General features: G+C 60.7%; 39 protein-coding genes (1 of these 39 cut by a window edge). 15 read left to right on the forward strand and 24 right to left on the reverse strand.

Annotated features, from left to right (window positions below):
- The 4 genes from LCU97_RS25255 to LCU97_RS25270 form a co-directional block, all read left to right on the forward strand.
- Nucleotides 1-104, forward strand: the final stretch of a protein-coding gene (locus LCU97_RS25255; RefSeq protein WP_053153578.1) for an outer membrane protein assembly factor BamD. It extends 913 nt beyond the left edge of the window; the window shows 104 of its 1,017 coding nt (coding positions 914-1,017); the start codon falls outside the window, past its left edge; its stop codon occupies nt 102-104.
- A gap of 125 nt (nt 105-229) precedes the next feature.
- Nucleotides 230-463, forward strand: coding sequence for a PP0621 family protein (locus LCU97_RS25260; protein WP_232778057.1), 234 nt, complete (start codon nt 230-232; stop codon nt 461-463).
- Entirely contained in the window at nt 453-2,042 is a 1,590-nt protein-coding gene (locus LCU97_RS25265; protein WP_232778058.1) for a two-component system sensor histidine kinase NtrB, read from the forward strand. Before LCU97_RS25260 ends, LCU97_RS25265 begins: the two co-directional genes overlap by 11 nt.
- Nucleotides 2,039-3,385, forward strand: coding sequence for a sigma-54-dependent transcriptional regulator (locus LCU97_RS25270; protein WP_232778059.1), 1,347 nt, complete (start codon nt 2,039-2,041; stop codon nt 3,383-3,385). Before LCU97_RS25265 ends, LCU97_RS25270 begins: the two co-directional genes overlap by 4 nt.
- Nucleotides 3,386-3,932: 547 nt before the next feature.
- On the opposite strand, the gene thiO is transcribed toward LCU97_RS25270, so the two are convergent.
- Genes thiO through LCU97_RS25305 form a run of 7 tightly spaced genes read right to left on the reverse strand, consistent with a single transcriptional unit; the run spans nt 3,933 to nt 10,725 of the window.
- Complete coding sequence (thiO, locus tag LCU97_RS25275) at nt 3,933-5,033, reverse strand: glycine oxidase ThiO (RefSeq protein WP_232778060.1); 1,101 nt, start codon at nt 5,031-5,033, stop codon at nt 3,933-3,935.
- A 52-nt stretch (nt 5,034-5,085) separates the two neighbouring features.
- Nucleotides 5,086-5,487, reverse strand: a complete 402-nt coding sequence (locus tag LCU97_RS25280; protein ID WP_053153587.1) for a type IV pilin protein — start codon at nt 5,485-5,487, stop codon at nt 5,086-5,088.
- A 9-nt stretch (nt 5,488-5,496) separates the two neighbouring features.
- Nucleotides 5,497-8,610 carry a pilus assembly protein gene (locus LCU97_RS25285; protein ID WP_232778061.1) on the reverse strand — a complete coding sequence of 1,038 codons (3,114 nt, stop codon included), beginning with the start codon at nt 8,608-8,610 and terminating at the stop codon, nt 5,497-5,499.
- Nucleotides 8,597-9,076, reverse strand: a complete 480-nt coding sequence (locus LCU97_RS25290; RefSeq protein WP_053153593.1) for a pilus assembly PilX family protein — start codon at nt 9,074-9,076, stop codon at nt 8,597-8,599. Before LCU97_RS25290 ends, LCU97_RS25285 begins: the two co-directional genes overlap by 14 nt.
- Before the next feature lie 10 nt (nt 9,077-9,086).
- Complete coding sequence (locus LCU97_RS25295) at nt 9,087-9,800, reverse strand: PilW family protein (protein ID WP_053153596.1); 714 nt, start codon at nt 9,798-9,800, stop codon at nt 9,087-9,089.
- A complete protein-coding gene (gene pilV, locus LCU97_RS25300) occupies nt 9,797-10,255 on the reverse strand; it encodes a type IV pilus modification protein PilV (RefSeq protein ID WP_053153599.1) in 459 nt (152 codons plus the stop codon). Before pilV ends, LCU97_RS25295 begins: the two co-directional genes overlap by 4 nt.
- Entirely contained in the window at nt 10,252-10,725 is a 474-nt protein-coding gene (locus LCU97_RS25305; protein WP_053153600.1) for a GspH/FimT family pseudopilin, read from the reverse strand. Before LCU97_RS25305 ends, pilV begins: the two co-directional genes overlap by 4 nt.
- Nucleotides 10,726-10,852: 127 nt before the next feature.
- Between LCU97_RS25305 and LCU97_RS25310 the strand changes: the two genes are divergently transcribed.
- Nucleotides 10,853-11,362, forward strand: coding sequence for a GspH/FimT family pseudopilin (locus LCU97_RS25310; protein ID WP_053153603.1), 510 nt, complete (start codon nt 10,853-10,855; stop codon nt 11,360-11,362).
- On the opposite strand, the gene ispH is transcribed toward LCU97_RS25310, so the two are convergent.
- The 6 genes from ispH to murJ form a co-directional block, all read right to left on the reverse strand.
- Nucleotides 11,339-12,286, reverse strand: a complete 948-nt coding sequence (gene ispH, locus LCU97_RS25315) for a 4-hydroxy-3-methylbut-2-enyl diphosphate reductase (RefSeq protein ID WP_053153606.1) — start codon at nt 12,284-12,286, stop codon at nt 11,339-11,341. The genes LCU97_RS25310 and ispH overlap by 24 nt on opposite strands.
- A gap of 192 nt (nt 12,287-12,478) precedes the next feature.
- On the reverse strand, nt 12,479-12,916 hold the full coding sequence (gene fkpB / locus LCU97_RS25320; RefSeq protein WP_053153609.1) for an FKBP-type peptidyl-prolyl cis-trans isomerase: 438 nt from the start codon (nt 12,914-12,916) through the stop codon (nt 12,479-12,481).
- The gene (gene lspA / locus LCU97_RS25325; protein WP_232778062.1) at nt 12,909-13,421 is read right to left on the reverse strand and encodes a signal peptidase II; all 513 of its coding nucleotides are present in this window, start codon (nt 13,419-13,421) and stop codon (nt 12,909-12,911) included. The genes fkpB and lspA overlap by 8 nt, the downstream gene beginning before the upstream one ends.
- A complete protein-coding gene (ileS, locus tag LCU97_RS25330; protein WP_053153615.1) occupies nt 13,414-16,245 on the reverse strand; it encodes an isoleucine--tRNA ligase in 2,832 nt (943 codons plus the stop codon). Before ileS ends, lspA begins: the two co-directional genes overlap by 8 nt.
- A 13-nt stretch (nt 16,246-16,258) precedes the next feature.
- On the reverse strand, nt 16,259-17,197 hold the full coding sequence (gene ribF, locus LCU97_RS25335; RefSeq protein WP_232778063.1) for a bifunctional riboflavin kinase/FAD synthetase: 939 nt from the start codon (nt 17,195-17,197) through the stop codon (nt 16,259-16,261).
- A gap of 118 nt (nt 17,198-17,315) precedes the next feature.
- Nucleotides 17,316-18,854 carry a murein biosynthesis integral membrane protein MurJ gene (gene murJ, locus LCU97_RS25340; protein ID WP_053153621.1) on the reverse strand — a complete coding sequence of 513 codons (1,539 nt, stop codon included), beginning with the start codon at nt 18,852-18,854 and terminating at the stop codon, nt 17,316-17,318.
- Between the two features lie 253 nt (nt 18,855-19,107).
- On the opposite strand from murJ, the gene rpsT reads away from it, so the two are divergent.
- On the forward strand, nt 19,108-19,386 hold the full coding sequence (rpsT, locus tag LCU97_RS25345; protein WP_007970922.1) for a 30S ribosomal protein S20: 279 nt from the start codon (nt 19,108-19,110) through the stop codon (nt 19,384-19,386).
- Nucleotides 19,387-19,489: 103 nt separating this feature from the next.
- Here rpsT and LCU97_RS25350 read toward each other — a convergent pair whose 3' ends face one another.
- The 5 genes from LCU97_RS25350 to rplU all read right to left on the reverse strand — a co-directional run bounded on the left by LCU97_RS25350 (nt 19,490) and on the right by rplU (nt 23,306).
- The gene (locus tag LCU97_RS25350; protein ID WP_053153624.1) at nt 19,490-19,954 is read right to left on the reverse strand and encodes a CreA family protein; all 465 of its coding nucleotides are present in this window, start codon (nt 19,952-19,954) and stop codon (nt 19,490-19,492) included.
- Between the two features lie 9 nt (nt 19,955-19,963).
- Nucleotides 19,964-21,082: a glutamate 5-kinase gene (gene proB / locus LCU97_RS25355; RefSeq protein WP_053153626.1), complete on the reverse strand. Its 1,119-nt coding sequence runs from the start codon at nt 21,080-21,082 to the stop codon at nt 19,964-19,966.
- Nucleotides 21,083-21,285: 203 nt separating this feature from the next.
- Nucleotides 21,286-22,509, reverse strand: coding sequence for an Obg family GTPase CgtA (gene cgtA, locus LCU97_RS25360; RefSeq protein ID WP_053153630.1), 1,224 nt, complete (start codon nt 22,507-22,509; stop codon nt 21,286-21,288).
- A 189-nt stretch (nt 22,510-22,698) separates the two neighbouring features.
- Complete coding sequence (rpmA, locus tag LCU97_RS25365) at nt 22,699-22,956, reverse strand: 50S ribosomal protein L27 (RefSeq protein WP_053153633.1); 258 nt, start codon at nt 22,954-22,956, stop codon at nt 22,699-22,701.
- A 35-nt stretch (nt 22,957-22,991) separates the two neighbouring features.
- Nucleotides 22,992-23,306, reverse strand: a complete 315-nt coding sequence (gene rplU, locus LCU97_RS25370; RefSeq protein WP_007950961.1) for a 50S ribosomal protein L21 — start codon at nt 23,304-23,306, stop codon at nt 22,992-22,994.
- Between the two features lie 240 nt (nt 23,307-23,546).
- Between rplU and LCU97_RS25375 the strand changes: the two genes are divergently transcribed.
- The 3 genes from LCU97_RS25375 to LCU97_RS25385 all read left to right on the forward strand — a co-directional run bounded on the left by LCU97_RS25375 (nt 23,547) and on the right by LCU97_RS25385 (nt 25,442).
- The gene (locus LCU97_RS25375) at nt 23,547-24,515 is read left to right on the forward strand and encodes a polyprenyl synthetase family protein (protein ID WP_053153636.1); all 969 of its coding nucleotides are present in this window, start codon (nt 23,547-23,549) and stop codon (nt 24,513-24,515) included.
- Between the two features lie 123 nt (nt 24,516-24,638).
- Nucleotides 24,639-24,980, forward strand: coding sequence for a zinc ribbon domain-containing protein YjdM (locus LCU97_RS25380; RefSeq protein WP_053153639.1), 342 nt, complete (start codon nt 24,639-24,641; stop codon nt 24,978-24,980).
- Between the two features lie 204 nt (nt 24,981-25,184).
- Nucleotides 25,185-25,442, forward strand: coding sequence for a PA4570 family protein (locus LCU97_RS25385; RefSeq protein ID WP_053153642.1), 258 nt, complete (start codon nt 25,185-25,187; stop codon nt 25,440-25,442).
- Nucleotides 25,443-25,565: 123 nt separating this feature from the next.
- Here the strand turns inward: LCU97_RS25385 and LCU97_RS25390 are convergent, their stop codons facing one another.
- The 4 genes from LCU97_RS25390 to LCU97_RS25405 all read right to left on the reverse strand — a co-directional run bounded on the left by LCU97_RS25390 (nt 25,566) and on the right by LCU97_RS25405 (nt 30,012).
- On the reverse strand, nt 25,566-26,183 hold the full coding sequence (locus LCU97_RS25390; protein ID WP_053153644.1) for an FKBP-type peptidyl-prolyl cis-trans isomerase: 618 nt from the start codon (nt 26,181-26,183) through the stop codon (nt 25,566-25,568).
- 189 nt (nt 26,184-26,372) lie between these two features.
- On the reverse strand, nt 26,373-26,861 hold the full coding sequence (locus LCU97_RS25395) for a TIGR00645 family protein (RefSeq protein WP_053153647.1): 489 nt from the start codon (nt 26,859-26,861) through the stop codon (nt 26,373-26,375).
- 117 nt (nt 26,862-26,978) lie between these two features.
- The gene (locus tag LCU97_RS25400) at nt 26,979-27,320 is read right to left on the reverse strand and encodes a PA4575 family protein (RefSeq protein ID WP_053153650.1); all 342 of its coding nucleotides are present in this window, start codon (nt 27,318-27,320) and stop codon (nt 26,979-26,981) included.
- A gap of 253 nt (nt 27,321-27,573) precedes the next feature.
- Complete coding sequence (locus LCU97_RS25405; protein ID WP_053153653.1) at nt 27,574-30,012, reverse strand: Lon protease family protein; 2,439 nt, start codon at nt 30,010-30,012, stop codon at nt 27,574-27,576.
- Between the two features lie 284 nt (nt 30,013-30,296).
- Between LCU97_RS25405 and LCU97_RS25410 the strand changes: the two genes are divergently transcribed.
- The 3 genes from LCU97_RS25410 (at nt 30,297) to LCU97_RS25420 (ending at nt 33,412) form a co-directional block, all read left to right on the forward strand.
- Nucleotides 30,297-30,785, forward strand: a complete 489-nt coding sequence (locus LCU97_RS25410; RefSeq protein WP_053153656.1) for a DUF3015 domain-containing protein — start codon at nt 30,297-30,299, stop codon at nt 30,783-30,785.
- Nucleotides 30,786-30,871: 86 nt separating this feature from the next.
- Nucleotides 30,872-32,725 carry an Lnb N-terminal periplasmic domain-containing protein gene (locus LCU97_RS25415; RefSeq protein ID WP_232778064.1) on the forward strand — a complete coding sequence of 618 codons (1,854 nt, stop codon included), beginning with the start codon at nt 30,872-30,874 and terminating at the stop codon, nt 32,723-32,725.
- Nucleotides 32,726-32,920: 195 nt separating this feature from the next.
- Nucleotides 32,921-33,412 (forward strand): GreA/GreB family elongation factor, encoded by a 492-nt coding sequence (locus LCU97_RS25420; protein ID WP_053153663.1) that lies wholly within the window; start codon nt 32,921-32,923, stop codon nt 33,410-33,412.
- A 185-nt stretch (nt 33,413-33,597) separates the two neighbouring features.
- On the opposite strand, the gene ettA is transcribed toward LCU97_RS25420, so the two are convergent.
- Nucleotides 33,598-35,262, reverse strand: a complete 1,665-nt coding sequence (gene ettA / locus LCU97_RS25425) for an energy-dependent translational throttle protein EttA (RefSeq protein ID WP_053153666.1) — start codon at nt 35,260-35,262, stop codon at nt 33,598-33,600.
- 271 nt (nt 35,263-35,533) lie between these two features.
- On the opposite strand from ettA, the gene LCU97_RS25430 reads away from it, so the two are divergent.
- The 3 genes from LCU97_RS25430 to LCU97_RS25440 all read left to right on the forward strand — a co-directional run bounded on the left by LCU97_RS25430 (nt 35,534) and on the right by LCU97_RS25440 (nt 41,631).
- A complete protein-coding gene (locus tag LCU97_RS25430; protein WP_053153671.1) occupies nt 35,534-39,382 on the forward strand; it encodes a sensor domain-containing protein in 3,849 nt (1,282 codons plus the stop codon).
- A gap of 219 nt (nt 39,383-39,601) precedes the next feature.
- Nucleotides 39,602-40,855, forward strand: a complete 1,254-nt coding sequence (gene glyA / locus LCU97_RS25435) for a serine hydroxymethyltransferase (protein ID WP_053153674.1) — start codon at nt 39,602-39,604, stop codon at nt 40,853-40,855.
- Nucleotides 40,856-41,085: 230 nt separating this feature from the next.
- The gene (locus LCU97_RS25440) at nt 41,086-41,631 is read left to right on the forward strand and encodes a hypothetical protein (RefSeq protein WP_232778065.1); all 546 of its coding nucleotides are present in this window, start codon (nt 41,086-41,088) and stop codon (nt 41,629-41,631) included.
- Nucleotides 41,632-41,737: 106 nt separating this feature from the next.
- Here LCU97_RS25440 and yjiA read toward each other — a convergent pair whose 3' ends face one another.
- Nucleotides 41,738-42,706, reverse strand: a complete 969-nt coding sequence (gene yjiA, locus LCU97_RS25445) for a GTPase (RefSeq protein WP_232778066.1) — start codon at nt 42,704-42,706, stop codon at nt 41,738-41,740.
- Between the last annotated feature and the right edge of the window lie 117 nt (nt 42,707-42,823).

Here is a 42,823-nt window from a genome sequence, read left to right on the forward strand (position 1 = left end):
AGCCCAAGGACGAGAATGGCGATGTGATCGAGGAGGAAGCGCCCGAGCAGGAGTCCGGCGACCGCTCCTGGTTCAGTTACATGACCTTTGGCCTGTTCGACTGAAGCCAAGGCATGCATCAAAAGGGAGACCCGGCGGTCTCCCTTTTTCATGCCTGCCTTTTATTGCGCTGTGCGCCGTTCCGGTCCTTGGCTAAACTGCCGCATCATCAGCCGAAAAGCCGCCCATCATGCTTCGTTTACTGTTCTGGATCGCCTTGATTGCCGCCGCGATATGGTTCTGGCGCAAATTAAAGGCCGCCTCCTCCGCACCGAACGCCCCTCGGGAGCAAGACGCACCGCCCATGGTTCGTTGCGCCCATTGCGGCGTACACCTGCCCCGTGACCGTGCGCTGGCGCTCGAGCAACAGTGGTATTGCAGCCAGGCTCACCTCGAGCAAGGCCCGGGCCCTCGTGATCGCTGAGGCTTCGAGCCCTCGCGTCAAGCAGACGCAGCGCCTGCTGCGCCTGTATCACCTGTACCGCCTGAGCATCGGCATCACCCTCGTACTGTTGATCTCCAGCAACATGGACAACCGTCTGCTGGAGTACGCCAACGACGACCTGCTACGAAGCGGTAGCTGGTTATACCTGGTACTCAACATCCTGCTGGTGGTGTTTCTGGAAAATACCCGCCGCCCAGCACGGCTGTTCGGCCTGGCTCTGACCGACGTATTGCTGCTGTCGTGGCTGTTCTTCGCCGCGGGCGGTGCCCCTAGCGCCATCGGCAACCTGCTCATCGTCTCGGTAGCCATCGGCAACACCCTGCTGCGAGACCGAATCGGCCTGTTGATCGCGGCCGTCGCCACCCTCGGCATCGTCAGCTCGACCTTCTTCCTGGGTCTCAGCGACTCGAACCGACCCAGCAGCTATCTGCAGGCCGGCACCCTTGGGGCCTTGTGCTTTGCCGCCGCCCTGTTAGTGCAGGGCCTGACCCGGCGCCTGGAGGCCAGCGAAACACTGGCCGAACAGCGGGCCAGCGAGGTGATCGGACTCGAAGCGCTCAACGCGTTAATCCTGCAGCGCATGCGCACCGGGATCCTGGTCCTCGACCGGCAGCGACGGGTGCAGTTGGCCAACGAAAGCGCACTGAACCTGCTGGGCATGCACGACCTGGTCGGCCAGCCGATCGATGATTACTCCAGCGATCTGGTCGAGTGCCTGACCTTGTGGCAGAACAACCCCAGCCTGCGTCCACCAAGCCTGACCATCGCCGGCACGGGCCTGACCCTGCAACCGAGCTTCATCGCCCTGGGGCACAATGAACAGCACCAGATCCTGGTCTTTCTCGAAGACCTGGCCCAAGTGGCCCAACACGCCCAGCAGCTTAAACTCGCCTCCCTGGGACGTCTTACAGCCGGTATCGCCCATGAAATCCGCAACCCCTTGGGGGCGATCAGCCACGCGGCACAATTGCTGCGCGAATCCGAGGAACTGAACGACGCGGATCGGCGTCTGACGCAGATTATTCAAGATCACTCCCAACGAATGAACCGCGTCATTGAAAATGTCCTGCAGCTGTCCCGCCGCCAGCAAACCACTCCCCAGCGCCTGGACCTGCGAGCCTGGCTCGGCCAATTCGTCCGGCAGGCCCGCGAAAACGCGACCGGGCACCAGCAGTTGCACCTGAGCATCGATCCGGGCGACTACGCCACGCTCATGGACCCCGATCAGTTGACCCAAGTGTTGGACAACCTCCTGCGCAACGCCTGGCGCCACAGTGCGCAGGTCCATGAGCAAGCCGAGGCCTGGCTGAAGCTCTTCATCGATCCCCACAGCCATCTGCCCACGCTGGACATCATCGACAACGGCCCCGGCGTGACACCGGACCAGCAGGCACACCTGTTCGAGCCTTTTTTCACCACCAGCAGCCAGGGCACCGGCCTTGGTCTCTATCTGTCCCGTGAGCTGTGCGAAAGCAACCAGGCCCGCCTAGACTTCAAACCACGCCAAGGCGGCGGCTGCTTTCGCATCACCTTTGCTCACGGACGGAAACAGATTTGAATACACGCTCACGGCAACGAATCCTGATCGTCGACGACGAGCCGGACATCCGCGAACTCCTGGACATCACCCTGGGACGGATGAAACTCGACACCCGCAGCGCCAAGAACCTTGCCGAAGCCCAGGCCCTGCTGGCCGGCGAAGCGTTCGATCTGTGCCTGACCGACATGCGCCTGCCCGACGGCACCGGCCTGGAGCTGGTGCAACACATCCAGCAAAGTTTTCCCCAACTGCCCGTGGCGATGATTACCGCCTACGGCAGTCTGGAAACCGCTATCGACGCCCTGAAGGCCGGGGCTTTTGATTTTCTGACCAAGCCGGTCGACCTGGGGCGGCTGCGGGAACTGGTCAGCAGTGCCCTGCGCTTACCGTCGGTCGCCGTCCCGACCACCACCATCGAGCGTTGCCTGCTGGGCGATTCTCCACCGATGCGCAATGTGCGCAAACAGATCGAGAAACTCGCTCGTAGCCAGGCACCGGTGTATATCAGCGGGGAATCGGGGTGCGGCAAGGAACTGGTGGCGCGGCTGATCCATGAACAGGGTCCTCGCTCCAACCAGGGATTCGTACCGGTCAACTGTGGGGCGATTCCGACGGAACTGATGGAAAGCGAGTTTTTCGGCCACCGAAAGGGCAGTTTCAGCGGCGCCATCGAGGACAAGCCCGGCCTGTTCCAGGCCGCTCACGGCGGGACGCTGTTCCTTGATGAAGTGGCCGACCTGCCCCTGGCGATGCAAGTCAAACTGTTGCGAGCGATTCAGGAAAAGGCCGTGCGCGCCGTTGGCGGCCAGCAGGAGGAAGTGGTGGATGTACGAATCCTCTGCGCGACTCACAAAGACCTGGGCGCCGAAGTTGCCGCCGGACGCTTCCGCCAGGACCTTTATTACCGCCTGAACGTTATCGAACTGCGCGTCCCGCCCCTTCGCGAACGCCGCGAAGACATCGAACCACTGGCCAACCACATGCTCCAGCGCCTGGCCGTCAACACTGGCAATCCCCCCGCCAAGCTTCACCCCCATGCCGTGGCAGCCCTTAAGAACTATCGCTTCCCCGGCAATGTGCGAGAGCTGGAAAACATGCTCGAACGCGCCTATACGCTCTGCGAACACCAACAGATCGAAGCCGGCGACCTGCGCCTGTCCGAAGGCACCAGCCCCACCGAAGTCGCCAGCCCCGACCTGACACGGGTCGACAACCTGGAAGACTACCTGGAAGACGTCGAGCGCAAGCTCATCCTCCAGGCCCTGGAAGAAACCCGCTGGAACCGCACAGCGGCGGCGCAGCGGTTGAAACTGTCGTTTCGGTCGATGCGGTATCGGTTGAAGAAGTTGGGGTTGGATTGAGAGGTGTCAGAGTCAGCATGACCAATGGCAGGGCTCACATTCCTACCAATCGGTGGTGGCTGTCAGACCGTCATCGCGAGCAAGCTCGCTCCCACAATGGCTCTGTGTATACCTTTGAGAGCCGTGTCGAGCTATAAGTCGCGCCGCGGCTTTTGATCTTCCGCCCCTTCGGAAGGCTGAGCGCAGGCATTCATCAGGGGGATGGCGCGCAGCGCCGTTCGACGCAGTCGAACCCATCGAGTGGAGGTCAAGCGCAGCGGACCGGAGCCGATGCCCCCCTGATGAATGCCGGAGCGAAGGAACCCCGAGCCTTGGCGAGGGGCCGTACGCTGGGGCGAGCCTTTTTGGTTACTTTTGGCTGGGCCGGCATTCCGGGCGTTTGCCAAAAGTGACCCGCTGTAAAAGCAGAACCGTAGGCAGCCGCTACCGCAGCAATGGATATACACCCGCTTAACAGAATTCCGGACACTGCCATCGCCAGCAAGCTTTGCTCCCACAGAGTGAACTGCCCCCAGAAAAACAGCCCAGAGGACACCCAGATCAGAGCCTACAACCGCCCGGCAGGCGCATACGGCGCAGGATCGATCACCGGCTCACGCCCCAACATCAAATCAGCAAACAACTGACACGACGCCGGCGCCAGCACCAACCCATTGCGGAAATGCCCGCAGTTGAGCCACAGACCCGCAACGCCCGGCACTTCACCGATATACGGGATACCCTCCGGCGAACCGGGTCGCAACCCCGCCCAATGCCCAACCACCTCAGCATCGGCCAGGGCCGGGATCAACTGCTGCGCAGAAGCCTTCAGGCTTTGCAGCGCGTTATCGGTCGGCGTCTTGTCAAAACCTTCGCGCTCCAGGGTGCTGCCCACCAGGATATGTCCGTCGCGACGCGGAATCGCGTAACGGCCCTTGGCCAGGACCATGCTCGACAGGAAATCCGACGCGCACTTGTACAGGATCATCTGACCCTTGACCGGCTCGACCGGCAACTTCAGCCCTAACGTCTTGAGCAACTCACCGCTCCAGGCGCCTGCGGCCAGTACCACTTGATCGCCACGAATCGGTCCGGCCGAACTCTCTACCCCGACAACCCGCTCACCGTCGCGGATGAACCCGCCGACCTCACAGTGCTCATGAAGCGTGACATTGGGCAGCGCCAGCAAGGCAGCCTTGAGGGACTTCACCAACCGGGGGTTGCGCACGTTGGCAACGTCGGCCATGTAGATCGCTCGGGAAAACCCCGCCCCCAGCACCGGCACGGCATCATGGACAGCAGAGATATCCACAGCCTTCAACGGACGCCCTTCCCGCCTGGCCCAGGCCAGCGCTTCGTCCTGATCGTCCAGGTCCAGCCAATACAGACCGGTAACATGCACTTGCGGGTCGACCCCGGTGGCCGCGAGCAGACGCTGCCCCAGCTGTGGATAAAAATCCTGCGACCAATGCGCCAGTGCCGTGACAGCCGGGCTATAGCGCCAGGGGTAGAGCGGCGACACGATACCGCCACCGGCCCAGGACGACTCCTGGCCAACACTGGAACGGTCCAGCAGAACCACGCGTTGGCCTTCCGAGGCCAGATTGAACGCCGTCAGCAGGCCGATGACTCCGCCGCCGACAATCACCACTTGCTGTTGCCTGGTCATGTTCTGATTCGACTCATAAGACAGGGGCGCAAACGGCGCCCGAATGAAAAACTCAGCGACCCCAGCAATCCTTGGCGGTCAAGCCGGCAGCGGCATTGAGCATGCTTCGCGCCCCCGTGTTGTTGATCGTGAAATCGCCACACTTGTCCGTAGCCATGGACGAACCGCTTTTGCGCACGGCGGTCAAGGTAAAGCTCTGGTCCGCCAGCGTCTGTGTAATGGTGTAGAAATCATTGCCACTGCTCAGCCCGGTGGCATTGGTGTACACGTTGTTCTTCGAGTAGTAGCGCTCGAGGATCTGAGCCTGCTCCGATAGCAGACTGGCTATTTCGGTACGTCGGCCTTTTTTCATGTACTCGGTCAGGCTCGGGTAGCCGACGGTGATCACGATACCAATGATGGCGATCACGATCATGATTTCAATCAAGGTAAAACCCCGGTTGGATTTGCGCATACCTACCTCTTACTGTATTTGCCGCCACATGATGCGACGGCTGCCGCCAACGGCTTTCCCCAGCAGGTCAGTAATACCGCCTCCGGAATCGTTCACGACCATGTTGGTGGCTCCGTTGGCACTGACGACTGCACTCAGGGTCGGGATACCACCGGTGAAAACCACCCCGGCGGAGATCGTATCGAGGCTGCTGAGTGTGCCGTCCCCATTGGTATCGAGCACCGCATAGTTGAGCATCTTACCGTTGAAAGCATCCACTTCGATCAGTTTGCCTGTACCGAAGCTGGCACAGGGGTCGGTGGTGTCCACCGCGGCGGTGGTGAAGACCACACGCCCGAGCACCAGGTTGGCCGGGTTGATGACCCGCTCCCCGGTCAACGCGTTGTTGTACACCAGAGGCAAGTACCAGCCTTTTTTCGCGGGGTAAGTCACGTCGGTCTGGCTGGTGGTCACGAACTGCCCCGTGCTGCCTGAAAACACGCCGGTGATCGACTGGGCCTGCAGACTCGACACCGTGATCGCCCCGGCGCCACCGACGGCATCCCAGATCGAATAGAACGCTTGCAAGTCCTTGTTGAGCTTGTCGGCTGTTTCATTGAATTTGCCGGTGCCGAAGAACACCTGGACCCCGCCCTGGGGGTTGTCCGCCAACAAAGGCTGCACGGTGATCGGCTGGGTCGCGCCGCCCGGCGCGGTGAACAAGGGTTGACCGGCAAATGCCACGCCCCAGGTGTTCGGAGAGGTGCCGCTGAGGTCGAACTTCCACATCCGTCCCTTCAAGTCGCCACCATAGGCCGCCTGAACCACGTTCTGGGAGTTGACCCGAAGCTTGACCGAGGACAAGCCATTATCGGTCTCGCTGCTGTTGATGACGATTTTCCTGATCAACGATCCGTCACGGATATCCACCACGTACAACGCCGCCACGCCGGAGTTGCTGCCGTAGCCATTGGAAATGAAGGCGGCCCAGCGACCATCCGCCAGACGAGCTACCTCGGGGCGCGCGTAGGCGTAGCCCAGGTCATTGAAAGTGTGCGCCGTGTTGGCAACGGTCGGCGCGCTGATTTCCCACAACGCCCGGATCGTGTTGCCTGCCGTCGCGTCGTACAGCTGAACGGCAAAGAATGATTTGCCCCCGGCCCCTGTTCCCCCAACGGCAACGGTCTTCCAGGCGCTGCCCGATTGCGTATCGAACACCCCGACCTGCCCGTCCACCAGGAACTTGTGGCTGACACCGTTGATGTAGTTGACGTCGGCAATGGACTGCAGCGATGGCAGTACGCTCGACGGCATGTAGGCGTAGCGGCGCGTGCCATTGGCGCTGTTGATGACATTGAAGAAACCGTCGTTGGCGTTCACCACCAGGCTGCTGTTCATGCTCGCGGCCTTGGTTGTCAGGTACGTGCTGTAACTGGTGTCGTTCACCAGGTCCGCGGCAGTCTGGTCATTGGGCGAGGCCAGCACCAGGGGTGAGTTGATGATGTCCCCCAGCAACAGGCTGCGCACCTTCAGGCCGGTTTTGTTAGTGCCCTTGCTCCACTCCACCAGATCGTTGCCGGTGATCCCCGTAGGCAGGTTCTGGCTGAGACTGGCTTGCTGGGCGGGCGAAAAGTTGGCGTAGGCCAACGTTACCGGCACGTTGGTCGCGGTGTTCCATGACTGGTAAATCGGCGCCGTGGCGCCGGGTACGATGGTGGTATTGGTGGTCCACTGCACCGCCGCCGTGTTGACCGTGCCTGTCGAGTTGAAGCCGAACGCCCGGATGGTACCGTGCCAGTCCTTGGGGTCGTAGGTGGTCTGGTAGAAACTGGATGTGCTGGAGAGCGTGGCGCTGTTGGCGGTGCCGCCGCCCCCTGATCCGGCCTTGGATGTGATGTCGCTCAGGGCCGATGACAGAGCCGAGTTAAGGCCTTCGCTGTCGGTCGCCGGGTAATACCGGCCAGCACCGTAACGGGCAGCATCGGACAGCATCTGGTTGTTGACAGCGAAACCGACGGTGTAGGTGTTGAGGTACTGTCGGGGAAAGTCCGTCGAGTTCCAGCCCTTGCCAGTGGCATCCGTGCCGGTGGAGCGCATGTCGATGTCGAAGGCGAATTTGGCGATGTCGTCCAGGTAAAGCGTGTCGCCCTCGCCATCGCCACTGAGGTTGTCGCCATCGTTGGTGCCGATGCCATCCCAGTTCGGCAAGCGCGGACCGCTCGTCGAGGTTGCCTGCGGGTCGTTAGTGGGAAACGTCCGGTCGAACGTGGGCAGGCCATCGGTGATCACCACACCGAAGTTTTTTTGGCACCGATACTGGATCGGGCTGGTGTAGGTGCTGGGGGTGCCGTTGTAGTACGGTGCCATGCCCCTGAAGTAGCGGGTGACTTCGTAGTAACTCTCGGCCAGTGGAGTGTTCGCGACAGCGCCCAAACCATTGATGGCGTTGACCAGCGCTGTGTAGTTGGAGTTGGCCTGGGTCTGGGTAACACTGCCGCTGACGGGCGATAGGTCGCTGATGGCCCGGACAATGTACCCCCCCGGGCCGGAGTTCCCACTGTTGGGCGGATTGAAAGTGGCCAGGCCAATGCGCAAGGCGCGGTTGCTGGCGACCAGATCGTTGGAAACGTCACGCGCCACGTTTATCCGATAGTCGGAGGGGATCACGCCTGTGGTGAAGTCCCGGCTCGAACCATTGGCCAAGGTTACGAGATAGGCCAGGTACCTGGCGGTATAACGGGTATTACCGCCGCCCACGGGATCTGGAAGTCGAAGACAGACCCGGCCAATGCCGGAGCGATAGAAACCGTACCAGCCAGACGAACAGCCACCACGCAGCAGGCTCAGCAACAGGATATTCGAGTCGTCCAGGTCTAACTCATACCTTTCATTGCAATTGCTGCTGGTGCTGCATGCATACGTGCGCGTTTGCGCCGCCGTTGGATCGAACCCCGCCGCCCAGATGATGTTGTTCATACTCCCCGAGTCATCGATCAGCAGCATCACGTTCGGCGTTACCGCAGCTGCACTCAGCAATGGCGAATCCGATGGCGTGAAGGCATGGACCGGAGCTGTGAGATAAAGGCTGAGCAGTACGCCCCACAGCGCCTGCCTCCAGCCACGAAGAGCCTCAATATTTCGCATAGACGCTCTCCACAACGCTGCGCTGGTTATTGCCCACCACCGCCACCGCCGTGATCCGGTACAGGGTCGCCGACGTATTGCTGGGCACGTTGACCGCCGTGAGCGTGGTGCCAATGTTCTGCACGCCATAGAACCCGCCAGGAACGGCAATCCAGTTGACCCCGGAGGTGGAATTGCGCCCCGCCGCCGTCAGGGTCGCCGACTCGGCCGGCGGCGCGCATTGGATCGCGGTGGTACAAACCGGCAATGAATAGGTCTCCACCTGCACGGCGCTTTCGCCCATCCTCAACGCCGCCTCGGCCAACTGGAACGACTGGTTACGCAGCATGGTGCTACTGGTCATCTTTTCCTGGAGGGTGGCGCTCTGCATCGACGACAGGCCGATGAGCGTCAGGAGCAGCAGAAAGACGAGACTCACCAGCAAGGCCATGCCACGTTGGTTGTGTCGAGTGGACGTCAGCATCATGAGTCGCCCCTCACAACAACCGGTTGCGCAAAGCGGCAACCACGTTGTAGGTCTGATCGCGCACCACGTTTCTGGGGTCGAAGAGCGTCAAAGTCAGGCGTACGCTACGGATCAGTGCCGGGTCGGACGGATTGCTGTTATAGCTCGATGCCGCGATGTCCGTAGCGCTGCTGGCCACGCCGAACGTCACGGTGAAGGCCCGCACGTTATCCACCAGCACCGCCATGGTCGGGTTGCCGGGCCCGGAGCCCATCAACAACTGATTATTGCTGAAGCCGTAGATCAACCGTCTTATCGGGAACGCCATCTGCCCCGCCGCTGGCGCCCGCACGCCGGTGTAGGCAGTGGCCGAAGTGCGGCAATCGGACACCACGGTCCAGGCCGGCACACCGCCACTGCTGCCTACATCCGCGGTCACCAGGGTCAGCCTCAGGTTGGCGTTGTCCCAGCGAATGGGCGTGACCTGGCTGGCATTGAAATCCCCTGCCTGGGACGCATCGGTGATGCTTCCCAGGCAGCCGAACATGCCCACCATGCGAAGCTCCTGAAGCATCTTGCTCAGTGCGAAGCGAGCGTCTTCCTGCATCACCGCCGCGGCGTCCTGACTGATATAGGTGTTCTTCGCGGCGATGAAGATCTGCACCACACCCAGCACCACGACCAGGCTGAGCACCAGCGCGATCATCAATTCAATCAGACCGAAGCCCCGACAGCGTCTGTTCATGGCGTCGCCACCGGGTCGACGGCAACGCGGCTGGTCAGCACGAAGCTGCGTCGCGCCTCGGCCGCATTGCTCGTATTGGCGGCTCGCGCATCGTCCCAGGAAATGGTGATGGTGTAGACCCGCTGGTTCAGTGCAACGGTGCCGGTGGCCGTGGCACCGCCGAAGGCGATGATGTTGGTCTTGAAATCGTAAAGATCCTGGTCCCTCGCCACATTGAGGTTCGGCGAGCTGGGTGGCGTGACGGTGTAGTCCGCACCGGAATTGGCGCGAATGCGGTCCAGCAGGTCATAAGCGATGAAACTGGCCTGGCTGGTCATGCGCGAACTGTCGGTGTACTTGAGCGCATTGAGCTGGATCATTGCCGCCCCCAGCAAGCCCACGCCGAGGATCAGCATCGCCACCAACACCTCGATCAGCGTCATGCCCTCCTGTGTCCTTTTACTGCAATCCGTCATCCGCAACTTCCACCCAATACGATTCGTCCGTTGAGGCAAACACTCAGCGACCTGCTCTGCGTCCCTCGCACATAATTGAAGGTCACCGGCGTAGTCGATGCCGACAACCCTCCAAGGTTGTTGAAATCAATGCGGGTTACCTCTGAGGTTAGCGTCAGAGTCGCACCGCTGCTCATCGCTGGAACAACCCGCAATACATTGGCTGGCGTGCCCGTGCTGTCGTATACCGTCAGTTCGCTGCTCCAGGCGCTGCCAAGGATCGTGGGGCGAATGCGTATCGTGGCGCCGCGGTCGATCGCGGTCATGCGGGCAAAATTCAGCGCCCGGCGCAGATCGCCGATCTCGGTGTCGGCCTTGGTGCGCTGCATCGAGCCGGTGAATGCAGGCACCGCCATCGTGATGAGGACCAGCAACACGCCGAGGGCGACCAGCACCTCGATCAGCGTGAAACCTTTTGTACGAAGATCCATCGATGCCCTCCGCCGACGTCGGCTATACCTGCCTCTACAAGCTAGAACAAACCATTGCCACAACAAGCCCTGCCCCACCATTGATTGCACTACCACGCCGTTCCACGCTCTCCAGGGAGGAGACGCCATGCACCAACAGGGCTTCAGTCTGATCGAACTGCTCATGGGACTGGCAATTGCCGCGATTGTTCTGCCATGGGCTGGATCCGGCTACAAAGCCCTCATCGAGTCCATCGAGCGCAAGGAAGCCGCCCGCCTGTTGGCCAGCGGCTTGCGTACCGCACGAAGCGAAGCCATCACACGCAACCAAACGGTGGCGATCAAAGGAATAGACAACGATTGGAGCCAAGGGTGGCAAATCATCCAGGACGGAGATGACCAGGCGTTGCTGATACAGCGCAGCAGCGGTGCTCGCATCATCGGCAACTGGGCGGTGAAGCATTCGGTGAGGTTCGCCGGTCATGGGCAGGCGCTGCTGCCCAGTGGCGCGTTTCAAGCGGGCACTCTACACATTTGCGCGAAACACCAGCCGGTCAGCCACCACCAGGTGGTGCTGTCGCGTACCGGGCGCGTCAGCCTGCGCAGCAAGGAGGCCGAGCAGGCGCTATGCGAGTTAAAGGAGGGAGCGGACCCGTAGTTCCTTGGGCATGGAAAAGGTGATGTTTTCCTCGCGACCGGCCAGCTCGTCGGCCCCGGTGGCGCCCCAGGCCTGCAATTGCTGGATCACGCCACGCACCAACACCTCCGGTGCTGAAGCACCGGCGGTAATACCGATGTGCTCGACGCCCTCGAACCAGCTGCGTTGCATGTCCTCGGCACCGTCGATCAGGTACGCCGGCGTCCCCATGCGCTCGGCCAGCTCACGCAAGCGGTTGGAATTGGAACTGTTCGGGCTACCGACCACCAGTACGACATCGCACTCGTCGGCCAATTGCTTGACCGCATCCTGACGGTTCTGGGTGGCGTAGCAGATATCATCCTTGCGCGGCCCGCCAATAGCCGGGAAGCGCGTACGCAGGGCGTCGATCACGCGGCTGGTGTCATCCATCGACAAGGTGGTCTGGGTGACGAAGGCCAGTTTTTCCGGGTTACGCACCTGCAAGGCCGCCACGTCTTCCTCATCCTCGACCAGGTAGATCGCGCCGCCATTGCTGGCGTCGTACTGCCCCATGGTGCCTTCGACTTCCGGGTGCCCTTCGTGGCCAATCAGAATGCATTCACGGCCGTCGCGGCTGTAGCGGGCCACTTCGATATGTACCTTGGTCACCAGCGGGCAGGTCGCGTCGAACACCTTCAGGCCACGGCCAGCGGCTTCGGTCCGCACGGCCTGGGAAACCCCGTGGGCACTGAAAATCACGATGACATCATCCGGCACCTGGTCCAGCTCCTCGACGAAAATGGCCCCGCGACTGCGCAGGTCTTCGACGACGAATTTGTTGTGGACCACTTCATGGCGCACATAGATGGGCGGCCCGAAGACTTCCAGGGCGCGGTTGACGATTTCGATCGCCCGGTCCACCCCGGCGCAGAAGCCACGGGGGTTGGCGAGTTTGATTTGCATGCTGTGCCTCGTGTCTTGCGCAAGGACTGATCACTTGCCAGGAACAATGGGTATCTCATTTGGGAGCGAATCTGTGGGAGCAAAGCTTGCTCGCGATGAACGATGACACGATCCTTCAGTTGAAACGTGTCGCCTGCATCGCGGGCAAGCCTTGCTCCCACAGGCTCGCCCACACAGCCAATCGAACAGTGCTTAAACCGCCTTGACGTCGAGGATTTCCACTTCGAAGTTCAAGGTCTTGCCCGCCAGCGGGTGGTTGAAGTCCACGGTCACCTGGGCGTCGTCAAATGCCTTCACCACGCCCGGCAGTTCGGTATTGGCGGCGTCGTTGAAAATCACCAGCAGGCCTTCGGACAGCTCCATGTCCTGGAACTGAGAGCGTGGCATGGTCTGCACGTTCTGCGGGTTGGGCTGACCAAAGGCGTTTTCCGGCGCAACGACTACGGTGCGCTTGTCACCGGCCTTGAAACCGAAGATCGCCGCTTCGAAGCCTGGCAGCAGGTTGCCATCACCGACCTTGAACACGGCCGGGGCCTTGTCGAAGGTGCTGTCGACGGTGTCGCCGTTTTCCAGGTGCAGGGCGAAGTGAAGTTTCACTTCAGTGTTTTGAGCGATGCGCTGCTCAGTCATGGACGGCTTCTCCGGTTTTCTTGCTCTTGAACATATCCAGCGCGAGCATCACGGCGCCCACGGTGATGGCGCTGTCGGCAAAGTTGAACGCCGGGAAATACCAGCGGGTCTGCCAATGCACCAGGATAAAATCGATCACGTGGCCCAGGACAATGCGGTCGTAGAGATTGCCCAGCGCGCCACCCAGCACCAGGGCCAGCGCCACGGCCAGCCAGGTTTCGTTGCGACCCAGCCGCTTGAGCCAGACCACCAGCACACCGCTGACCGCTATCGCGATCAGTGCAAAGAGCCAGCGCTGCCAGCCCGAACTGTCGGCCAGGAAGCTGAAGGCCGCGCCAGTGTTGTAGGCCAAGGTCCAGCTGAAGTAGTCGGGAATGACCACGATCTGCTGGTACAGGGTCAGCGAGCTTTCGAAGTAGAACTTGCTGGCCTGGTCGATGACCAGTACCAGCACGCTCAACCAGAGCCAGCTCAGCCGTCCGAAACGGCCTGCTGCATTAGGCATAGTGGCGAACCTCACCGCTGCCGCTGATGTTATCGACGCAACGACCGCAAATTTCCGGATGCTCCGGGTTCACGCCGACGTCTTCGCGGCAATGCCAGCAACGGGCGCACTTGACGAAGCTCGACTTGACCACCTTGAGCTTCAGGCCGGCCACTTCAGTGACCACCGCATCGACCGGTGCCTGTACCAACGGGGCGACACTGGCGGTGGAGGTGATCAATACGAAGCGCAGCTCGTTACCCAACTTGGCCAGGTCGGTGGCCAAAGCCTCTTCGGCATAGAGGGTCACTTCGGCCTGCAGGCTGCCACCTACGGCCTTGGCCGCACGCTGGATTTCCATTTCCTTGTTGACCGCGGCCTTGACCGACATGATCCGGTCCCAATAGGCACGGTCCAGCTCGAAACCTTGCGGCAATTCGGTCAGTCCTTCGTACCAGGTGTTGAGCATCACCGATTCGTTGCGCTCGCCCGGCAGGTATTCCCACAGCTCATCGGCAGTGAACGCCAGGATCGGCGCGATCCAGCGCACCAGCGCCTCGCTGATGTGGAACAGCGCGGTCTGGCATGAACGACGGGCCTTGCTGTTGGCGCCGGTGGTGTACTGGCGATCCTTGATGATGTCGAGGTAGAAACCACCCAGCTCCTGCACGCAGAAGTTGTGGATCTTGGAGTAGACGTTCCAGAAGCGGTATTCGCCGTAGTGCTCCTGCAATTCGCGTTGCAGCAGCAGGGTACGATCCACGGCCCAGCGGTCCAGGGCGAGCATGTCCTCGGCCGGCAGCAGGTCGGTGGCCGGGTTGAAGCCGGTCAGGTTCGAGAGCAGGAAGCGCGCGGTATTGCGGATACGCCGGTAGGCGTCGGCACTGCGCTGCAGGATCTGCTCGGAAACCGCCATCTCGCCCGAATAGTCGGTGGACGCGACCCACAGGCGCATGATGTCGGCGCCCAGGGTGTCGTTGACTTTCTGCGGCGCAATCACGTTGCCCAAGGACTTGGACATCTTGCGGCCGGCCTCGTCCACGGTGAAACCATGGGTCAGCAGTTCGCGGTACGGCGCATGCTCATCAATGGCGCAACCGGTCAGCAAGGACGAATGGAACCAGCCCCGATGCTGGTCCGAACCTTCCAGGTAAAGGTCGGCACGCGGGCCGGCCTCGTGGCCCATCGGGTGCGAGCCGCGCAGCACGTGCCAGTGGGTGGTACCGGAGTCGAACCAGACGTCCAGGGTGTCGCTGATCTTGTCGTACAGCGGCGCTTCATCGCCCAACAGCTCGGCGGCGTCCAGCTTGAACCAGGCCTCGATGCCCTCGGCTTCGACGCGCTTGGCCACTTCTTCCATCAGCTCGACGGTGCGCGGGTGCAGCTCGCCGCTTTCCTTGTTCAGGAAGAACGGAATCGGCACGCCCCAGTTGCGCTGGCGGGAGATGCACCAGTCCGGACGGTTGGCGATCATCGAGTGCAGGCGCGCCTGGCCCCAGGCCGGAACGAACCTGGTGTTTTCGATGGCCTTGAGCGAGCGCTGACGCAGGGTTTCGCCGCTGGTGGGCTGCTTGTCCATGCCGATGAACCACTGCGCGGTGGCGCGGTAGATCAGCGGAGTCTTGTGGCGCCAGCAGTGCATGTAGCTGTGTTCGATGACAGTGGTGTGCAGCAGCGCGCCGACTTCAGTCAGTTTGTCGACGATGGCCGGGTTGGCTTTCCAGATGAACTGGCCACCGAAGAATTCCAGGGACGGCACGTATACGCCGTTGCTCTGGACCGGATTGAGGATGTCGTCGTTGACCATGCCGTACTTCTTGCAGGTCACGAAGTCGTCCACGCCATAGGCCGGCGCGGAGTGAACCACACCCGTGCCCGCACCCAGCTCCACGTAGTCGGCCAGGTACACCGGCGACAGGCGGTCATAGAACGGATGACGGAAATTGATGAGCTCCAGCGCCGAACCCGGCGCAGTGGCCAGCACCGAGCCTTCCAGGCCATAGCGGGTCAGGCAGGATTCGACAAGCTCTTCGGCCAGCACCAGCAGCTTGTCGCCCACGTCAACCAAGGCATAGTTGAACTCCGGATGGACATTCAGCGCCTGGTTGGCCGGAATGGTCCACGGGGTGGTAGTCCAGATCACGATGGCGGCCGGCTTGCTCAGCTTGCCCAGGCCGAAAGCACTGGCGAGCTTGTCTTCGTCGGCGATCGGGAACGCCACGTCGATGGTCGACGACTTCTTGTTCTCGTACTCGACTTCCGCCTCGGCCAGGGCCGAACCGCAATCGAAGCACCAGTTCACCGGCTTGAGGCCCTTGAACACGAAGCCGCCCTCGACGATTTTCGCCAGGGCACGGATTTCGCCGGCTTCGTTCTTGAAATCCATGGTTTTGTACGGGTTGGCGAAGTCGCCCAGTACGCCGAGGCGGATGAATTCGGACTTCTGCCCTTCGATCTGCTCGGTGGCGTAGGCACGGCACAGCTCGCGGGTCTTCTCCGCGCCCAGGTTCTTGCCGTGGGTCACTTCCACCTTGTGCTCGATCGGCAGGCCGTGGCAATCCCAGCCTGGGACATAAGGCGCATCAAAACCCGACAGGGTCTTGGAGCGGACGATCATGTCCTTGAGAATCTTGTTCAGCGCGTGACCGATGTGAATGGTGCCGTTGGCGTACGGAGGGCCGTCGTGCAGGACGAACTTCGGACGATCCTTGCCAATCTCGCGCAACTTTCCGTACAGGCCAATGCTGTCCCAACGCTGCAGAATCTGTGGTTCGCGCTGAGGCAGGCCGGCCTTCATTGGGAAGGCGGTGTCCGGAAGGTTTAGCGTGGCTTTATAGTCGGTCATTTAAGGCTCTTCATTAGCGATTGGCGCTGGTTGCGACAAGGGCACGGGCGGCGGCGATATCGGCATGGATCGCCGTCTTGAGCGCCTCCAGAGAGGCAAAACGCTGCTCTTCACGCAGCTTATGGTGGAAAACCACCGTCAAACGCCGGTCATACAGATCGCCGGCAAAATCCAGAACATGTACTTCGAGATGGGCCTTGCCATCTCCCTGGACCGTGGGGCGTACGCCGATATTGGCGACACCGGGCCAGGTTTTGCCGTCGATTTCGACACTTACCAGGTACACACCGGTCAATGGCACGCGACGGCGCTTGAGTTGCACGTTGGCAGTCGGCGTTCCCAACTGGCGCGCCAGCTTCTGCCCGTGCAGGATCCGTCCCGCGATCCGGTAAGGCCGCCCGAGCAAGCGTTCGGCCAATGCGAAATCGGCGGCCGCCAGGGCGTTGCGAACCTGGGTGCTGCTGACTCGCAAGCCATCCATCTCGACGGTCTGCGCCGCTTCGACAGTGAAGCCATGGGCGATACCGGCCTGCTGCAAGTACGTGAAATCCCCTGCCCGGTCGCAACCGAAACGGAAGTCGTCACCGACCTCCAGATGCTTGATGCCAAGACCGTCCACCAGGATGGTCTCGACAAAGTCGGCCGCGCTGAGCTGGCTCAGCCGTTGGTTGAAGGCCAGGCACAGGACCCGGTCGATGCCTTCGGCAGCCAGCAACTGCAATTTGTCCCGCAACCGGGCCAGACGGGCCGGCGCAGTGTCCGGGGCAAAGAATTCCCGGGGCTGCGGCTCGAAGATCACCACGCAGCTGGGCAGGCCCAACTCCAGCGCACGCTCACGCAACCGCGCCAGGATAGCCTGGTGGCCACGGTGAACACCGTCGAAGTTGCCAATGGTGGCGACACAGCCCCGATGCCGGGGACGCAGGTTGTGGAGGCCTCGAACCAGCTGCATAACGCGCTTCTTGCTCATAAAGTGGCCGATTATAACCACACCCGACGGCCAACGACAGGCAACACCGTAACCCAAAGTGATCGAACCGACAAAACCGCTACCCGCCCGCGGCCCGTCGTCAGCTCAAGGCCTTGCGATTGAAGTCCCGCAGACGGAACCCCAGCAGCAGCAACATGCCGAAATATGCCACTACACCGGCCACGACCAGCAGGCCCAGGCGCAGGAAACGTTCCAGCATCTGCCCCCCACCCCAGGCCGGCATGAAATACATTCCCGCGAGCAGGACCGCCGACATCACCCCCACGGCCACCAGCAGCTTGAGACCAAACTTGCCCCATCCCGGTTGCGGCTGATACATCTTCTGCCTGCGCAACTGGTAAAACAGTAGGCCGGCGTTGAGGCAGGCACCGATACTGATCGCCAGGGCCAAGCCGGCGTGAGCCAGCGGACCGATCAGCAACAGGTTGAACAACTGGGTCATCACCAGGGTGAAAATGGCGATCTTCACCGGCGTGCGGATGTTCTGCTGGGCATAGAAGCCTGGCGCCAACACCTTGATCAGGATGATCCCGAGCAGCCCCACCGAATAAGCGATCAAGGCCCGCTGGGTCATGGCGGCATCGAACGCATTGAACTGGCCATACTGGAACAGTGAAACGGTCAGGGGCTCGGCCAGGATCCCGAGCGCCAGGGCACACGGCAGCACCAGCACGAAACACAGCCGCAGGCCCCAATCGAGAATGCGCGAGTATTCCTGGCGATCCTGGCTGGCGTAGGTCTTGGCCAGGGTCGGCAGCAGGATCGTGCCGAGCGCTACGCCCAGAACCCCGGACGGCAACTCCATCAGGCGGTCGGCGTAATACATCCACGACACCGAGCCGGCCACCAGGAACGAGGCGAAAATCGTGTTGATGATCAGGGAAATCTGACTTACCGAAACGCCAAGGATCGCTGGCAACATCTGCTTGAGTACCCGCCAGACGCCGCTGTCGCGCAGATTCAACCGTGGCAGCACCAGCATGCCAATCTTTTTCAGATAAGGCAGTTGATACAGCAGTTGCGCCAACCCGCCCACCAGCACCGCCCACCCCAGGGCCATCACCGGCGGATTGAAATACGGCGTCAGGAACACCGCAAATACAATCATGCTGACATTGAGCAGGGTCGGCACGAACGCCGGCACCGAGAAACGGTTCCAGGTATTGAGGATCGCGCCAGCCAAGGACGACAGGGAGATCAGCAATATATAAGGAAAGGTCACCCGCAACAGGTCACTGGTGAGTTGGAATTTTTCCGGGGTGTTGGTGAACCCCGGCGCCGTCGCCCAGATCACCCAGGGCGCGGCGAGCATGCCGGCCGCCGTGACAAACGCCAGCACCAGGGTCAGCAAACCGCTGACGTAGGCAATGAAGGTGCGAGTCGCCTCGTCGCCCTTCTGGCTTTTGTATTCCGCCAGGATCGGCACGAAAGCCTGGGAAAAGGCCCCTTCGGCGAAAATCCGGCGCAGCAGGTTGGGCAACTTGAAGGCGATGAAGAAGGCGTCAGTGGCCATCCCGGCACCGAAGATCCGTGCGATCAACGTATCGCGAACGAACCCCAGGACACGGGAAAGCATCGTGATAGAGCTGACGGCGGCCAACGATTTGAGCAGATTCATGAAAAGAGTTCTTGCCTGTCGATAAACAGCAGGCGAACTACGCGCCCACTTGTGCGATACTCCGCGCCGCCAACAGCACAGCGCCAAAGCCCGCGAGTTTACAGGTCGCACGCCGGAAAGAAATCATCCGGTGCGCCGTACCTGCCATTCAGCGGAACGCGTCACCCGCCCTTGACAAGACCTCAACTCATCGGCATGATTCGCGGCCTATTTTGTTTGCTATTTCCCAAAAAGTCTTTCGAGGAGCTCGACGGTGGCCAACTCACCTTCCGCCAAAAAACGTGCAAAACAGGCTGAGAAGCGTCGCAGCCACAACGCCAGCCTGCGTTCCATGGTTCGTACCTACATCAAAAACGTAGTCAAGGCCATCGACGCAAAAGACGCTGCAAAAGCCCAAGCTGCTTACGTTCTGGCTGTGCCTGTTATCGACCGCATGGCCGATAAAGGCATCATCCACAAGAACAAGGCTGCTCGCCATAAGAGCCGCCTGAATGGCCACGTAAAGGCCCTGAACGTTGCCGCTGCTGCCTAAGCGACACGCTCGTTAAAAAACCGACCCCAGGGTCGGTTTTTTATTGCCTGCGATTTAACCTGTGGAAGCAAGGCTTGCTTCCACAGGTTTATTTATATTCTGACTATTGAGCGCGAGCCCACGGCAAAATCGGAATAGCCGTCACCGCATTCTGCGGACTGCCTTCGATCACCCGGTCGCTGTAGACCAGATACACCAGCGTATTGCGCTTCTTGTCGAGAAAACGCACCACTTGCATGGTCTTGAACACCAGCGACGTGCGCTCCCGGAAGACTTCCTCACCGTCCTTGAGCTCGCCCTTGAAACTGATCGGCCCGACCTGGCGACAGGCAATGGACGCCTCGGCACGATCCTCCGCCAAGCCCAATCCACCCTTTACACCGCCGGTCTTGGCCCGCGACAGGTAGCAGGTCACCCCATCCACCTTGGGATCGTCGAACGCCTCGACCACGATCCGGTCGTTCGGCCCGACGAATTTGAATACCGTCGACACCTGGCCGATTTCCTCGGCCGAGGCCAGCAGCGGCAACGCCAGCAGCAAGCCGATCAATCCTTTTGCCACACCCATGAATTTTCCTTAGACGAGAATCAGGTTGTCACGATGAACCAGTTCCGGCTCAGCCATGTAGCCCAACAGGCCAACAATCGCATCTGACGACTGGCCGATGATTTTCTGCGCTTCCAGAGCGCTGTAGTTGGCCAGGCCACGAGCGATCTCACGACCATCCGGCGCCACGCAAACCACCATTTCGCCACGACGGAAGCTACCCTGGACCAGCTTCACCCCCACCGGCAGCAGGCTTTTATTGCCCTGAGACAGCGCCGACACGGCACCAGCATCCAACACCAACGTGCCACGGGTTTGCAGGTGCCCCGCCAGCCACTGCTTGCGAGCGGCAAGCATGCCACGCTCAGGCGACAACAGCGTACCGATGCGCTCGCCCGCTTTCAGGCGATCCAGCACCCGCTCCAGACGTCCACCGACAATAATGGTGTGCGCCCCGGAGCGCGCCGCCAGCCGCGCCGCACGCAGCTTGGTCTGCATACCGCCGCGACCCAAGGCACCACCGGTACCGCCAGCCACCGCATCCAGCGCCGGGTCGTCGGCGCGGGCTTCGTAGATCAGATTGGCATCGGGATTGGAGCGCGGATCGGCGTCGAACATGCCATCGCGATCCGTGAGGATCACCAGCAAATCCGCCTCCACCAGGTTCGCCACCAGCGCAGCCAGGGTATCGTTATCGCCGAAACGGATTTCGTCGGTGACCACGGTGTCGTTCTCGTTGATCACCGGAATGACCTTCAACTCCACCAACGCACGCAAAGTGCTACGGGCATTGAGGTAGCGCTTGCGGTCGGACAGGTCATCATGGGTCAGCAGGATCTGTGCCGTATGGCGTCCATGCTCGGCAAAGCTGGACTCCCAGGCCTGCACCAACCCCATCTGGCCGATGGCAGCGGCGGCCTGCAATTCGTGCATCGCGCTGGGTCGCGACGTCCAGCCCAGGCGACTCATGCCAGCCGCCACCGCCCCCGAAGAGACCAATACCAGCTCGACGCCAGCCTCATGCAAGGCCACCATCTGCTCGACCCACACCGCCATAGCCTTGCGGTCCAGCCCCTTGCCATCCGCCGTCAGCAGTGCGCTGCCGATCTTCACGACCCAACGCCGCGCACCCGTCACCTTGCTCCGCATTTTCTTCAACCTTTGCCAGCGAACGGCGCGACCCAGCGCCGCCCATGGGATTATTCGTATTTGCGTTCTACAGATACCAAAACGCCGCTCGAATGAGCGGCGCCTGGGAACCGGCTGACTGCGATGATAACACCGCGCCTCGCCAGATATACTGTCATCGCGGGCAAGCCTCGCCCCCACAGGAGCCAGGCACACCTTTGATGTCAGTCGCGTACGTAAATGATTTCCGGACCGTCCTCGTCATCCACGTCTTCTTCATCCCAATCATCATCACCGATGTCATGGACCGACTTCACGCCACTGCGACGCAAGGCACGCTGGTCATCCAGCGCCTGCAACTGCGCACGCGCTTCGTCTTCGATACGCTGGTCGAGCTCAGCCAATTCTTCCTTGTAGACAGGATCATTGGCCAGCCGGTCGGCGCGGTCTTCCAGATAACGCATGATGTCATGGCACAGACGCTCGGTACCTTCCTTGGCAATGGCCGAGATCACGTAAACCGGACCGTCCCACTCCAGCCTGTCGACGATTTCCTTGACCCGCTCCTCGTGCTCTTCCTCAAGGATCTGGTCACATTTGTTCAGCACCAGCCAACGATCCCGCTCGACCAGGGCCGGACTGAATTTGGCCAGCTCACTGACGATCACTTCGGCGGCATCGGCGGGATTGCTTTCATCCAGAGGCGCCATGTCCACGAGGTGCAGCAACAGGCGAGTGCGGGACAAATGCTTGAGGAAGCGAATCCCCAGGCCCGCACCATCGGAAGCACCTTCGATCAGACCTGGAATATCCGCGATCACAAAACTTTTCCAGCGATCGACACTGACCACGCCCAGGTTTGGCACCAGGGTGGTGAACGGGTAGTCGGCAACCTTGGGCTTGGCAGCCGAAACCGAGCGAATGAACGTACTCTTGCCCGCGTTCGGCAGACCCAACAGCCCCACGTCGGCCAGCACTTTCATTTCCAGCTTCAGGTCACGCTGCTCGCCTGGCTTGCCTGGCGTGGTCTGGCGCGGCGCACGGTTGGTACTGGACTTGAAACGGGTGTTACCCAGGCCATGCCACCCCCCTTGGGCCACCAGCAAGCGCTGGCCCGGCTTGGTCAGATCACCAATGACCTCCTGGGTGGCGGAGTCGATCACCGTGGTACCCACTGGCACGCGCAGGATCAGATCCTCGCCCTTTTTGCCGGTGCAGTCGGTGCTGCCGCCATTGGAACCACGCTCGGCATCGAAGTGCCGGGTGTAACGGTAATCCACCAGGGTATTGAGGTTTTCGTCGGCGACCATGAAGATCGAGCCGCCGTCGCCGCCGTCACCACCGTTCGGACCGCCGTTTTCAATGAATTTTTCCCGACGGAAACTCATGCAGCCATTGCCGCCGTCGCCCGCCTTTACTCGAATCGATACTTCATCAACAAATTTCATGACACACGCCTCTCGTCATATGGACGAGCCGAAAAAACAAGACATAAGACTCTTGCAAAAATGAGCGCAGCGGCCTGATTCACGCCCCAATTGCAGCGCCGACAGCCCATACAAACAGCTTTGCAAGAGACTCACCCCACAAACGAAAAAGCCCCGTCGCAAGACAGGGCTTTTCCAGCGAGCTCGCAATTAAGCTGCGATAACGCTTACGTAACGACGACCGAAGGCGCCTTTTACTTCGAACTTGATCACGCCTTCAATTTTAGCGAAGAGGGTGTGATCCTTGCCCATGCCCACGCCGTAGCCAGCGTGGAATTGGGTGCCGCGCTGACGCACGATGATGTTGCCTGCTTTGATAGCCTGGCCGCCATACATCTTCACGCCAAGGCGTTTGGCTTCTGAGTCGCGACCGTTACGGGTACTACCACCAGCTTTTTTGTGTGCCATGAGTTCAATTCTCCTAGTGAGGAATTAGGCTGAAATTAAGCCTGAATACCGGTGATTTTGATCTCGGTGTACCACTGGCGGTGGCCCATACGCTTCATGTGGTGCTTACGACGACGGAACTTGATGATGCGGACTTTATCGTGACGACCTTGGGAGATCACTTCAGCCACAACGGTAGCGCCAGCAACGACTGGAGCGCCGATATTCACATCGTCACCATTGGCGACCAACAGAACACGATCAAAAGTCACGGATTCGCCGGTGGCGACTTCCAGTTTTTCGATCTTCAGGTATTCACCTGGGGCGACCTTGTATTGCTTGCCACCAGTAACGATTACTGCGTACGACATGGTATTTCTCCGATAATCCTGCTCACCCAGCGCTTTATAGAAAAAGGTATTGGCTGGCATGGCTGCATGGGCTGGAAGGCCCGGGATGCAATTGCGTAAGGCAGGTGCTGCCCAGGAAGTTCAGGGTGCGCGATTGTACGCAAGCCAACGGAGCCTTGCAAGTAGCCGTCCATCGTGCCTTGACAGCCCCGGACATGGGTCCTAGCATGCCGCGCAACCCTTCTGGAGCGCCTGTCGCTGATGCAACCCCAAGCTTTCTACCGCGCAGTGGCGGACGATTTTAGTGCCGTCGACGGCATCATCAAGAAGCAGCTGACTTCCCGAGTGCCGCTGGTCTCGAAGATCGGCGACTATATCACCTCGGCTGGCGGCAAGCGCCTGCGTCCTTTATTGGTGCTTTTGTGCGGCAAGGCCCTGGGCCGCGAAGGCGACGATCTGCGCCTGCTGGCCGCCACCATCGAGTTCCTGCACACCGCGACCCTGCTGCACGATGACGTGGTCGACATGTCCGGCATGCGCCGTGGCCGCTCGACCGCCAATGCCATGTGGGGCAACGCGCCGAGCGTCCTGGTGGGCGACTTCCTGTACTCGCGCTCGTTCGAGATGATGGTCGAGCTGGGCTCGATGCCGGTCATGAAGATTCTGTCCCAGGCGACCCGCATCATTGCCGAGGGCGAAGTCCTTCAGTTGTCCAAGGTGCGCGACGCCAGCACCACGGAAGAAACGTACATGGAGGTCATCCGCGGCAAGACCGCGATGCTCTTCGAAGCCTCCACCCACAGCGCGGCTGCCCTGGCCGGCGCCACCGCCGAACAGAGCGAAGCGCTGCGCACCTTTGGCGATCACCTGGGCGTGGCCTTCCAACTGGTGGACGACTTGCTGGACTACAAGGGTGATGCCGAAACCCTGGGCAAGAACGTCGGAGACGACCTGGCCGAAGGCAAGCCGACCCTGCCGCTGATCTACACCATGCGCGAAGGCACGCCGGAACAGGCGGCGCTGGTACGCCAGGCCATCCAGAAAGGCGGGATCGAAGACCTGGAAAGCATCCGCGTAGCGGTCGAAGCGTCCGGCTCGCTGGAATACACCGCGAAACTCGCTCGCGACTATGTTGCCCGCGCCATCAAATGCCTCGATGCCCTGCCGGCCAGCGAATACCGTGATGCACTGGTTGAGCTGAGCGAGTTTGCGGTGGCTCGCACTCACTGATTGCAACAAAGTACTCTGTGGGAGCGACCCGCTCCCACATTTAGAGAGTCATGCCTGCCCTTCCCTTCGCAAAACCTTATATAATGTGCGCCCTTTTGCCCTCCTGACACTCAAGGAACCTTAGTGAGCACGTTGCCTCCCTGCCCGAAATGCAATTCCGAATACACCTACGAAGACGGCACCCAGCTGGTCTGCCCGGAGTGTGCCCACGAATGGTCCGCCAGCGGTGAAGCTGAGGCGGCGTCCGAGGACACGGTGAAAAAGGATTCGGTCGGCAACGTCCTGCAGGACGGCGACACCATCACCGTGATCAAGGACCTCAAGGTCAAGGGCACGTCGTTGGTGGTCAAGGTGGGCACCAAGGTCAAGAACATCCGCCTGTGCGATGGCGACCACGACATCGACTGCAAGATCGATGGCATCGGTCCGATGAAGCTCAAATCCGAGTTCGTCAGAAAAGTCTGATTCATCTGTGATTCCATCCCGCGCCCAGCGTGGGATGGCGCCACACCCTCCCCCGTTTCAGCCCGCGTTTCCTCGCACCCGAGCGATGCCTGCGGTTTTAGCAGCCACAACCCATCGTCCGAAAAAATTTCAGAACACAAATAGAGCCTTGCTATTTAGCGAATAAGAATTATTCTCATCGAACCCATCAAGGAGATGAGCACCATGACTTATTTGATCGATGCCTGGCTGGACCGCCCACATCCCTATCTCAGGATTCTGCATCGGGAAACCGGGGAAGTCTGCGCGGTGATAGAAGAAGACGCCCTGAACGAACTGCAGGACCAGGGAGATCTGGACCTCACCAGCCTCAATTCCAGCGAGCCGACGGTGCTCAAGGAACTGGTGCGCAACCTGTTCCTGTTCTGCTATGCCCGGGCGTTGCGTCCGACGAGTGATTTCAGCGGCAGGTTCCACGGATGAACGCAGAGGTCATGTGGGAGCGGGCTTGCTCGCGAAGGGGTCGGCACATTCAACATCTTCGCTGAATAGCACACCGCTTTCGCGAGCAAGCCCGCTCCCACAGGTTTACCGGATCGGCAAGTCTTACAGAACGTCCAGCAGCTCGACGTCGAACACCAGTACGCTGTGCGGCGGGATGCTGCCAACGCCTTGAGCGCCGTAAGCCAGCTCGCTCGGCACGTACAGGCGCCATTTGCTGCCGGTGTTCATCAGTTGCAGCGCTTCGGTCCAGCCCGGGATCACGCCGCCAACCGGGAATTCGGCTGGCTGGCCACGATCGTAGGAGCTGTCGAACACGGTGCCGTCGATCAGCGTGCCGTGGTAGTGGGTACGCACCTGGTCTTCACGGGTCGGCTTGGCGCCTTCGCCCTGGGTCAGCACTTCGAATTGCAGGCCCGAAGCCAGGGTGGTGATGCCTTCGCGCTTGGCGTTTTCAGCCAGGAAAGCACGACCGGCGCCAGCAGCGGCTTCAGCCTTGGCGGCTGCTTCGGCCTGCATGATTTCGCGGATGACCTTGAAGCTGGCGGACATTTCTTCCTGGCCCACACGGCTCGGCTTGCCGGCAAAAGCGTCGGTCAGGCCAGCCAGGATCGCATCCAGGCTGACGCCCGGTGGCGGGTTGTCACGCAGCTGGTCGCCCAACTGACGGCCAATGCCGTAGCTGACGCGGGTTTCGTCGGTGGACAGGTTAACTTCGGACATGGTACTGCTCCGCTGAGGGGACGGCTCGGGATAAGGCCGTGCGTGACACACCGCCTCCCGGAGCGCCCGGAACCAAAAGGGCGAGCAGACTAGCACAGATGCCGCGACGGATGAGCGCTCGTTCATCAAAGCGCTCCGCCGGAAACGACAACGCCCGCCTGCGGCCAGGAGGCAGGCGCTGCGGGGACCTCAGTGCTTGGTCAGCTTGTCCAGGTAGCCCATGGCGAAGGCCGACACCACGAAGGTCATGTGGATGATCACATACCACATCAAGTGCTCGGCATCGATGTTCTGAGCATCCATGAAGATGCGCAGCAGGTGGATGGAGGAAATCGCCACAATGGAGGCCGCGACCTTCATCTTCAATGATGAAGAGTCCATGGTGCCAAGCCAGTTGAGCTTTTCCTTATCGGAATCAATGTCCAGCTGCGAGACGAAGTTCTCATAGCCGGAAATCATCACCATCACCAGCAGGCCGCCCACCAGCGCCATGTCGATCAACGACAGCAACACGAGGATCAGGTCGGACTCGGCCATGGAGAACACGTTAGGGATGACGTGGAAGACTTCCTGAAAGAATTTCAGCGCCAGGGCCAGCAAACCCAGGGACAACCCGAAATAGATCGGCGCCAGCAACCAACGGGAGGCATACATTGCATTTTCGATAAAGCGTTCCATTGAATCTCACACCAGGGCTTAAATGGCGGCGAGTATATCAGCCGCCCTGGCCCTCACAAACGCCCGCCCCTCCCTGGCCACGCCTTCGAATCAATGCTCAGCCCCCGTCGAGGATCATCAATGGGGCGGGCGGAACTCAAAGCTGCCGCCGCTGCGACTGCGCCCGCCGTTGATCTCACGCAATTGGGCTTGCATGTGCAGGCACCAGATCTGCGGGTCATCGGCCAACTTATAGCCGTGCAACGTCAGGCTTTGCACGATACTGTCAAGGATGGATTCAGCGGCGTTCGGACCGGGAAAAGGGCCTTGGGCCTTGAGGGCGGAAGGTTGTTCGCCGGCCATTCCGGCGGCGAAGAGCAAGGTCCACATGCCGTTATCGCCCGCCAGCGGGCGGATAGCGCATTCGATACGGGTGACCAGTCCCAGGCATTGACGGGTGAGACAAAGGTTGCGCGACATGGCGGCGCCCCTCAGTGATACGGTATTTCAGCCTGCAAAGGCTGGTTCGATCCGATGATGGCTCTCGTTATCCTTGAACTGAGAATAGAAGAAAAGTTCCGCTCGCAAGCGCACCGAGACCAGAATGCGCCGAATGGTCATAGTGTGGATATTGACGCCAAAGTGGCGTCTTTTTTTCACCTGATCGCAGCAGAATTCAATCACAGAACCATTGTGGGAGCGAACCTGCTCGCTCCCACAATGAAATCCAGGGTCAGGCCGGCTTGGCCTCTGCCAGGGCCTGCTGCGCCAGTTCCTTTTCCGCCTCCTTGATGTCCTCCTCGCTGACCATTTCGGCAATCACTCGCAACCGCTCCACGACCCGGGCATTGACACTGCCTTCAGGGAATTCACCGTTTTCATCCGGCTCACCGGCGGGCTCACCTACCAGCAGGCTCAGGGCCTCGTCCGCCTGGCGCACCGCGTAAACGTGGAACTGCCCTGCCCGCACGGCGGCCAATACTTTTTCATCGAGCATCAGGGTGGCGACGTTGGCCTGGGGAATGATCGCCCCTTGCTCGCCGGTCAGCCCGCGGGCCTCGCAGAGGCGGAAGAAGCCCTCGATCTTCTCGTTGACCCCACCCACGGCCTGCACCTCACCGAACTGGTTGATCGAACCGGTGATGGCGAAGCACTGTTTCAGCGGCGTCTTCGACAAGGCGGAGATCAGGGTGCAAGCCTCGCCCAGCGAAGCGCTGTCGCCATCGACATAGCCGTAGGACTGTTCCAAAGCAATGCTGGCCGAAATCGCCAGCGGGAATTCCTGGGCGTAGCGGCTGCCCAGATAGCCCGTGAGGATCATCACGCCTTTGGAGTGGATCGGCTGGCCGAGGTTGACCTCACGCTCGATGTCGACGATACCGCTGCCGCCCGGATACACCGTCGCGGAAATCCGGGCCGGCACACCGAACGCCGAATCCCCCACTTCCAGTACCGTCAGCCCGTTGCATTTGCCCACGGCGGCGCCATCGGTGTCGATCAGGATGATTCCCGCCAGCATGTCGTCGAGGATTCGCGCCGAGACACGCCCGGTGCGGGTGGCCTTAGCCTTGAGGGCACGCTCGATATGGCCGGCGTCGGTCATCTCGTCGCCAGCCAACTGGCGGATGAAGTCCGCCTCGCTGACCAGCTGGAACAGATCGCCGATGCGCGCCGACAGGCGTCCCTGGTGTTCGGCCAGGCGCGCACTGTAGGTCGCCAGGCGCGCCACTGCATCAGCGGTCAGCGGCGCCATGCCCTCTTCCGAGGTGCGGGTCTTGAGCAACTGGGCGAACTGCTCCAGGCTTTCGTCGCCCATGGGAATGTCTTCGTCGAAGTCCACCAGCACGCGAAACATTTCCTGGAAATCCGAATCCAGGTCTTGCAGGGCGTAGTAGAGCTGGCGAGCGCCGATGATCACCACTTTGACCTGCAGTGGAATGTGCTGCGGCGTCAGGGTCACCGTCGCCAGTCGTCCCAGCTCACCCAGGGGCGACTCCATTTTCAACTTGCGCGATTGCAGGGCGCGCTTGAGCGCATCCCACACGAACGGCTCGCCCAGCATCTTTTCCGCTTCCAGAATCAGGAAGCCGCCATTGGCCCGGTGCAAGGCGCCGGGACGCAACTGCCGGTAGGTGGTGTAGAGCGCGCCCTGGTCCGTGCTGTATTCGATGCGCCCGAACAGATTGTCATAGGTAGGGTGCGGCTCGAACACCACCGGAGCCCCGCCACTGGCTGGATGCCCGACCACCAGGCTTGGCGCGTATTGCTCCTCCAGCAGCTTGCGGGCGACGGCATCGCTCTTACTGTCGTCCACCAGTTGCTCGACCACCGTCCTGAGCAAATTGACCTGCATCGCCTGCAGATAACCGCAGACCGCCGCGTTCTCCGCATATTTTTCAGACAGTGGCGCCAGCAACGGCTGCAGGGCCAGGGTGATGGTTTCTTCGTTGAGCTGGCGCAGTTGGTTGTTGGACTCGCGTTTCCACTGCGGCAGGCTGGCGAGCTCTTCGTTCAGGCGCTCTTCCAGACCGGAGATGTCGTCATGGAAACGTTCGCGATCAGCCTCCGGCAGTTGGGCGAACTCCGCCTCATCCAGGGCCTTGCCTTCGCTCATTGGGGTAAAGGCGATATTGCTGCTGTCGCGGTACAACGCGACATCCTTCTCCAATGCCAGGCGCTCGATCACGTCGAGGGCGCGGTCGTAGCGCTGGTTGAAGGCACGGTCGATCGCACTTTTTTTCTGCTGGTAGGACGGATGCTCGAACACCGCCGGAAAAGTCGCCAGCAGGTTGTCGATCAGGCCGTTGATGTCGGCGATGAAAGCGCCGGCAGTGCCGGAAGGCAGCTCCAGGGCCCGAGGCTCGCGGGGTTCGTCGAAATTATTGACATAGACCCAATCGGCCGGGGTCTGCATGCGCTTGCCTTCGGCCTTGAGATAGCGCTTGACGAACGAAAACCGGCCGGTGCCGGGTTCACCCATGACAAATACGTTGTAACCGGGGCGCGGCATAGCCACGCCGAACTGCAATGCTTCGACCGCACGCTCCTGGCCAAGCACACCGCGGAAGGGCTCCAGATCATTGGTGGTAGAGAAGCTGAACTGTTCAGCGGAAAACGGACGGGTCAGCGCTTCGGGCGCTAGACGCAAGCTGGCAGCAACAGGATCAGGCATCGGGCTTCCTTACATCAGGCGGGGCAGATAACGGCATTCTGGCGCTGCGCGTACCGCACTGGCAAGGAGCGCCTCAGGTCAAAGCATAGTCAAGAGGCTCCCCCTGGGTCGGCGCCGGTAAATTCATGACTGGGAAGATAGTTTTTGCAAAATGTCACGGAACCCGCGGATCGTGCCTAAACTCCAAACTGCGCGGCTGGAACAATAACCGGCCCACTGGCACACGGCTCAACCGCCACGGGCCAGACCTGTCCATTGGTATGCACATAAAAGAGAACATAGCTATGAAACGGATTCTTCTCGGTACTCTCTTCACCGCTGTATCCCTCAACGCCATGGCTCAGGCGCCGGGCGGCCCGGATTGCGGCTGGGGCAACATGCTGTTCGAAGGTCAGCGTGGCACTCCGGCTCACTTCCTGGCATCCACCACCAACGGCACCTCCGGCAACGCCACCTTCGGCATGACATCCGGTACCAACGGCTGCTCCACCAACGCCGCACTGACCTACGGAGGCAAGTCCTGGCTGGCCATGAATGGCATGATGAACGAACTGTCCGAAGACATGGCCAAGGGGCAGGGCGAAGCGCTGACCACCTACGCCGTGGTGTTGGGCGTGGCACCGGAAGACCGTGCGCATTTCTCCGCCGTCACCCACGAGCACTTCCAGCAAATCTTCAACAAGGCTGACGTGACCGCGGAAGACGTGCATACCAATACCCTGGCCGTGCTGAAAAACGACCCTCGTCTGGCCAAGTACGCAACTCAAGCTTAAGCTCGACCCCACTCGCTCCTTTCGGGGAGCGGGTTTTCTTTTTTGGGCCCTTTTGGTCTTTATTTCGACTTTCCAAGTAGCCGACTATGCTCAAACGCCTTGCCTGGCTGGCGCTCTGTGTGTGCGCCCCGCTGTCCGCCGCGCCTCATGTCGACACTCAACGTTTGCAGCAACTGGCCAATGACCGCTTCTGGATTTCCCTGGGTCACTACGAAGCCGCGAAGCTGGGTGGCTGGCGCAGCTATATCAGCGACAGGAAATTCTTCCTCGCACCCGATGGCAACGAACGTCCCGACCATGAATTGAGTGCCACGCTGCAGGCCCTGTACGGTCCGACCAACACCGGCCAGCGACATGCCCAGTGCGTGTATCCGGCGCGCACACGCTGGCTGAAAGCGCAGCTCAACCTGACGGACCTGCCGGCAGTCGATTGCAGTGAATTCACCCAATGGTTCAAGGACGTTTCGCCCCACAGCGCTGTGATGATCTTTCCGGCTGCCTACCTCAACAGTCCGTCCTCGATGTTCGGCCACACCTTGCTACGCATCGACCAGGCCGACGTGCAAAGCGACAAGACCGCCCTGCTCAGCTATGCGATCAATTTCGGCGCCTATATCGAAGGCTCGGACAACAGCCTCCTCTACGCCTGGAAAGGCCTGATGGGCGGCTATCCCGGCCTGTTCGCCCTGGTGCCCTATCAGGAAAAACTCTCCGAGTACCGTAGCCTGGAGAACCGCGACCTGTGGGAATACCGTCTTAACCTGAGCCAGGCGGAAACCGAGCGCATGGTCGAGCATGTGTGGGAGCTCAAGCAGATCCAGTTCGACTATTTCTTCTTCGATGAAAACTGCTCCTATCGCCTGCTCGAACTGTTGCAAGTTGCCCGTCCCAGTCTGCGCCTGACCGAACAATTCCCGCTGACGGCGATCCCCACCGACACCGTGAAGGCCGTAAAGGAAGCCGGGTTGGTGGAAAGCATCCAGTATCGGCCGTCCCGTGAACGAGAACTGCTCAGCCGCGCCGAGCCGCTGAGCGATGACGAACAGCAATGGGTCCTGAAAGTCAGCGCTGACCAGCAAAATCTGCAAGCGCCCGAGTTCAAGGCTCTGCCCCGGGAACGCCAGGCGCTGGTCATCGACGCGGCCTACCGCCTTGAGCGCTATCGGGCCAATGGCCAGGAGCGCGATCCGCAGCGTGCCCAGCGCAGTTTCGAGCTGCTGCGGGCGATCAACCAGAACCCCGCGCCGGAACTCGACATTCCGCAACCGGGCCTGCCCGAGGACGGCCACGAGTCGCGCACCTGGCAAGCCGGCCTCGGCACGCGAGGCCACCGGGCCTTCGGCGAATATGGCCTGCGCATGGCTTATCACGACCTCAACGACAACACCGAGAGTTTCCCGTTGGGGGCGCAGATCGAAATCCTGCAATTGAAACTGCGCCAGTACGAAGGCAACGACTGGCAAGTGCAACAACTGGACCTGGCGACCATTCGCTCCCTGACCCCGCGCAACGAACTGCTGCAGCCGCTGTCGTGGCAAGTCACGGGCGGCCTGGAGCGGGTGCCGGGCAAGCACGACGATGACACCCTGGTCAGCCATGTCAACGGCGGTGCCGGCGGTACCTGGTCATTGGGGGACGACACATTGGGGTTCGCCCTCGGCACGGTGCGGGTCGAACACAACAATGACTTCGCCCAGTTCATCGCCCCGGCCGCCGGCTTCAACACCGGCCTGTTGTGGAAAAACCCACTTGGCAACCTCAGCCTGGAAGCCAAGGGCGATTATTTCGTCAATGGTGAAGTACGCCGTAGCCTGAGCCTGAACCAGCAATGGGAACTGTCCCGCAACCTCGGCCTGCGCCTGAGTGCCCAGCGGGAATTCAGTCACCTGGCCACGCCGGAAAACGAGGTGATGCTTGAGGTGAAGTGGTATCACTATTGATCAGACGAAGCCCATCCTCACCGGGGGTTATCCACCCGCCTTCGCAGATGGCTATGACAACGGTTGCAGCAGTGGCCTGGCACTAGGAGAAGGACCGTGCCGCCCGGGCTTATCGTTCGCAGTGAGTCGCGTACAGACATCCGTCGAAACCAAAAGCCTGCGACCATGGACCAAACTCCAATAGAGGAGAACACCATGAGTCGCGCCTTCGTCAACGAAGACAGCGCCGCCGCCCAGGCCGATCAGCCGGTCGAACGCCAGGTCAGCGCGCAGATCAACTACGTCACACCCGCCGGACTCACCCAGTTGCAGGTCCGGGTCGCCGAGTTGCAGGCACAGCGCAGCCAGCAGGCCGCCAGGAAAGACCAGACGGACAAACAACGCATCGCCGACATCGAGCGCGATCTGCGATATTTCAACCAGCGCTTGAAAAGCGCGCAGGTCGTAACGGCCACTTCAGTCGATCAAGTGCGGATCGGACACTGGGTGACGTTTGTCGATGAGCATGACCATGAGCAGCGAGTGCAATTGGTGGGCGAGGACCAGGCCGAAGCGGCCAGCGGGTTGATCAATTGGGGCTCGCCGCTGGGGCGGGCGTTGTTGGGGGCCAGGGTTGGGGATGAGGTGGTCTGGAAGCGGCCGGTGGGGGACCTGGCGATCGAGGTGGTGGCGATAGAGCCTGGGTAATCCGGGCGGCCTCATCGCGAGCAGGCTCGCTCCCACAGGACCCGAGCCAACCCGCCATGTTCGCGTACCGGGAATCCATTGTGGGAGCGGGCTTGCTCGCGAAAGCGGTGTATCAGTCACATATTATTGACTGACACGCCCTCTTCGCGAGCAAGCCCGCTCCCACATGCAGGCTTTGTCGCTGATCAGGCCAGTTTCTTGTGCCGTACGCGATGAGGCTGGGCAGCCGCTTCGCCGAGGCGTTTCTTGCGGTCGGCTTCGTACTCGGTGTAGTTGCCTTCGAAGAACACCGCCTGGGAGTCATCTTCGTACGCCAGTATGTGGGTCGCCACGCGGTCGAGGAACCACCGGTCGTGGGAGATCACAATGGCGGCGCCAGGGAAGTCCAGCAAGGCTTCTTCCAGGGAGCGCAAGGTTTCAACGTCGAGGTCGTTGGACGGTTCGTCGAGCAGCAGGACGTTGCCACCCTCCTTCAACGTCAACGCCAGGTGCAGGCGGCCGCGTTCACCGCCGGACAGGTCCTTGACGAACTTCTGCTGGTCGCCGCCCTTGAAGTTGAAGCGGCCCACGTAGGTGCGCGACGGGATTTCATAGTTGCCGATGCGGATCTGGTCGGAACCGTCGGAGATCTGCTGGAATACGGTCTTGCTGCCGTCCAGGTCTTCGCGGCTCTGGTCGACGCAGGCCAGTTGCACAGTTTCACCGATTTCGATGGTGCCCGAATCTGGCGTCTCCTTGCCCATCAGCATGCGGAACAGCGTGGATTTACCCGCACCGTTACCACCGATGACACCGACGATGGCGCCCTTGGGCATGGAGAACGACAGGTTGTCGATCAACACGCGGTCGCCGTAGCCCTTGGTGACGTTCTTGAATTCGATGACCTTGTCGCCCAGGCGCGGACCGGCCGGGATGTAGATCTCGTTGGTTTCGCTGCGCTTCTGGAATTCCTGGGACTGCATTTCCTCGAAGCGTTGCAGACGAGCCTTGGATTTGGACTGGCGGGCCTTGGCGCCTTTGCGCACCCACTCCAGTTCTTCCTTCATGGCTTTTTCATGGGCCGACTGCTGCTTGGATTCCTGGGCCAGACGCTCGGATTTGGCTTCCAGCCAGCCCGAATAGTTGCCCTCGTAAGGAATGCCCGCGCCGCGGTCGAGTTCCAGGATCCAGCCGGCGACGTTGTCCAGGAAGTAACGGTCGTGGGTAATCGCCACGACGGTGCCCGGGAAATCGTGCAGGAAGTGTTCGAGCCAGGCGACGGAATCGGCGTCCAGGTGGTTGGTCGGTTCGTCGAGCAGCAGCATGTCCGGGGCGGACAGCAGCAAGCGGCACAGGGCCACACGGCGTTTTTCACCACCGGAAAGGTGTTCGACCTTCGCTTCCCAGGCCGGCAGGCGCAGCGCATCGGCGGCGACTTCCAGTTGGCGCTCCAGGTTGTGGCCGTCGCTGGCCTGCAGGATCGCCTCGAGCTTGGCCTGCTCGGCGGCCAATTTGTCGAAATCGGCATCCGGATCGGCGTAGGCAGCGTAAACCTCGTCCAGGCGGGCCTGGGCGTCCTTGATCGCGCTGACGGCTTCCTCGACCACTTCACGGACGGTCTTGGTCGGATCCAGTTGCGGTTCCTGGGGCAGGTAGCCGATGTTCAGGTCCGGCATCGGACGGGCTTCGCCGTCGAACTCCTTATCGACGCCGGCCATGATTTTCAGCAGCGTGGACTTACCCGAACCGTTGAGACCCAGCACGCCGATCTTGGCGCCGGGGAAAAATGACAATGAAATGTTTTTCAGGATTTCCCGCTTCGGCGGAACAACTTTGCTCAGCCGATGCATGGTGAAGACGTATTGAGCCATGGTGAACCTAGCGTCTGTGACAGGTGAAAAGAACGAGCCGGGCCATGCGCGGCGCCGGCAGTTGACGGTCATCAATGCCTGCGGGCGGATAAAGCCTGGGAATCTGGAGCTGGAACGCTCTTGTTTGACCGGCAAAGCTACCTCAACCGTCCGTCAAGGTCCAGCCGCCAGGGACTGGCACTTTGCCACAACTCAAGGCATGCTAGCCGCCCTTCGGGCGTCCAGCTTATAGTGCACGTCGCGCCAGTCCAGCAAACTGCAGGATTACAGCTTGTCCAATGTCACGCCGACCCTGTCCCCTCGCGCACCGGATGCTGTGCCTGGCTCGCCCCTGCGCGGGACATTGAAGGGCGCGCTGGCCACGTTGGTACTGTTGCTGCTCGGATTGCTCTTCTGGCAACTGCTCGACCAGTTGCGTGTCACCCAGCAGCAACAGCGCCAATACACCATCGACTACACCGCCGACCTGGCCGCGCAGGTCAGCCTGAACATGGCGCTGAATGCGCAGATCGCCCTCAATCTGTTACCGATCGTCGAACAACCGCAAACGGCCGACGAACAGCAAGCCCTGTTGCGCAAACTCCGGCAATCACTGCCCGAACTGCGCAGCCTGGTATTGTTGAGCCCCTCCGGTCGGGTGCTCAGCGACACCGACGCCGACAGTCACGATGCCGACTACCTGGCCGAACTGGTACGCCGCAGTCGCGCCCAGGCGCACTATTTCAGCAATGCCGACGATGGTTCCGTGGTGCATCTGCTGTTGCACCAGGCCTCCGGCAGCACCCGCGGCTACTGGGCCCTGCGCCTCACGCCAAGCTTTTTCTCGACGTTGACCAAGCAGGCCGATACGGGCCTGCGCCCGCAATGGCTGGTAGAGAATCGCCTGAACCAGCAAATCGTCAGCCGCGACGAGAGCCCACCCGCGACCAATCCCGTCCGGGTATCGCCTGATGACCTGGATAATACGGTGTTGACCGTACCGCTGAGCAGCAGCGACTGGCAATTGCGCGGTCTCTTCAATCAGCGCCAGGTGCTCGAACAGCTACTGCCGGCCTTCATCGGCAAATGCCTGTTGGGGCTGGCATTTTCGATGCTGCCGGTGATTGCGCTGCTGAACATGCGCCGTCGTCAACGGCAACTGCACGAAGGTCGTCGTCGCTATCAGGACATTTTCGAAGGCACCGGCGTTGCCTTGTGCGTCCTTGACCTGTCGGGGCTCAAGTCATTCTTTGCCAGGGCCGGCCTGCACAATGGCGATCAATTGCGAGCCTGGATGAAAGCCCCGCATCAGCTCGAGCAGTTGCAACAGGAAGTACGCATCACTGAAGTCAATCAGATGGCGTTGCAACTGCTCAACGTCGACTCCTGCGAACAAGCCTGGCGGCTGCTGGTAGGCAATCGGCCGCAAGACAGCAGCCCCGTCGGCTCGAAACTGCTCGAAGCATTGCTCGACCCGCACAAGCAACTGGAGCTGGAAATCAAGCTCCAGGACGCCCACGGGCGCGATCAACACCTGTGGCTGGTACTGCGCCTGCCGGAAAGGCAGCAGGACTATAACGCCGTCATCCTGAGCATCAACGACATCACCAGTCGCAAGCTGATCGAGTTGTCGCTGCTCGAACGCGAAGGTTTCTGGTCCGATGTAGTGCGCACCGTGCCGGATCACCTCTATGTGCAGGACGTGATCAGCCAGCGGATGATCTTCAGCAACCATCACCTGGGGCAGACGTTGGGGTACGACCGCACCGAACTGCACCAGATGGGTGAGTACTTCTGGGAAATCCTGTTGCACAGCGACGATGCCGACCATTATCACAACCTGCGCCAGGAGCAGCGACGCGGCGGCTACACGCAACTGTTGCAATGCCAACTGCGCTTTCGCCATCGCAACGGCAAATGGCGTCGCTTCGACATCCGCGAACAAGCCCTGGCCCGGGACCGGCACAACCAGGTGACCCGGATCATCGGCGTGGCCAAGGACGTCACCGAACAGATCGAGGCCAGCGAGTCACTGCGCGACAGCGAACAACGCTACCGGATGCTCGCCGAAAGCATCAGCGACGTGATCTTTTCCACCGATAACAAACTTTCGCTCAACTACGTCAGCCCGTCGGTCCAGGCAGTACTGGGCTACAGCGCCGACTGGATTTTCCAGAACGGCTGGCAATCGACCATCGCCAATCCGCAACAGCTGACCGGCATCTATACCTTGATGGACCGGGTCAGCAAGGCCCTCGACAAACCCGAGCAACTGGCCGAATTGCGCAACCAGATGCAGACTCAGTTGTTCCTGTTCGACTGCCTGCGGGCCGACGGGCGCAAGATTCCAATCGAGCTGCGCCTGGTGCTGGTCTGGGACGATCTCGGTACATTCGAAGGGGTACTCGGCGTCGGCCGCGATATCAGCCAGCAGCGGCGCGCTGAAAAAGACCTGCGCATGGCCGCCACCGTATTCGAGCATTCGACCTCGGCGATCCTGATCACCGACCCGGCCGGCTACATTGTCCAGGCCAATGACGCCTTCAGCCGGGTGAGCGGCTATGCGGTGTCCCAGGTGCTGGACCAGTTGCCCAACATGCTGACCGTGGACGATCAGCAGGAAGCCCACCTGCGTTATGTGCTCAAGCAGTTGGAGCAGCACAGCACCTGGGAAGGCGAAGTCTGGCTCAAGCGCCGCAACGGCGAACATTACCCGGCCTGGGTCGGCATCACGGCGGTGCTGGACGACGAAGGCGACCTGGCCAGCTACGTCTGTTTCTTCAGCGACATCAGCGAACGCAAGGCCAGTGAACAGCGCATCCATCGCCTGGCCTATTACGACGCCCTCACCCATTTGCCCAACCGCACGTTGTTCCAGGATCGCCTTCACACCGCGCTGCAATCGGCCGAGCGGCAGAAGACCTGGGTGGTGCTGATGTTCCTCGACCTGGACCGTTTCAAGCCGATCAACGACTCTCTGGGCCATGCCGCCGGCGACCGGATGCTCAAGGAAATGGCCACCCGGCTGCTCGGCTGCGTCGCCGACGACGACACCGTGGCGCGCATGGGGGGCGACGAGTTCACGCTGCTGTTGCAACCACGCGCCAGCCGGGAAATGGCGCTGAACCGGGCGATCAACGTTGCCGAGCAGATTCTCGCCAGCCTGATCCGCCCCTTCGTGCTCGAAGGTCGGGAATTCTTCGTCACCGCCAGTATCGGTATTGCCTTGAGTCCCCAGGACGGCAACGAACTGAGCCAACTGATGAAAAACGCCGACACCGCCATGTACCACGCCAAGGAGCGCGGCAAGAACAACTTCCAGTTCTACCAGGCCGACATGAACGCCAGCGCCCTGGAGCGCCTGGAACTGGAAAGCGATTTGCGCCATGCCCTGGAGCAGAACGAATTCGTGTTGTATTACCAACCGCAGTTCAGCGGCGATGGCAAACGTTTGACCGGCGCCGAAGCCCTGCTGCGCTGGCGCCATCCACGGCGTGGATTGGTGCCGCCCGGGGACTTCATCCCGGTGCTCGAAGAGCTCGGGCTGGTGGTGGATGTCGGCGACTGGGTGATCAGCGAGGCCTGCCGTCAGCTCAAGACCTGGCACCAGGCCAGGGTCCGGGTGCCGAAGGTTTCGGTCAATATTTCGGCCCGGCAGTTCTCCGACGGCCAGCTCGGCACACGCATCGCCAACATCCTGCGCAGCACCGGCCTGCCGCCGGCCTGCCTGGAGCTGGAACTGACGGAGAGTATCCTGATGCGCGAAGTCAGCGAGGCGATGCAGATCCTGGCCGGGCTGAAGAACCTGGGCTTGAGCATCGCCGTGGATGACTTTGGCACCGGCTATTCGTCCCTCAACTACCTCAAGCAATTCCCCATCGACGTGTTGAAGATCGACCGCACCTTCGTCGATGGCCTGCCCTCCGGCGAACAGGACGCCCAGATCGCCCGGGCGATCATCGCCATGGCCCACAGCCTCAACCTGGCGGTGATCGCCGAAGGCGTCGAGACCCACGAACAACTCGACTTCCTGCGCGAGCATGGCTGCGACGAAGTCCAGGGTTACCTGTTCGGCCGCCCGATGCCGGCCACCCGGTTCGAAGCGCAGTTCAGCAATGATGCGTTGTTCATGCTCGACTGAGTCCTTGTGGCTCCGGCACCGGCTTCTTCGCGAGCAAGCCCGCTCTCACATTGAGATCGTACCCTGTGGGAGCGGGCTTGCTCGCGAAGAGGCTGTCCAGACAACACCGAAGGCGGCGTGAAACCCATTCGTCCGCGACATGACGTCCTTTCATATGCCTTCCAAAAGCGGTTGGGTTAGAATGCCCCCCTTTTCTGCCCCCGATCCTTGAGGACCGCCATGTTCAGCCGTGATTTGACTATTGCCAAGTACGACGCCGATCTCTTTGCCGCCATGGAGCAAGAAGCTCAGCGCCAGGAAGAGCATATTGAGCTGATCGCTTCGGAAAACTACACCAGCCCTGCGGTGATGGAAGCTCAAGGCTCGGTTCTGACCAACAAGTACGCCGAAGGCTACCCGGGCAAGCGCTACTACGGTGGTTGCGAATACGTCGACGTGGTCGAGCAACTGGCCATCGACCGCGCCAAGCAACTGTTCGGCGCCGACTACGCCAACGTCCAGCCCCACGCCGGTTCCCAGGCCAACGCAGCCGTCTACCTGGCCCTGCTGTCGGCCGGTGACACCATCCTGGGCATGAGCCTGGCCCACGGCGGTCACCTGACCCACGGCGCCAGCGTTTCGTCCTCCGGCAAACTGTACAACGCCATCCAGTACGGCATCGACGGCAATGGTCTGATCGACTACGACGAAGTCGAGCGCCTGGCCCTGGAACACAAGCCGAAGATGATCGTGGCCGGTTTCTCCGCCTACTCTCAAGTGCTGGATTTCGCCCGTTTCCGCGAAATCGCCGACAAGGTCGGTGCCTACCTGTTCGTGGATATGGCCCACGTGGCTGGCCTGGTCGCCGCTGGCGTCTACCCGAACCCGGTGCCATTCGCCGACGTGGTCACCACCACCACTCACAAGACCCTGCGCGGTCCACGTGGCGGCCTGATCCTGGCTCGTGCCAATGCCGACATCGAGAAAAAACTCAACTCCGCCGTATTCCCGGGCGCCCAGGGCGGCCCGCTGGAGCATGTCATCGCCGCCAAGGCGATCTGCTTCAAGGAAGCACTGCAGCCTGAGTTCAAGGCTTACCAGCAGCAGGTCGTGAAGAACGCCAAGGCCATGGCTGGCGTGTTCATCGAGCGCGGCTTCGACGTGGTGTCCGGCGGTACCGAGAACCACCTGTTCCTGCTGTCGCTGATCAAGCAGGACATCTCCGGCAAAGACGCCGACGCCGCGCTGGGCAAGGCATTCATCACCGTGAACAAGAACTCGGTGCCAAACGATCCACGCTCTCCGTTCGTCACCTCGGGCCTGCGCTTCGGCACCCCGGCCGTGACCACTCGCGGTTTCAAGGAAGCCGAGTGCAAGGAACTGGCCGGCTGGATCTGCGACATCCTGGCCGACCTGAACAACGAAGCGGTCATCGATGCCGTTCGTGAGAAGGTCAAGGCCATTTGCAAGAAACTGCCGGTGTACGGCGCTTAATCAGCCCAGCCAACCGCAAATGAAAAAAGGCCCGCATCGGAAGATGCGGGCCTTTTTTCATGTATTCAACAAGAGCCGTGCCAGCCCATTCGAAGTCCACTTTTAACTTCAACGCCGTGTCACTTAATGCCTTGCAATACACACGCGGCGTCACCTGTTGAGAATTCCATTACCATCGGTTCCGTTTAACAGCGCAACTTATGAAACTCAGTAAAGGATTCGAATACTACATGGACCGTACACACTCTTTCGAGGCAACACTCAGCCTGCCCGACACACACGTCAATCTGCTGGAAATGCTGCATGGCAAACCGGCACTGGCCACCGTCAGTTCATTCAGCGGCGGTTTCTTTACCGGCAGGCCGCAGACTCTTGACCACTCGCACCTGCTGGGGATGCGCCCCCATGACCAAGGTGCCGCCGCACAGCCGCTGAGGCTCGATTTTCACGCCACGCAAGAAGGCTACAGGTTATTCATCAAAAACCCGGGCGAGCATTACAACAAGTTGATTGGAAAACGTTGGTTGGAAGTATTGGGTGTCACCGATTCGCACATCGACAACCCCACGGCAGTCACTTTGATCGATCATCAGGACAATGTAATTACTCGGGCCGATATCAAGGCACGACATACGCCTGTTTCGCTCATGACTGCCAATAATAAATATATCGGTGGATTAAAAGTTCGAGGTTCACCTTATCTTTATCTCGCCGAGACGGAACAAAAGTCTCGGATAACTTTCATCCTGAGCATTTTTGAGGCAAGGCACGCCTGATCCAGACGCCGTGGAAAGCGGCAAGGTCGATGAAGCGGTGCGACTGATGGATGAGCATCTGGACCCTCTCGAACAAAAACTCTTGATGGCCGCAGGCGCGGCTGAATCACAGTAGCGCGGCCTCGAAACCGGCACGGATCTTCTCCTCCGGCAGTTCGTCGGCGATGAACACGATCACGCTTTCCCGGGCTTCGTCGGGAGCCCACTCAGTGTCCCAATCGAAGCCGTACAACTTGAGCACGCCCTGGAAGACCAATCGCCGGGGCTCGCCGGCAATGTTCAGCACCCCCTTGTAGCGCAACAACTGCTTGCCATGTTCTTCCAGCAATTGGTTCATGAAGTCGCTGAGCCGGTCGATGTCCAAGGGTTTGTCGGTGCGCAGCACCAGGCTGCTGATGCGATCGCCTGGGGTCGACTTGATGACCGGCCGCAGGCTGAATCCGGCACCCAGGTCTGCATTCAGGTTGAAGCCTCGGATATCGAGCAGTTCTGCCAGGTCGATCTTGCCGTGCTCCACGACCCGGACGGGCGCTCGTCGGTTGATGCGGGTCAGGCGCTCGCCCAGCGCCTCGACATGGGCAGCGTCCACCAGGTCGGTCTTGCTCAGGAGCAGGCGGTCGGCAAAGCCGACCTGGGCCTGGGCGATGGCCTGGGTCAGGTGGAGCTCGGCATGGGCAGCGTCCACCAGAGTCAGGATGCCGTCGAGGATGTAGCGCTCGCGCAGTTCTTCATCGATGAAAAACGTTTGGGCCACCGGGGCCGGGTCGGCCAGGCCGGTGCATTCGATTACCAGACGGTCAAAAGCGATCTCACCGCTGTCCAGCCGCTCGAGCAACAGGTAAAGAGCCTTGGTCAGGTCGGTGTGGATGGTGCAGCACACGCAGCCGTTGGCCAAGGTCATGACTTGCACCGGCTCGTCGCCCAACAATTGGGTGTCGATGCCTGCATCGCTGAATTCGTTTTCGATCACCGCGATTTTCAGGCCATGCTCGGCCTTGAGCAGATGACGCAACAGCGTGGTCTTGCCGGCGCCCAGGAAGCCGCTGAGGATAGTGACCGGGATGGGAGAGGACAACGGGATTCTCCTGCTGCGAAATGGGAAGAGGACACACAATACAACTGTGGAGCGGTGGCTAATGCAAATTCTGAGGCCACCCAAAACCAATGTGGGAGCGGGTTTCTGTGGGAGCTG

The organism is Pseudomonas uvaldensis (assembly GCF_021271205.1).
Lineage (GTDB): Bacteria > Pseudomonadota > Gammaproteobacteria > Pseudomonadales > Pseudomonadaceae > Aquipseudomonas > Aquipseudomonas uvaldensis.

Excerpts from the sequence above, each read along its gene's own strand:
- LCU97_RS25375 (WP_053153636.1), top strand. The coding sequence starts at position 23,547 with ATGCAACCCCAAGCTTTCTACCGCGCAGTGGCGGACGATTTTAGTGCC.
- rpmA (WP_053153633.1), bottom strand. The coding sequence starts at position 22,956 with ATGGCACACAAAAAAGCTGGTGGTAGTACCCGTAACGGTCGCGACTCA.
- proB (WP_053153626.1), bottom strand. The coding sequence starts at position 21,082 with ATGCGGAGCAAGGTGACGGGTGCGCGGCGTTGGGTCGTGAAGATCGGC.
- LCU97_RS25420 (WP_053153663.1), top strand. The coding sequence starts at position 32,921 with ATGAGTCGCGCCTTCGTCAACGAAGACAGCGCCGCCGCCCAGGCCGAT.
- LCU97_RS25410 (WP_053153656.1), top strand. The coding sequence starts at position 30,297 with ATGAAACGGATTCTTCTCGGTACTCTCTTCACCGCTGTATCCCTCAAC.
- lspA (WP_232778062.1), bottom strand. The coding sequence starts at position 13,421 with ATGCCTAATGCAGCAGGCCGTTTCGGACGGCTGAGCTGGCTCTGGTTG.
- LCU97_RS25260 (WP_232778057.1), top strand. The coding sequence starts at position 230 with ATGCTTCGTTTACTGTTCTGGATCGCCTTGATTGCCGCCGCGATATGG.
- glyA (WP_053153674.1), top strand. The coding sequence starts at position 39,602 with ATGTTCAGCCGTGATTTGACTATTGCCAAGTACGACGCCGATCTCTTT.
- LCU97_RS25310 (WP_053153603.1), top strand. The coding sequence starts at position 10,853 with ATGCACCAACAGGGCTTCAGTCTGATCGAACTGCTCATGGGACTGGCA.
- ribF (WP_232778063.1), bottom strand. The coding sequence starts at position 17,197 with ATGCAGCTGGTTCGAGGCCTCCACAACCTGCGTCCCCGGCATCGGGGC.
- fkpB (WP_053153609.1), bottom strand. The coding sequence starts at position 12,916 with ATGACTGAGCAGCGCATCGCTCAAAACACTGAAGTGAAACTTCACTTC.
- LCU97_RS25385 (WP_053153642.1), top strand. The coding sequence starts at position 25,185 with ATGACTTATTTGATCGATGCCTGGCTGGACCGCCCACATCCCTATCTC.
- LCU97_RS25295 (WP_053153596.1), bottom strand. The coding sequence starts at position 9,800 with ATGAACAGACGCTGTCGGGGCTTCGGTCTGATTGAATTGATGATCGCG.
- thiO (WP_232778060.1), bottom strand. The coding sequence starts at position 5,033 with ATGACCAGGCAACAGCAAGTGGTGATTGTCGGCGGCGGAGTCATCGGC.
- LCU97_RS25290 (WP_053153593.1), bottom strand. The coding sequence starts at position 9,076 with ATGATGCTGACGTCCACTCGACACAACCAACGTGGCATGGCCTTGCTG.
- ispH (WP_053153606.1), bottom strand. The coding sequence starts at position 12,286 with ATGCAAATCAAACTCGCCAACCCCCGTGGCTTCTGCGCCGGGGTGGAC.
- LCU97_RS25350 (WP_053153624.1), bottom strand. The coding sequence starts at position 19,954 with ATGGGTGTGGCAAAAGGATTGATCGGCTTGCTGCTGGCGTTGCCGCTG.
- LCU97_RS25390 (WP_053153644.1), bottom strand. The coding sequence starts at position 26,183 with ATGTCCGAAGTTAACCTGTCCACCGACGAAACCCGCGTCAGCTACGGC.
- LCU97_RS25415 (WP_232778064.1), top strand. The coding sequence starts at position 30,872 with ATGCTCAAACGCCTTGCCTGGCTGGCGCTCTGTGTGTGCGCCCCGCTG.
- ileS (WP_053153615.1), bottom strand. The coding sequence starts at position 16,245 with ATGACCGACTATAAAGCCACGCTAAACCTTCCGGACACCGCCTTCCCA.
- LCU97_RS25400 (WP_053153650.1), bottom strand. The coding sequence starts at position 27,320 with ATGTCGCGCAACCTTTGTCTCACCCGTCAATGCCTGGGACTGGTCACC.
- LCU97_RS25285 (WP_232778061.1), bottom strand. The coding sequence starts at position 8,610 with ATGCGAAATATTGAGGCTCTTCGTGGCTGGAGGCAGGCGCTGTGGGGC.
- cgtA (WP_053153630.1), bottom strand. The coding sequence starts at position 22,509 with ATGAAATTTGTTGATGAAGTATCGATTCGAGTAAAGGCGGGCGACGGC.
- pilV (WP_053153599.1), bottom strand. The coding sequence starts at position 10,255 with ATGACGGATTGCAGTAAAAGGACACAGGAGGGCATGACGCTGATCGAG.
- LCU97_RS25280 (WP_053153587.1), bottom strand. The coding sequence starts at position 5,487 with ATGCGCAAATCCAACCGGGGTTTTACCTTGATTGAAATCATGATCGTG.
- ettA (WP_053153666.1), bottom strand. The coding sequence starts at position 35,262 with ATGGCTCAATACGTCTTCACCATGCATCGGCTGAGCAAAGTTGTTCCG.
- LCU97_RS25405 (WP_053153653.1), bottom strand. The coding sequence starts at position 30,012 with ATGCCTGATCCTGTTGCTGCCAGCTTGCGTCTAGCGCCCGAAGCGCTG.
- LCU97_RS25395 (WP_053153647.1), bottom strand. The coding sequence starts at position 26,861 with ATGGAACGCTTTATCGAAAATGCAATGTATGCCTCCCGTTGGTTGCTG.
- LCU97_RS25440 (WP_232778065.1), top strand. The coding sequence starts at position 41,086 with ATGGACCGTACACACTCTTTCGAGGCAACACTCAGCCTGCCCGACACA.
- LCU97_RS25305 (WP_053153600.1), bottom strand. The coding sequence starts at position 10,725 with ATGGATCTTCGTACAAAAGGTTTCACGCTGATCGAGGTGCTGGTCGCC.
- murJ (WP_053153621.1), bottom strand. The coding sequence starts at position 18,854 with ATGAATCTGCTCAAATCGTTGGCCGCCGTCAGCTCTATCACGATGCTT.
- rplU (WP_007950961.1), bottom strand. The coding sequence starts at position 23,306 with ATGTCGTACGCAGTAATCGTTACTGGTGGCAAGCAATACAAGGTCGCC.